38 protein-coding genes (1 of these 38 running past the window's edge) are annotated in these 57,671 nt (G+C 69.3%); 24 read left to right on the top strand and 14 right to left on the bottom strand.

Going from position 1 to position 57,671, the window contains the following annotated elements:
- Positions 1 to 96: 96 nt before the first annotated feature.
- The 18 genes from cpaB (at position 97) to A6745_RS26595 (ending at position 29,418) form a co-directional block, all read left to right on the top strand.
- A complete protein-coding gene (gene cpaB / locus A6745_RS26680) occupies positions 97 to 1,068 on the top strand; it encodes a Flp pilus assembly protein CpaB (protein WP_066134329.1) in 972 nt (323 codons plus the stop codon).
- Positions 1,069 to 1,139: 71 nt separating this feature from the next.
- The gene (locus A6745_RS26675) at positions 1,140 to 2,642 is read left to right on the top strand and encodes a type II and III secretion system protein family protein (protein ID WP_066134327.1); all 1,503 of its coding nucleotides are present in this window, start codon (positions 1,140 to 1,142) and stop codon (positions 2,640 to 2,642) included.
- Positions 2,643 to 2,661: 19 nt separating this feature from the next.
- Entirely contained in the window at positions 2,662 to 3,354 is a 693-nt protein-coding gene (locus tag A6745_RS26670) for a CpaD family pilus assembly lipoprotein (protein WP_066134324.1), read from the top strand.
- 5 nt (positions 3,355 to 3,359) lie between these two features.
- Positions 3,360 to 4,625 carry an AAA family ATPase gene (locus A6745_RS26665; RefSeq protein WP_066134321.1) on the top strand — a complete coding sequence of 422 codons (1,266 nt, stop codon included), beginning with the start codon at positions 3,360 to 3,362 and terminating at the stop codon, positions 4,623 to 4,625.
- Between the two features lie 8 nt (positions 4,626 to 4,633).
- On the top strand, positions 4,634 to 6,091 hold the full coding sequence (locus A6745_RS26660; RefSeq protein WP_066134318.1) for a CpaF family protein: 1,458 nt from the start codon (positions 4,634 to 4,636) through the stop codon (positions 6,089 to 6,091).
- 19 nt (positions 6,092 to 6,110) lie between these two features.
- A complete protein-coding gene (locus A6745_RS26655) occupies positions 6,111 to 7,094 on the top strand; it encodes a type II secretion system F family protein (protein WP_066134315.1) in 984 nt (327 codons plus the stop codon).
- An 8-nt stretch (positions 7,095 to 7,102) separates the two neighbouring features.
- Positions 7,103 to 8,044, top strand: coding sequence for a type II secretion system F family protein (locus tag A6745_RS26650; RefSeq protein ID WP_066134314.1), 942 nt, complete (start codon positions 7,103 to 7,105; stop codon positions 8,042 to 8,044).
- The gene (locus A6745_RS26645) at positions 8,041 to 9,006 is read left to right on the top strand and encodes a tetratricopeptide repeat protein (RefSeq protein WP_066134313.1); all 966 of its coding nucleotides are present in this window, start codon (positions 8,041 to 8,043) and stop codon (positions 9,004 to 9,006) included. The genes A6745_RS26650 and A6745_RS26645 overlap by 4 nt, the downstream gene beginning before the upstream one ends.
- The gene (locus A6745_RS26640; protein WP_231886096.1) at positions 8,999 to 9,523 is read left to right on the top strand and encodes a hypothetical protein; all 525 of its coding nucleotides are present in this window, start codon (positions 8,999 to 9,001) and stop codon (positions 9,521 to 9,523) included. Before A6745_RS26645 ends, A6745_RS26640 begins: the two co-directional genes overlap by 8 nt.
- Positions 9,520 to 10,122 carry a hypothetical protein gene (locus A6745_RS26635; RefSeq protein WP_066134306.1) on the top strand — a complete coding sequence of 201 codons (603 nt, stop codon included), beginning with the start codon at positions 9,520 to 9,522 and terminating at the stop codon, positions 10,120 to 10,122. Before A6745_RS26640 ends, A6745_RS26635 begins: the two co-directional genes overlap by 4 nt.
- On the top strand, positions 10,119 to 11,687 hold the full coding sequence (locus tag A6745_RS26630) for a hypothetical protein (protein ID WP_066134303.1): 1,569 nt from the start codon (positions 10,119 to 10,121) through the stop codon (positions 11,685 to 11,687). Before A6745_RS26635 ends, A6745_RS26630 begins: the two co-directional genes overlap by 4 nt.
- A 31-nt stretch (positions 11,688 to 11,718) precedes the next feature.
- On the top strand, positions 11,719 to 21,795 hold the full coding sequence (locus tag A6745_RS26625; RefSeq protein ID WP_066134300.1) for a putative Ig domain-containing protein: 10,077 nt from the start codon (positions 11,719 to 11,721) through the stop codon (positions 21,793 to 21,795).
- A gap of 8 nt (positions 21,796 to 21,803) precedes the next feature.
- Positions 21,804 to 23,582 (top strand): TolC family protein, encoded by a 1,779-nt coding sequence (locus A6745_RS26620; protein ID WP_231886095.1) that lies wholly within the window; start codon positions 21,804 to 21,806, stop codon positions 23,580 to 23,582.
- Between the two features lie 10 nt (positions 23,583 to 23,592).
- Positions 23,593 to 24,450 carry an efflux RND transporter periplasmic adaptor subunit gene (locus tag A6745_RS26615; protein ID WP_082853315.1) on the top strand — a complete coding sequence of 286 codons (858 nt, stop codon included), beginning with the start codon at positions 23,593 to 23,595 and terminating at the stop codon, positions 24,448 to 24,450.
- A gap of 46 nt (positions 24,451 to 24,496) precedes the next feature.
- A complete protein-coding gene (locus tag A6745_RS26610; protein WP_066134297.1) occupies positions 24,497 to 25,867 on the top strand; it encodes an efflux RND transporter periplasmic adaptor subunit in 1,371 nt (456 codons plus the stop codon).
- Between the two features lie 44 nt (positions 25,868 to 25,911).
- Positions 25,912 to 28,125 (top strand): HlyD family secretion protein, encoded by a 2,214-nt coding sequence (locus A6745_RS26605; protein ID WP_082853314.1) that lies wholly within the window; start codon positions 25,912 to 25,914, stop codon positions 28,123 to 28,125.
- 130 nt (positions 28,126 to 28,255) lie between these two features.
- Positions 28,256 to 28,852 carry a biliverdin-producing heme oxygenase gene (locus A6745_RS26600; protein WP_066134294.1) on the top strand — a complete coding sequence of 199 codons (597 nt, stop codon included), beginning with the start codon at positions 28,256 to 28,258 and terminating at the stop codon, positions 28,850 to 28,852.
- Positions 28,849 to 29,418 carry a YbaN family protein gene (locus A6745_RS26595; RefSeq protein ID WP_231886094.1) on the top strand — a complete coding sequence of 190 codons (570 nt, stop codon included), beginning with the start codon at positions 28,849 to 28,851 and terminating at the stop codon, positions 29,416 to 29,418. Before A6745_RS26600 ends, A6745_RS26595 begins: the two co-directional genes overlap by 4 nt.
- A gap of 75 nt (positions 29,419 to 29,493) precedes the next feature.
- On the opposite strand, the gene rlmD is transcribed toward A6745_RS26595, so the two are convergent.
- The 3 genes from rlmD to A6745_RS26580 form a co-directional block, all read right to left on the bottom strand.
- Positions 29,494 to 30,936, bottom strand: coding sequence for a 23S rRNA (uracil(1939)-C(5))-methyltransferase RlmD (gene rlmD, locus A6745_RS26590; protein WP_066134291.1), 1,443 nt, complete (start codon positions 30,934 to 30,936; stop codon positions 29,494 to 29,496).
- A gap of 91 nt (positions 30,937 to 31,027) precedes the next feature.
- On the bottom strand, positions 31,028 to 31,570 hold the full coding sequence (locus A6745_RS26585; protein WP_066134288.1) for a rhodanese family protein: 543 nt from the start codon (positions 31,568 to 31,570) through the stop codon (positions 31,028 to 31,030).
- A 27-nt stretch (positions 31,571 to 31,597) separates the two neighbouring features.
- Entirely contained in the window at positions 31,598 to 31,903 is a 306-nt protein-coding gene (locus A6745_RS26580; protein ID WP_066134284.1) for an ArsR/SmtB family transcription factor, read from the bottom strand.
- A 78-nt stretch (positions 31,904 to 31,981) separates the two neighbouring features.
- On the opposite strand from A6745_RS26580, the gene A6745_RS26575 reads away from it, so the two are divergent.
- The gene (locus A6745_RS26575; RefSeq protein WP_066134280.1) at positions 31,982 to 32,893 is read left to right on the top strand and encodes an MBL fold metallo-hydrolase; all 912 of its coding nucleotides are present in this window, start codon (positions 31,982 to 31,984) and stop codon (positions 32,891 to 32,893) included.
- A gap of 36 nt (positions 32,894 to 32,929) precedes the next feature.
- Here the strand turns inward: A6745_RS26575 and A6745_RS26570 are convergent, their stop codons facing one another.
- Positions 32,930 to 33,700: a TorF family putative porin gene (locus A6745_RS26570; protein ID WP_066134277.1), complete on the bottom strand. Its 771-nt coding sequence runs from the start codon at positions 33,698 to 33,700 to the stop codon at positions 32,930 to 32,932.
- 340 nt (positions 33,701 to 34,040) lie between these two features.
- Here A6745_RS26570 and A6745_RS26565 point away from each other — a divergent pair, with 340 nt between their 5' ends.
- The 4 genes from A6745_RS26565 (at position 34,041) to A6745_RS26550 (ending at position 38,639) form a co-directional block, all read left to right on the top strand.
- Positions 34,041 to 35,156 (top strand): porin, encoded by a 1,116-nt coding sequence (locus tag A6745_RS26565; protein WP_066134274.1) that lies wholly within the window; start codon positions 34,041 to 34,043, stop codon positions 35,154 to 35,156.
- A gap of 2 nt (positions 35,157 to 35,158) precedes the next feature.
- Positions 35,159 to 35,863: an ABC transporter ATP-binding protein gene (locus A6745_RS26560; protein ID WP_066134271.1), complete on the top strand. Its 705-nt coding sequence runs from the start codon at positions 35,159 to 35,161 to the stop codon at positions 35,861 to 35,863.
- Between the two features lie 43 nt (positions 35,864 to 35,906).
- On the top strand, positions 35,907 to 36,842 hold the full coding sequence (locus A6745_RS26555) for an ABC transporter substrate-binding protein (protein WP_066134268.1): 936 nt from the start codon (positions 35,907 to 35,909) through the stop codon (positions 36,840 to 36,842).
- Between the two features lie 144 nt (positions 36,843 to 36,986).
- The gene (locus A6745_RS26550; RefSeq protein WP_066134266.1) at positions 36,987 to 38,639 is read left to right on the top strand and encodes an ABC transporter permease; all 1,653 of its coding nucleotides are present in this window, start codon (positions 36,987 to 36,989) and stop codon (positions 38,637 to 38,639) included.
- Positions 38,640 to 38,988: 349 nt separating this feature from the next.
- Here A6745_RS26550 and A6745_RS26545 read toward each other — a convergent pair whose 3' ends face one another.
- From A6745_RS26545 to surE, 9 genes are all read right to left on the bottom strand, one after another.
- Positions 38,989 to 39,618, bottom strand: a complete 630-nt coding sequence (locus tag A6745_RS26545; protein WP_066134261.1) for a hypothetical protein — start codon at positions 39,616 to 39,618, stop codon at positions 38,989 to 38,991.
- Positions 39,619 to 39,795: 177 nt separating this feature from the next.
- Positions 39,796 to 40,632: a PD-(D/E)XK nuclease family transposase gene (locus A6745_RS26540; RefSeq protein WP_066134259.1), complete on the bottom strand. Its 837-nt coding sequence runs from the start codon at positions 40,630 to 40,632 to the stop codon at positions 39,796 to 39,798.
- A 17-nt stretch (positions 40,633 to 40,649) separates the two neighbouring features.
- A complete protein-coding gene (gene tnpC / locus A6745_RS26535; RefSeq protein ID WP_066134256.1) occupies positions 40,650 to 42,263 on the bottom strand; it encodes an IS66 family transposase in 1,614 nt (537 codons plus the stop codon).
- 62 nt (positions 42,264 to 42,325) lie between these two features.
- Positions 42,326 to 42,661, bottom strand: a complete 336-nt coding sequence (tnpB, locus tag A6745_RS26530) for an IS66 family insertion sequence element accessory protein TnpB (RefSeq protein ID WP_066124815.1) — start codon at positions 42,659 to 42,661, stop codon at positions 42,326 to 42,328.
- The gene (gene tnpA, locus A6745_RS28465) at positions 42,658 to 42,996 is read right to left on the bottom strand and encodes an IS66-like element accessory protein TnpA (RefSeq protein ID WP_156513560.1); all 339 of its coding nucleotides are present in this window, start codon (positions 42,994 to 42,996) and stop codon (positions 42,658 to 42,660) included. Before tnpA ends, tnpB begins: the two co-directional genes overlap by 4 nt.
- A gap of 276 nt (positions 42,997 to 43,272) precedes the next feature.
- Complete coding sequence (locus A6745_RS26525) at positions 43,273 to 44,052, bottom strand: 3'-5' exonuclease (RefSeq protein WP_066134253.1); 780 nt, start codon at positions 44,050 to 44,052, stop codon at positions 43,273 to 43,275.
- On the bottom strand, positions 44,049 to 44,969 hold the full coding sequence (locus tag A6745_RS26520; RefSeq protein WP_066134246.1) for a peptidoglycan DD-metalloendopeptidase family protein: 921 nt from the start codon (positions 44,967 to 44,969) through the stop codon (positions 44,049 to 44,051). The genes A6745_RS26525 and A6745_RS26520 overlap by 4 nt, the downstream gene beginning before the upstream one ends.
- 16 nt (positions 44,970 to 44,985) lie before the next feature.
- Entirely contained in the window at positions 44,986 to 45,837 is an 852-nt protein-coding gene (locus A6745_RS26515; RefSeq protein WP_066134243.1) for a protein-L-isoaspartate(D-aspartate) O-methyltransferase, read from the bottom strand.
- Positions 45,834 to 46,583 carry a 5'/3'-nucleotidase SurE gene (surE, locus tag A6745_RS26510; protein WP_066134239.1) on the bottom strand — a complete coding sequence of 250 codons (750 nt, stop codon included), beginning with the start codon at positions 46,581 to 46,583 and terminating at the stop codon, positions 45,834 to 45,836. The genes A6745_RS26515 and surE overlap by 4 nt, the downstream gene beginning before the upstream one ends.
- Before the next feature lie 138 nt (positions 46,584 to 46,721).
- Here surE and plsY point away from each other — a divergent pair, with 138 nt between their 5' ends.
- Positions 46,722 to 47,360: a glycerol-3-phosphate 1-O-acyltransferase PlsY gene (gene plsY / locus A6745_RS26505; protein WP_066134236.1), complete on the top strand. Its 639-nt coding sequence runs from the start codon at positions 46,722 to 46,724 to the stop codon at positions 47,358 to 47,360.
- A gap of 72 nt (positions 47,361 to 47,432) precedes the next feature.
- Here the strand turns inward: plsY and A6745_RS26500 are convergent, their stop codons facing one another.
- On the bottom strand, positions 47,433 to 57,671 hold the 3' portion of the coding sequence (locus A6745_RS26500) for a filamentous haemagglutinin family protein (protein WP_197488240.1). 3,402 nt of this gene lie beyond the right edge of the window; the window shows 10,239 of its 13,641 coding nt (coding positions 3,403–13,641); its start codon lies off the right edge, out of view — the gene reads right to left on this strand; the stop codon is at positions 47,433 to 47,435.

Raw genomic sequence — 57,671 nt, 5'->3', positions numbered from 1 at the left:
GAGCCTCCCTGGATGCCGGCATTTCCCAGGGCAAAGCCTGGCTAGAAACGTAAACAAAAGTGCAAATCAATTACATTTGAAATGAAAACGCGATCCTTGATCCTGCTCGCCTCGGCAGTCACGCTGGCTGCGGGCGCCGCCCTGGTGGGCCGCTCGCTGATGCGCCCGCCTCCTCCCGTGACGATCGTCAAGGAAGTGCCCGCGCAGGCCGCGCCCAAGCCGCCGGTGCGGTATGTGCTGTCGGCGGGCGATGCGATGGCGGCGGGCCGCTTCGTCGAAAGCGACACGCTGAAGACGCTGACCTGGCGCGAAGTGCCGGCAGATGCCGTGCGCGCCGATGACTTCTCCGCGGCGAACGATCAGGAACGCCGCCAGGTCGAACGCGAGATCTACGGCTCGGCGCTGCGCCAGCCGTTGCAAGGCGGTCAATCGCTGACGCGCGGCACGCTGGTCTATCCGGGCGAACCGGGATTCCTGGGGGCGGTGCTGACGCCGGGCATGCGCGCGGTATCGATTCCGACCAGCGCCGTGGACAGCAACTCCGGCCTGCTCAATTCCGGCGATCGCGTGGACGTGATCCTGAGCGTACAGCGCACGGAGATCCAGAAGCCCACAGACATGATCCCCAACAGCGAATACATGCTGCTGGCGTCGCAGACCATCGTGCGAAACGTGCGCGTCCTGGCGATGAACAACAACCCCACCGCCGTCACACGGCTGGCGGATCCCGAACAGCCGGCCACCGACAAGAACACCGCCAGGCGCGGCCAGGCCGACAGCAAGAACAACCCGCACCCGATTCCGCAGCCCAACACGCTGTTCTATGAAAGCGTGACGCTGGAAGTCAGCCCCGCCGACGCCGAACGCCTGGCGCTGGCACGCGAAGTCGGCACGTTGCAGGTTGCGCTGCTGAGCCATCGCGACGAGACCGCCTCCAAGGTGGCCTCGCGCGAGGCCACCCACCTGCGCGAGGCCACTTCCGTGTTCAACGGCGCCACGCCGCCCATGGTCAAGACCTTCCAGGGCGACAAGCAGGCCGTCCAGGTGTACGCCCCCAACGGCAAGTGACCGCCATGCGACTTCCACGTTCCCGCGCGGCCCTGCCCGCGCCTCTCCCGGCTCGCCCTTTTGATTCCGACATGATCCAGACCATGGCCCGCCAGGGCGCTGACTTCCCCTTCGCGCGGCTGTGCCTGGCCGCGGCGCTGTCCCTGTGCGGCGTGGCGCATGCCGCGCCGCCGGCCAAGGCTGCCGCCCCTCAGGTCCTCCAATCGGTGCAACCCACCGAAACCATCACGCTGAACGTCCGCGAGGGCCGGCTGCTCAAGCTCAATGTCGACGCCAGCAAGGTGCTGGTGGCGGATCCACGCATCGCCAGCTTCCAGGTGCCCTCGCCGAACCGCATCTTCGTGTTCGCGCAGGGCGTGGGTGCGACGACGCTGTACGCACTGGACGCGCAGGACAAGGTGATCGCCGCCATCAACGTGGTGGCCGAGCATGACCTGAAGACGCTGCGCGAGCAGATCAAGCGCACGGTGCCCGACGCCGACATCGAACTCGAAGCCTCGCTGAACGACCGCATCATCGTGCGCGGCATGGTGCGCACGCCGATCGAATCGAAGCAGGTGGTGGACCAGATCCAGGCCTATCTGGACGGCCTGGCCTCTTCGCCCGCCGGCCAGAGCAACGGCGGCGGAGGGGGTGGCGGTGGCGGCGCGGCCAACGGAGCCAACCGTCGCGACCAGGTCATCAACCAGTTGAAGGTGGAGCTGTCCTCTCAGATCAACATCCAGGTGCGCGTGGTGGAAGTGTCCCGCACCCTGTCGCATGAGCTGGGTTTCGACTGGGCCGCCACGCTGAACTCGGGCCGTGGCGCCTGGGGCATCATGACCGGCAGCGGCGGCGCGGGCTTCGCCCCGATCAGCGGCACGGTCAACCCGTCGCTGTTCGATTCGCTGACGGGCCGCACGCTTTCGCAGATGGTGCCCGGCACTTCGACCTCGCGTATCGGGATCGGCGGCATGCGCACCCGCGGCAACTTCACCATGGGCGGCCTGATCTCGGCGCTGTCGTCCGAGGGCTTCGCCACGGTGCTGGCCGAACCCAACCTGACGGCGATGTCCGGCGAAAGCGCGGCCTTCGCGGCCGGCGGCGAAGTGCCCATCGTCATCATCACCAACAACAACGTGCAGATCGACTTCAAGTCGTACGGCGTGATCCTGCGCATGACGCCCACGCTGCTGTCGGCCAACCGCATCAGCCTGCACATCGCGCCCGAGGTCAGCGAGCTGACCGAGGATGGCGCCGTCACGCTGGAAGGCATCTCGATTCCGGCGCTGAAGGTGCGCCGCGCCGACACTACGGTGGAACTGGCCAGCGGCCAGAGCTTCGCCCTGGCCGGCATGCTGCGCTCGACGCAGGCGCAGACCATGCAGGGCGTGCCGGGCCTGAGCCGCATTCCCATCCTGGGCCGCCTGTTCGAACACGAAGTGGCGCAGAAAGACGAAACCGAACTGGTGATCCTGGTGACCGCCAACGTGGTCGACCCGGTGGCCGCGGGCGAACTGCAAGTGCCCGGCCAGGACCTGCCGGGCCTGAAAGAACTGCTGCCGCAGCAAGCCTCCATCGGCTACCTGTACTGACGCCGCCTAGGGATACTCCATGCAACACGACACGATCCGCTCTTACTCCCGGCCAGCCCTCTGGGTCCTGCTGCCCCTGGCGACGGCGCTGCTGCTGACCGGCTGCGACACGCCCATCAACAAGGTGCGCGCCTCGCGCTTCGGCAACGGCTTCGCGCCGCAGGCCATACAAGCCGAACCGCGCGCCGTGGCGCTTGCCCTGCAGGGCACGGCCGATGGCCAGGGCCTGACGCCCGAATCGCTGCGCGAGGCCAATGCCCTGCTGACGCGGCAAGGCCGCATCGAACAGCAGGTGCTGACACTGACGCCCTTCAATGCCCGCGGCGAGGCGCTGGCCCAACGCGTGGCGCTGGCCCTGGGCCGCGCCGGCGCCCGCGAGCCGCGCGTGCTGGCCACCACGCTGGACGGTGAACGGTTGGCGCAGGCCGCCGAACAAGGCTGGGACCTGGAACTGCAATCCGAATCCCTGGTGCTCGATGCCAAGCACTGCGGCGTGGCGCGGCCCAACCAGACCACCGTGCATCCGTACTACGGCGTGGGCGCACTGGGTTGCGCCAATCGCGCCAACCTGGCCCGCATGGTCAGCGATCCGCGCGACCTGTCGCGCCCGCGCACGCTGGATGGCGCCGACGGCAAGGCCGCCGCTGAAGCGGTCGAGCGCTATCAGACCGGCGAGACGCGCGACCTGATCGACATCAACTTCGACAACTGACGGCCATGAGCGACACTTCTTCCTCGACCTCCGACGCCATTTTCGGCGGACCGGCCGTCTTCGCGGCCGCGGCGGACCTCAAGCCCATCGGTGACCAGCTGGACCGGCTGCGCCGGCCCGCCACCGTGCTGCAGGCGGGCGGCCCCGCGCAGGCCATCGAATGGTGCGCGGCCAACACGCCGCCCTCGGTGCTGCTGGTCGACATCGCCGGCCACGCCCATCCGCTGGCCGCGCTGCTGGAGCTGGCCGGGCAAGCCGGCCCCGCCTGCCGCATCGTGGCCCTGGGCCAGCAACAGGACGTGGACCTGTACCGCCAACTGCTGCAAGGCGGCATCTTCGATTACCTGATCAAGCCGCCGCGCCTGGACCTGCTGGCCGACACGCTGGCGCGGGCCGACGACGACGCGCCGCTGGGCCATGGCGGCACGGCCCGCGCCGGCCGCACAGTGGCCATGACGGGCGCCGCGGGCGGCGTGGGCGTCAGCACCCTGGCCGCATCGCTGGGCCAATGGCTGGCGGGTTCGCGCCAGACGCCCACGGTGCTGGTCGACTTCGACCGCCGCAAGGGTGACCTGCCGCTGCTGCTGGGCCTGGAGGCCGACGCGGGACTGGCCAGCCTGCTGGCCGCGCCGGACATCGATCCGCGCCTGCTGCAACGCACGCTGCTGGCCACGCAACAGGGCCAGGCCAACGGTCCCGCGCGCCTGCACCTGCTGGCGCAACGGCCCGCCACCGAAACGCCTTTGGACCCGGAGCGGGTGCTGGAACTGGGCGCCGTGCTGTGCCAACTGTTCTCGCTGTCGCTGTGGGACCTGCCCTCGCATCGCCCCGCTGGCGCCGATGAGGTGCTGGCCCACGCCGACGTGCGCGTCGTGCTGACGGAACTGACGGTGCAAGGCGCGCGCAGCACGCATCGCCTGCTGACCCAGCTGGGCGATGAAAGCGGCGGGCAGCGCCTGTTGCTGGTGGCCAGCGCCGCCCGCCACCAGCAACGCGCCGCACTGGAGAACGCCCAGTTCGAGGAGTTCGTGGGACGCGGCATCGATCTGCACCTGCCCTACGCCGGCCCGGCCCTGTCGGCCAGCCTGCTGCAAGGCCCGCTGAGCCTGCCCACGGCCTCGCCCTATGCCCAGGCCGTGGCACAACTGGGCTCGCGCATCCTGGGCCTGCCCGACGCCTCGGGCGCGCAGGCGGGCGGCGTGGCGCAACGCCTGCGCGCCTGGCTGAACCGTCCCGCGGCCGCCCGGCCCCGCTCCACCGCACGCGCCTGAGCCCGATCATGATGCTGCCTCGCCGCAAGACCGCCCCCCTTCCCACCGCCCTGGCCCAGCCGGCGGCGGCCACGACGCCTGCCCAGCCGGCCGCGACCGCGCCCGTCGCCACGGTGGCCGCGCCCGCCGCGCCCCAGCCGGCCATGCGCCCCGCGCGCACGACGGTACCGGCCAAGCCTATCGCCGCCAAGCCGGCTTCCGCCCCCGCGCCCGTAGCCGCCAATGCCGAGCAGGCCAGCCAGCGCCGCGTGATCCGCGACGAACTGTTCACGCAGATCGATCCGCTGAAGGCGGCGGCCATGCCGCGCGACAAGCTGCAATCGCAGATCGACGCGCTGATCCGGCGCATCTGCGACGAGCAGCGCCTGCAGCTGTCCGGACAGGAAGAAGAGCTGATCTCGCGCCAGATGCTGGACGAGATGGTGGGCGTGGGCCCCATCGAGCCGCTGCTGGCCGACGACACGGTCAACGACATCCTGGTCAACGGCGCGGGGCAGATCTTCATCGAACGCTTCGGCAAACTGGAGCTGACGCCGATCACCTTCATCGACGAGGAACACGTCTTCAACACCGCGCAGCGCATCGCCGCGCGCGTGGGACGCCGCATCGACGAGGCCAACCCCATGGTGGACGCACGCCTGCCCGATGGCAGCCGCGTGAACGTCATCACGCATCCACTGGCGCTGGACGGCACCACGATCTCGATCCGCAAGTTCATGCGGCGCGACCTGTCGCTGGAGTCGCTGGCCACGCGTGGCGCGATGTCGATGGACATGGCCACGGTGCTGCGCCGCGCGATGGAAGCGCGGCTGAACATCATCGTGTCGGGCGGCACCGGCGCCGGCAAGACCACGCTGCTGAACGCGTTGTCGCAGAAGATCAGTCCGCTGGAGCGCATCATCACCATCGAGGACGCGGCCGAACTGCAACTGCAGCAGATCCACGTGATCCGCCTGGAAACGCGCCCCGAGAGCGCCGAGGGCACCGGCCGCATCGACCAGCGCGACCTGATGAAGAACGCCCTGCGGATGCGGCCCGACCGCATCATCCTGGGCGAAGTGCGCGGCGGCGAATGCTTCGACATGCTGCAGGCGATGAACACGGGCCACGATGGCTCGCTGTGCACGGTGCACGCCAACACGCCGCGTGACGCGCTGATGCGCCTGGAGAACATGGTGATGATGGCCAACATGCAACTGCCGCTGGCCGCCATCCGCCGCCAGATCGCCAGCGCGGTCGACCTGATCGTGCAGATCGAGCGCATGCGCGACGGCGCGCGCCGCGTGGTGTCCATCGTCGAGATCTGCGGCATGGAGGAGGAAGTGATCCAGACCCAGGAACTGCACGCTTTCCGTTCGCGTCCGGGCGGCACCGCCAGCCAGGTGATCGGCGAGCACAGCGGCAGCGGCCTGCGGCCGAACTTCTATACAGAGAAGGCCCACCTGTTCGACCAGGACGTGGCCTGATCCGCGGAATCCAGATCCCATGCTCGACCTATTCACCCTGATTGTCTTCCTGCTGGTACTGGTGGGCTTCTACGCCGTACGCGCCACCAGCCGCCGCCAGCGCCGCGCGGACGCCATGGAACGGCGCCTGGACGCGCTGCGCCGCCAGATCGAACGCGAGAGCGGCGCGGCGATGGCCGTGCTGCAAGGGGCGGACACCATCGTCCTGCCCGGGCAGAACGACCTGCTGCCGCGCTGGCCCGCCATGGGACGCCGCCTGACGAGGCTGCGCGACGGCGCGCAATCGCTGGGCTGGCTGCCGACGCTGCGCCAGCGCCTGCTGCTGGGCGCGGCGATTGCCGGGGTGGGCGCGCTGGCGCTGGCGCGCATGACCGGCACCTCGATGGCGCTGGTGCTGCTCAGCGCCCCGCTGCTGTGGGTGATGCTGTGCCTCATCGTCTACCAGCGCGCCATGGCCCAACACCTGGACGCGCTGACGCGCAGCCTGCCCGAGGCCATCGACGCGATCACCCGCATCTGCCGTTCGGGCGTACCGCTGCAAAGCGCCTTCGGCATCGCCGCCGACCATCTGCACGGCCCGCTGGCGCCCGAGCTGCGCGAGATCGAGAACTGGCTGAAGCTGGGCGTGCCGCTGAAGGCCGCCATGCAAGGCTCGGCCCAGCGCATCCCGCTGCCCGAATACCGCTTCTTCGCTGTGATCCTGATCATCAGCCAGGAATCGGGCGGCCGGCTGGGCGACACGCTGGAACGCCTGTCGGCCACGCTGCGCGCGCGCGCCGAACTGGGCATGAAAGTGAAGGCCAAGACCTCCGAGGCGCGCGCCTCGGCCAAGATCGTCGCCCTGCTGGTGCCGGGCGTGCTGCTCTACATGTATCTCAACTCGCCCGATGACTTCCGCTTCATGTTCAACGACGCGGTCGGCATCCAGGTCATGGTCTACGCCGCGTGCAGCGTGGGCCTGGGCCTGCTGATCACCCACCTCATGGTCAAGCGCATCCGCTGAGCCCGCCTATGTTCTCCGATCCCCTGGCTCCCCTGCTGCTGTTGATCTTCCTGGCCGGCCTGACGCTGGTCGTCTGGCTGGCCCGCGCCGAGTCGCGCCGCAATCCGCTGCACGCGCGGCTGGGCGCGGCCGATGGCGGCGGCGCCACCCCGCAGGCCACCGTGTCGATCGCCCTGGACGACCGCTCGCCGCTGTCTCCCGTTCTGCGGGCCGCGGCGGCGTTCGGCGACAAGCTGTCCGGCACGGCGCAGGACCGCGCCGCCAACGAACGCCTGCTGGCCCAGGCCGGCTGGCGCCGCACCGAGGCCATCGGCCTGCTGATGGCCGCGAAGTATGGCTGCGGCGTGCTGTTCTGCGGCCTGGCCCTGTGGCTGCTGACCAGCCCGCAAAGCCGCTTCGGCCTGACCGGACTGGCCATCGGCCTGATTTCGCTGTTCGCCGGCACGCTGCTGCCCGAACTGCTGGTGAAGACGCGCGCCGCGCGCCGCCACGAGGCGCTGGCGCGCAGCATGCCCGACGCGCTGGACCTGATGGTGATCTGCGCCGAGGCCGGCCTGCCCTTCCCGCGCATCCTGAAGGTGGTGTCGCGCGAACTGGCCTTCAGCGCGCCGGCCATGGCCGACGAACTGGCCTATACCAGCGCCGAACTGCAACTGCTGCCGGACCGCGCCGCCGCGCTGCGCCACCTGGCCGAGCGCACCCGCGTGCCGTCCATCGAAAGCATGGTCGGCTCGCTGATCCAGGCCGAACGCTACGGCACCCCGCTGGCGCAAGCCCTGCGCACCATCGCCGAGGAAAGCCGCAGCCGCCTGATCCTGGAGCTGGAAGAGAAAGCCGGCAAGCTGCCCGCCCAGCTCAGCGTGCCGCTGATGACCCTGATCCTGCCTCCGGTGGTCGCCATCGTGGCCACTCCCGCGCTGATGCGCGTCATCCGGACCCTGATGCAATGAACACCCAAATCGCTTCCCTCCTGACCCCGCGCCTGGGCAAGCGCCTGGCCGCCTGCCTGATGACGGCCACGCTGACGGCCTGCGGCGGCATCACCATCAAGGCCGACTCCGGTCCTGGCACCGGCACGCGCAACGTGCCCGCCACCGCCACGGGGCAGACGCCCGCCGCGCCACGCGCGGCCAGCGATCCGGCCGAGGTGACGTCCGAGGGCCTGAAACTGGCCCGCCTGCTGCGCGACCAGGGCCGCTTCGAAGCCGCCGCGGGCATCTATGCCCAGCTGGAGCAACGCGGCAACCTGAAACCGCTGCAGATGCTGGAGTACGCCAGCGTGGCGGCGCAGGTGCAGCCGGCGGCAGACAGCCTGGCGCTGTACGGCCGCACGCGGCGCGCCATCAACGAGACCGGCACCAGCCTGACGCCCGCCGCCACGGCCATCCTGTGCAACGGCCTGGGCCGCGCCCGCATGGCGCTGGGCCAGACGGACGCTGCCCTGGCCGACTTCGACTGCACCCTGAAGGCGGACGGCGACAACATCGCGGCGCTGAACGCCAAAGGCGTGCTGCTGGACGCGCGCGGCCAGCACGACGAGGCCCGCAAGCTGCTGGCGCATGCGCTGGAACTGGATCCCGCCGACAACCGGGTGCTGAACAATCTGGCGCTATCGCATCTGGCCAGCGGCGATGCCGCCCAGGCAGTGCGCCTGCTGTCGCAGACCGAGGCCTCGCGCATGCCCACGCTGAAGCTGAACCTGGCGTTCGCCCAGGCCATGCAGGGCGACGAGCCGCGCGCCCGCCAGACGCTGGGCAGCTTCATGGGCGAGGCCCAGGCGCAGCATGCGCTCGAAGCCTTCGCCGAACACCGCCAGCGCATCCGCGGCGGCGCCTCGGTGGCCGAAGAGCTGCTGTCGGCCAGCCGCCAGTTGCTGCCCCTGCGCGCCCAGGAGAAGGATGGCCGTGGCTGATCGACGCTCTGGTTTCCGGCGCCGCCAGCGCGGCGCGCTGTCGGTGGAAGCCGCCTACGTGCTGCCCGTGATCATCGCGGCGGCCATGATGTTCATGGAGCTGGCCAACATCGGCCTGACCATCAACATGGGCGCGGGCGCCCTGGACCGCGCCATCCAGCAGTTCAGGCAGGACAACCAGAGCGGCGGCGGCCTGCAGGGCGCCAGCATGGAATCGCTGCTGCGCGACCGCATGGTGGCGGCCTCGCACAACTACCTGGACGACGACAACATCGCCACGGTGGAAATCGAGCGCTACACCTCGCTGGACGCCATGGGCGGCACGGCGTCGTCCAACGAGGCGGAGAACCAGAACCGCACCACCAACCTGCCCGCGTGGCGCATCTCGGTCGACATCCGCAAGAACTTCATCACCCCGTTGCCGCGCCTGTTGGGCGTGGACAGCGGCGCGTTCCGCTACCGCTACGAACAGGTGCTGGCCTATCTGCCGCAGACCAATACGGAGGCTGCGCAATGATCGGCGCCCGTCGCGCGCGCATCGCCGCACGGCGCCGCCAGCGCGGGGCCTTCGCCGTGGAGGCCGCGCTGGCGCTGCCGATCCTGATCGGCGCGGGACTGCTGGGCGCAGACATGCAGCGCATCCATACCGAACGCATCCGCCTGGAAAGCACCGCGGGCGTCGTGGCGGTGAACCTGGCGGCACAACGCGAACTGACGCAGGGCGGCCTGGACGAGCTGGCCAGGATCGCCATGCAGGGCCACGAGAACGACCAGTTGATGTATCTGCTGAGCGTGCGCCTGGACGGCACGGTCGCCTGGGGCGTGACCCGTGGCGGCGCCGAAGGCCTGTGCGAGGCGCCCGCCGCGGGCGGCCAGTATCTCGGCACGCTGCCCGACGACAGCCGGCGCGGCGACGACACCGCCGCGCCCTCGATGATCGTGGTCCGCTCGTGCCGCGGCACCGGCGACGTTTCACTGTTCTCCGGCCTGGTCCTGCCCGACATGCTGCAGACCGACACCTTGTTCCCGGCCACGAACGCGGCCATCACGCTGGATGAACCGCTGCAGGCCGAAAGCGACGGCAGCGGCCTGGCCCGAACCGACTCACAGTCATGAAGATCCGACGCCCAGAAACCTCGCCCGGCCGCCAGGACGGCGCCGCGGCCATCCTGTTGCTGCTGCTGATCGGCGGCGCCGTGGCGCTGGCCGCCTTCGCTTCGGACGGCGTGCGCATGACCGCCGATGCCTCCCAACTGAAACGCGCCACCGATGCCGCCGCGCTGGCCGCCTCGATGGCCCGCGCCAAGGACCGGCAGGCCGACATCCAGGGCATCGCCGAACGCTATGTGGCCAGCAACCTGGGGCTGGACGACGAACAGGTGGGCAGCGAACTGAGCGTGCAGGCGGAGCCCATCACCGTGAACGGCACGGCGGGCGCCCGCGTGACGGCCACGTTCAAGGCCTCGCCCATGCTGGCCAGCTTCTCGGAGCAGTCGGTGTCGGTGCATTCCTCCGCAATATCCCGCGACGTCAGCCTGGAGATCGCGCTGACGCTGCCGAACACGCTGACGGAAGACGCCGCCAACCTGGCCGCGCTGCGCCGGCTGGCCAAATCCTTCTCGGCCAACATGCTGAAGAATACCGACACCACCTGGCTGTCGCTGGTGCCGTTCAGCCAGGCCGTGAACGTGTACGACGCGCAGCAAAGCGGACGCTTGCGCAACTGGGCCATGGCGGGTGCGCTGAACCCGGTGGAGCTGACCTCCTTGTTCCGCTCCGGCTACGGCAGTCTGGCGGACCCCCGGATTCCCGACCGGCGCGCCAACCTGCTGTGCATGTACCGGGGTCTGAACCGCGGCCAGAACTACTTCTGGGACCAGGCCCCCTCCAGCGCGTTCAAGGTGTACTACCGCCACGATCTGCCCGAGAACGGCAGTCCCGGCGCGCCCCCGATCAGATGGGTAGGCCCGAATCCCGATTTCGGCAAGGCCACCGGCGTGAACGATACCCGTTGGATGGTCGCCGACCGCGGCTGCCCCAGCGCGGCCCTGCTGCCCCTGACCAACGACCAGAGCAGGATCGACCAGCGGCTGGATCAGATGTCCACCCGCTTCAATGTGAACTATGCGATCGCCATGGGATGGAGCGCGATGTCCCTGGCCCCCTCGTTCCGCGGCGCCTCCGGTTGGGCTTTGCCCGACGACCTGCCCAAGGATTTCGACGACGGCCAGGGCGATCGGGTGAAAGCCATCGTGATGCTGATCAACTCGACAGGCCAGAGGTGGTTCGACTCCGACGCCTACAACAACGAAGTCGGCGAGCCCACCGATGGCTGCTCCGCCAACAGCGGCACCAGCGGCGGGGCCTGCGGCAATGGCGATGCCCTGATCACCGAGCGGTTCGCCAACCTGTGCGCCAGTTTCCGTGCGCACCGGCTGCGTTTCTTCCTGATCGTGACCGGCAGCGACGAAGCCCGGGACGAGGACGGCCAGATCCGCAGCGCCTCGGACTTCCGACGCATCGCCGGCCCCGGCCTGGCGGTATGCGCCGAAAAAGGCTCAGACATCACTTACCTGTCCGGCCGGGATTTCGTGGTTTCCGAGGGTCCCATACAAGACCGCCTGGACCAGATCGCCGAAGAACTGCGCCAGCTGGCCTCGCTGACCACGCTGATCGAATAAGCCCAACTTGCCTCATCCCCATACGCCTGCCATGACCGCACGCCGCCCCTCCCCGCTACGCCGCCAGGCCCTGGCCCTGGAACCCCGCTTCCTGCTGGACGCGGCCGTCACCGCCACCGTCGCCCAGGTGGTGGACGCCACCGACACCAAGCCCGGCGTGACCGCCGATGGCGCCGCCGCCAGCGTCACCATCGACGACCACGGCACCGCGCAGACCGTCGACCTGTTCAGCGGCGTGACCGTCCACACCGACACGGGCAAGCAGGATGGCTTGAATCAATTGGTCGTGACCCTGGACCGCAGCGGCGCCAACCAGGCGCTGGTGGCCGATGGCAGCGAGATCACGCTGACGGCCGGCGGCGGCACGACGGCCAACAACCATTATGTCTACACCGTGCAGGTGGGTGGAGACGGCAGCACCACGATCACCTTCACCATCGCCTCGTCGGAGACCGGCAACACGCCCCAGGGCGCCGCCGGCCTGATCGACAGCATGGCCTACCGCGCGCTGGACAGCACGGTGGAAGGCGGTACGGTCAATGTTCTGCTGAAGAGCCTGAGCGACGATGGCAACGATGTGGCCGACCTGGACATCGGCGCCACGGTGAACATCACCAGCACCATCAACGTGGCGCCCGTGCTGACGGGCGATGGCCATCTGGACGCTCGTGACTCGCTGTCCCTGGGCGAGCTGGGCAATGCCACCGAGGTGGCCTACTCGAACGACGGCAAATTCGCCTACGTCGCCGGCACGGACGGCATCCAGGTCTATACCGTGGATGCCGAAGGCGCGCTGCATGCCTTGCAGACGTTCAAGCACGACGATCTGAACACCGTGAACCACATGGTGGTCAGCGAGGACGGCAAGTCCCTCTACACGACGTCCAGCAACGACGACAGCTACGTGGTGCACTTGCGCGTGGCCGACGACGGCACGCTGAGCTATGCCGCCTCGATCGCCTCGCAGAACGGCATCATCAACGGCGGCATGACCCAGTCGGGCGATGGCGCCTACCTGTACGTGGGCACCCAGTGGAACGACGTCGTCATCTACCAGCGCGATGCCGCCACGGGCGACCTGACCGTGATCGGCCGAGCCGTCGGCAACGGCAACGGCCGCAGCGGCGTCATTGCCACCGCGGGTGACTACGTGTACGTCCTGTACATGGGCAGCCCGCACGCGCTGAGCATCTACCAGCGCGGCGAGGGCGGTCTCCTTACGATGCTTGAGAACCTGGCAGTGGCCAATGTGGGCACGGGCTACACGGCCACCGATTACTCGATGGCCGCCAGCGCCGACGGCAAGTACCTGTACATCGGCAACCCCTCGACCGGTGCGATCCATGCCTTCCAGATCCAGGACGGTTCGCTCAGTCTGATCGGCTCGCAGACGCCTGGCAGCCTGCGCAACGTGGCACTGAACCCGGACGGCACCCTGCTGTACGCCAGCACCGCCAGCGGCTCGGTCAATGTGTACGCCATCGGCGCCAACGGCGCGCTGCAACTGCTGACCACGCTGGCCGGCAGCGGTAGCGGCAACGACATCGCGGTCTCTCATGATGGCCTGTCGCTGCTGGTGGCGGGCGGCGGCGTCGCGCGCTACAGCAGCGTACAAGGGCTGCAGGCTGGCGCCGAACTGCCCTTCGCCGACGGCCTGACGCTGTCGGACAGCAACTACGACGCGCTGAACGGCGGCGCGGGCGACTACAACGGCGCCAGCATCACCATCACCGCCAGCGTGGACAGCGGCAGCTTCGGGTTCGCCGAGGGCAACGGCCTGAGCCTGTCGGGCAACGGCATCATGCTGGCCGGCTCGGCCATCGCCACCTACGCCCGCAACGGCGATACGCTGACCATCACCTTCACCTCGGCCACCAGCAAGGTGGTCGCCAACCAGGTGCTGCACCAGGTCACCTACAGCCATGCCGCGGCCGCACGCAGCGGCCTGATCATGCTGACCGTGCGCAGCGGCGACGGTGCGCTGGACAGCAACACCCTGTCCGTGGCCCTGCTGCTGAACGCCGCGCCGCAGGCCGATGCCGGGTACACGCTGGACGAGGCCACCACCGAGACCGCCTACAGCGTCACCCTGCCCGCCAGCCTCTATACCGACGCCGATGGCGATGCGATGAGCTGGGCCGTGTCGGGCCTGCCGGAAGGATTGACCTTCGACCCCGCCACGCGCACCATTTCGGGCACCGTTACCGTGCCTGGCGCTTACGCCGTGACGATCACCGCCACGGACATCTATGGCGCCACCACCTCCATGACCCTGAACCTGGACGTGGCGCAGATCGCCAACCGCGCGCCGCAGGTCAGCGACAGCGCGCCCACGTCGCTGCCGCTGGCAGGCGTGGACATGGCCGGCTACAGCGTGACGCTGGACGCGGACATGTTCCGCGATCCCGACAGCCTCTACAGCGACAGTACCCTGACCTGGAGCACCTCGACGCTGCCGGCGGGCCTGGCCTTCGACGCCGCGACGCGCACCCTGAGCGGCACCCCGACCACGATGGGCGACTACCGCATCACCATCACGGTCACCGACGAGCATGGCCTGACGGCGCAGCACACGGTGGACCTGCGCGTGGTGACACCGGCCGAAGCCGATAACGCGCCGCCCGCGCTGAGCGCCGACGACAGCCTGCTGACCTATACCGCCGAGGGTGGCCTGAGCGGCTTCAGCAACGCCGTCTACAGCCTGACGCTCTCGCAGGGCGACACCATCCTGACCGTGGTGAGCAATCCCAACCTGGGACACGCCATCACGCCAGGCGGAAACAGCGTCCTGAGCATCTACCAGCGCGACACCGCCACGGGCAAGCTGACCCTGCTGCAGCAGTTCGTGCAAGGCGCCGCGGACGACGGCAATGCCGCCAACGGCATCGAGGTGAACGGCCTGATCGGCGGAACCTACGCGACCTACTCCACCGACGGCGCGCACATGTACCTGGTCGGCCAGAACGCGGCGGGCAGCTATGTCCTCACCGTGTTCGACGTGAATGCCGACGGTACCCTGGCCGCCACGCAGGACAGCACCGTGGTCGGCACCGAACAGCCCAAGCAGATCGTGCTGTCGGACGACGGCAAGACGCTGTACGCCATCTCCAGGAGCAATCTGTACGCATTCACGCTGGGCGCGGATGGCGTACCGGTTCTGGCCGACACGCACAGCGATGGGTATGGCAGCACGAACGGCGCCACGGCGCTGGCGGTGGACAGCCAGGGCACGGTCTACGTCGCTGGTGACTCCCGCATGATGATCTACAGCGCGGGGCCGGACGGCACCCTGACGCTGGCGGGCGCCTTCACCGGCATGGGCCTGTCGAACTTCGTGCGCGGCATCGCCATCTCGGATGCCGGCTACATCTATGTCTCGACAGGGTCTCCCGGCAGCATCCTGACCCTGCAATACGACCACGACGCCAAGACGCTGACCCAGGTGGGCTCGCTGTCGGCTAGCCAAGTCTGGGGCCTGGCACTGTCGCCGGATGGCAGCACGCTGTACGTGGGCAACAACGTCGGCAGCATCCTGATCTACGACCTCGGCGACGATGGCAAGCCGACGCTGGTGAAGACGGTGACGGGTATCGGTGGCCGAGCCTACCGCATGGCGGTCTCGGCGGATGGCACCTCCATCTACGGTGGCGGTTTCTTCACCGCCGGCGGCCTGGGCGTGGTCCGCGTCACCCCGGACGTGACGCTGGCCTATACCGAGAAAGGCACGCTGAAGCCGGCCGCCGGCCTGCACCTGGCCGATGCCGAGTACGATGCCCTGAACGGCGGCGCGGGCGACTACAACGGCGCAGTCCTCTCGGTGTCCCGGCCCACGGGCGCCGATGCCGAGGACAGGTTCGGCCTGGCCGAAGGCAACGGCCTGGCCCTGCGGGACGGCGTGATCTTCCTCGATGGCCAGGCCATCGCCACGCTGACCAGCGACGGCGGCCTGCTGACCATTGCCTTCACGGCGCAGACCAGCACGGCCACGGCCAATCACGTGCTGCAACAGATCACCTACACGAACACCAGCAACGTACCACCCGCCAGCATCGCGCTGCGCATCGGCGTCAAGGACACCTACATCACCACCGACTTCACGGTGACGCTGGCCGTGACGGCCGTCAACGACGCCCCCGTGGCCACCGCCACGCCCGCCGAGCCCACCCAGGGGCTGGGCGGCGCGGCGGTGGCGCTATTCGGCGACGTCGCGATCTCCACCGTCGAGCCGGACCAGGCCATCACGTCGCTGGCGCTGACGGTGGGCGGCCTGCGCGATGGCGCGGCGGAGACGCTGCGCATCGATGGCGAGCTCATCGCCCTGGTGGCCGGCAACGGCGTCACCGCGGCCAACGGCTACCGCTACACCATCGCCGTGGCCGACGGCACGGCCACGGTGACCGTGACCCGCGCGGACGGCATAGGCCCCGACGCCGCCGCGGCATTGGTCCAAGGACTGGCCTACGCCAACGCCGCCCAGAACGGCACGGCGGGCGAACGCACCGTGACCTTGAGCGCCGTGCGCGACAGTGGCGGCACGGCCAACGGCGGCGCCGATACCGCATCGCCGGACATCACGGCCACCATACATGTGCAAGCCCAGGCGCCTGCCCTTGGCGCCGACAGCGGGACCATCGTCTACGACGATCTGCTCTCGCCCCAGGACGAAAACTACAACGGCCTGTTCGATGGCATCCAGAGCACGGTCGCCTCGGGCGATCTCGTCTACGTCGTGCGGACCACGACGCAGTGGGACAGCGAGACGTTCAGCGAGATCGAAATCAGCAGCCTGCACGTGCTGCAGCGCGCCGAGGACGGCACGCTGAGCATCGTGCAGACCCTGGACACCAGGACGCTGGCCGCGCTGGGCGGCGCCACGGAAGTGCGCCTGTCGGCCGACGGCGCCACCGTTTACGTGCTGAGCAATCAGGGCGTGGCTCTGTTCACCCGCGACGCCTCCAGCGGCGAGCTGAGCGCGTCCGGCAGCATCGGCAGCGAACTGATCGAATCCCAAGGCCTGATCCGCGACGTTCTGGCAGGCGCCGACGGCCACGTCTACGTCACCGCGGGCAACAGCCTGCTGGTGTACACCCGCGGCCAGGATGGCGTGTGGGCATTGGCCCAGACGCTGGCCGACACCGAAGACGCCAGCCTGCCGCTGGACAACGCCGGCGCGATGACACTGTCGGCCGACGGCAACTACCTGTTCGTGGCGACCACGGGCACCAGCACGCTGGCCAGCGTATTCCGCGTGGCTGAAGACGGCACGCTGAGCTTCGTGATGGCCGCGCAAGGCCAATCGCCAGCCGAAGATCAGCTTTACTACACGTCTTCGCTGATCCTGTCGCCGGACGGCAAGACCCTGTATGCCATCGACTTCGACGGCACGGACCGCGTGCTGCACACGCTGTCGGTGGGCGCGCAAGGCGCGCTGGCTGCCGTGGCGGACACGGCGCTGACCGGCAGCGCCGACAACCTGCTCGTGTCGCCGGACGGCAAGCTGCTGTTCGTGATGGGCGCGGACGGGATCGCGTTGTACGCGCTGGGCGCGGAGGGTCAGCCGACGCTGGCCGGCACGCTGTCCAGCCTGGGCGGCAACACCATCCAGGAGCTGCGCGGCGCCAGCCTCGGCGCGGACGGCAAACAGCTGTATCTGGCCGGAAGATTCAGCTGGACCGACGGCCTGATGGTCGTGGACCTGGCGCCGGCATCGTCCACCTATACCGAAGGCGGCGACGCCGTGGCGCTGCTGCCCGGTGGCACGCTGGCCGACCCGCAACTGGACGCCGGCAACGGCGGCGCAGGCGATTACCAGGGCGCAAGCATCGTCGTGGAGCGCGACGGCGGCGCCCAGGCGATGGACCAGTTCGGCTTCCTGGCAGGCGACGGCTTCACGCTGGACGCCGAGAACGGCCGGATCCTGCGCGACGGCACCGCCATCGCCAGCTTCGCACAGGCCGACGGCAAGCTGACCGTGACTTTCACCGCCAGCGTCAGCAAGGCGGACGCCCAGCAGGTGCTGCGCCACATCGCCTACCTGAACACCAGCGCCGATCCCACCCACGACGGCGACCAGGCGCGTTTCGTGATGACGCTGGACGATGGCGACGGCAACAGCGACAGCATGACCGCGGACGTGACGCTGATCGGCGTGAACGACCCGCCCGTCATCGACACCACGCCGCTGTCGCCCACCTACCCCGCCGAAGGCGAGCCGGTGAAGCTGTTCGACGGGACCACCATCGACACGGTGGAGGCCGATCAGACCATCTGGCAGGTGATCGTGACGGTCAGCCCGGCCAGCGGGCAGGACGTGCTGGGCGCGGACGGCGGCCGCATCTCGCTGAGCACGGCCACCAGCGGCGTGCAGTCCACCGGCACGGGCCTGCAATACATGGTGCGGATCGACGGCGACACGGTCACCGTGACGCTGTACCTGAGCAACACGCCCGAACGGGCCGCGCAGGTGATCGACAGCCTGACCTATTCGCACAATGGCACGGCCACGACCGGCGACGTGACCATCGGCGTGAACGTGCGCGAGAACGACGGCGGCGACAATCTGTCCACCTACACGGGCACGGCCATCGTCCACCTGGCGCCGGCCGCCCAGGCCAACACCGCCCCCATTCTGGGCGGCGCGGCGGACATCGGCTACACCGAGCAGGCCGACGCCATCCTCATCGCCCCGGGCGCATCGGTGTCCGATGCCCAGATGGACGCCTTCAACGGCGGCCTGGGCAACTATCACGGCAGCGTGATGACGGTGGCGCTGGGCACCGGCGCCAGCACGGCGGACAGCCTGGGCTTCTCCGACGGCAATGGCCTGACGCGCAGCGGCAACGACCTGGTGAAGGACGGCAAGGTGATCGGCACCTTCGCCATCGCCAACGGCACCTTGACGCTGACCTTCACCGACGCCAACGGCGCCATCCCCACCAAGGCGGACGTCCAGAACGCGCTGCGGCAGATCACGTATGCCAACGGCAGCGACGCCCCGGTGGCCAGCTTGGCCGTCAGCGTGACGCTGGCCGACCAGCGCGGCCTGGTGTCGGCGGCGATGGCCTTCGACATCGACATCACCGCCGTCAACGACCTGCCCGAGATCGTGGCCGACCCGGTGCTGTCGCTGGGCGAGCTGTCACACCTGCAGCAGCTGGCCGGCGTCGCAGGGCTGGGAACCCTGACGTCCAGCGTGGCATCCGCCGATGGCGGGCAGGTGTACGTGGCCGACGACAGCGGCGCCATCGCACTGTTCAGCCATGATGCCGACACCGGCCAACTGACCCTGGTGCGGGTCTTCGCCGCGGGCAACGGCCTGGACGGCGTGAAAGAGCTGCGCCTGTCGGCCGACGGCCAGAGCCTGTATGCGCTGCGCAAGGACGGCAACCAGATCGCCTGGTTCGGCGTGGCATCGGACGGCACGCTGACCTACGGCGGCGCCATCAGCAGCGTGTACGAAGTGGACGGCAGCGCGATGTTCGATCTGCGCGACCTCACCGTGTCGGCGGACGGCAAGAACCTGTATGTGCTCAACGCCTACACGGTGCTGACCCTGGTCCGCGACACCAGCACCGGCGCGCTGAGCTACGTCGGCGCGATGGACAGCGGCCTGTGGAGCCCGCCCTACCTGTGGTCGCCCACTGCCATCACCGCGCAGGACAACCTGGTCTTCGTGGCGACCGCGTCGTCCAACGCCGCGCTGATCGTCTACCAGCGCGACGACAGCGGCACGCTGACGCTGCTGGGCTGGGCGGCCCACAACCAGCCCGACGCCGCGGGCGAAACGGTGTCGCTGAGCGACCTGCAGCATATCGTCGTCAGCGAGGACGGCCGCACGGTCTTCGTGGCCAGCGGCTCGCAGATCGACGCCTTCCGCCTGGATACCGCCACGGGCGCCCTGACGCACGCGGGCGTGCTCGCCAGCGGCCTGGACATCCAGGACATCGCCCTGACCGCCGACGGCCGCGCGCTGTTCGCCACGCTGGCCGGCGGTTCGATGAACTACTACGCCACGACCAACGGCGCACTGCTGGCCTCGCAGGACGGCATGGCCGGCGCGGGTCACATCGTGCTGCTGCCCGATGGCGGCGTGATCGTGCTGGGCGAGGCCATCGAGGTGCTGGGTGCTGCGCCGGTCGGCAAGCCGGTCAGCGAACTGGGCGGCGATCCCGTCGCGCTGGCGCCCACGCTGAAGATCAGCGACGCCGAACTGGATGCCGCCGCCAACGGCGCGGGCAACTACCAAGGCGCCAGCATCGTGTTCGAAGGCCAGGCGGGCGACCGCTTCAGCCTGCTGGCGGGTGACGGCTATGCCCTGTCGTCGGACGGCACCACCGTGCTGCTGGACGGCAATGCCATCGCCACGCTGCAACAGAACGGCACGCAGGCCATCTTGCGCTTCACGGCCGCCACGACCAGCGCGCAGGCCAATGCGCTGTTGCATCGCGTCGGCTACGCCGCGGGTGGCGACACGGGCGGCGCGCGCACCATCACGCTGCGCCTGAACGACGGCGAGGCCGACAGCGCCGCCTATGCGGTGCAGATCGACGCCGTCGAGCCCAACCATGCCCCGCAACCGGGCGACACTCCCTATACCCCCAGCGAGGCATTCCAGGGCCGCGACTACACACTGACGCTGCCCGAATCGCTGTTCAGCGACGAAGACGGGGATACGCTGGCGTGGACCGTGGACGGACTGCCGCAAGGGCTGGGCTTCGACGCCGATACGCGCACCCTCACGGGCAGCGCCCTGGCGGCCGGCAGCTACACGCTGACCGTGACCGTGACGGACCCCGGCGGCGCCACGGCGTCGCGCACGCTGACGCTGGTCGTAGCCGAACCACCCAACACCGAACCCATCGACAGCGGCATCGACCTGACGCCTGGCCAGGCCCAGGCCGGCAGCGATTACCGCTACGTCCTGCCGGAAGACCTGTTCACCGACGCCGACGGCGACGCCCTGGCGTGGACCGTGGACGGCCTGCCGCAAGGGCTGGGCTTCGACGCGGACACGCGCACCATCCAGGGCGTGGCCGCTTCGGCAGGCACGTACACCCTGACGATCCGGGCGACCGACCCTTCGGGCGCCGCCGTCTCGCGTGCGCTGGTGCTGGAAGTCGTGGCGCAAAGCGTGGAGCCGAATCCGGATCCCGGCACGGATCCGGGTACCGACCCGGGCACGGATCCTGGCGCGAACCCGGGAACCGATCCGCAGCCCGTGGATCCCGAGCCGCAACCCTCCGACGCACCTGCGCCGCAGCCATTGATGCAACCTCCGGTCTACCCGCACGACACGACCCGCCGCGATGCCGAACAGGAACGCGGATGGCGTGACAGCGTGGCCCGCCCGACTGGCGCCGTGCCGAGGCCCGCCGTCGGCTCCGCCCCGCTGGGCGCAGGCGGCGATGCGGCAGAAACCGCCGCTCCCGGTTCGTCGGCCGTCCTGGACGACCTGCTGGCCGATTCGCTGCAACGCGACGACCGCTGGACCCGCGGGCTGGACGCCATGCGCACCGCCGATGGCAAGACCACGACCCTGATCGCGTTGGCCGGTCCCGGCGCCGCGCCGCTGGCAGGCCCCGACCGCCCCGTGACAGGCGCGTGGCATTACGACCGGGACGGCAACCGACAGGTGTTCACGCTGCCCGCCGGCCTGGTGCGCAGCAACAGCCCGATCGCATCGATTGCCCTGCGCATGGCCGACGGCAGCGCATTGCCCGCCGGCGTGCGCCTGGATACCGCGCGTGGCGTGATCGTCGCACCAGGCCGCACCGGCGCCATCGACCTGTCGCTGCAACTGGTGGTGCGCACCGTGGACGGCAGGCAGATCTCCGTGCCCATCGCCGTCTCGGCCGAGCGCCACGGCCTGGCCGCACCGATCGCCCCGCTGGCGGAACGCGCTGCGCAGGCGCATGACGACGGATCTGCCGCCGACCACAAGCCCGCCCTGACCCTGCAACTGCGCCAGAGCGCCGCGCAGGACATCCTGGCCCAGGCGTACCAGCTGTTGGCCGCCCTGGGCGACGACCCCGCACCGGCCCACCCCGCCCTCGCATCCGAATTGTCCGCCGGCGTCCGCCAGGCCCCCTCTATCACCGTAGAAAGCTGATCACCGACATGACCTCCCTCGATCGTTCCGAGATGCCCTCCAAGCGCCGCAGCGTGCGCTTCGCCCTGACCGTGGGGGCCGCCGCCGTGCTGGCCGGCTGCGCCGTCGCCCCGCCCGAGCAGCTCAGCACGCAGGACCTGCTGCAGCTGGACCGCAGCGACCGCGGCGCCATGTTCGCCGCGCAGGAGCCCGTGACCGGTCCCATCACGCTGGACGAGGCCATCGCCCGCGCCGTGAAGTACAACCTGCAGCAGCGCCTGGCGCTGATGGAGCGCGCGCTGGAAGACAACCTGGTCGACGTGCAGAAGCAGGGCATGCTGCCCAAGCTGACCGCCCGCGCCGGCCTGCGCACCCGCAGCAACGACTACGGCTCATCCAGCGAGTCGCTGAGCACCGGCACGCAGTCGCTGGTGCCCTCGACCAGCCAGGAGCGCCATGGCGAAAGCGCCGACCTGCAACTGAGCTGGAACGTGCTGGACTTCGGGCTGAGCTACTTCGGCGCCAAGGCGCAGGGCAACAAGGCGCTGGCCGCCGAGGAGCGCCGCCGCCGCGTGGTGGCCGACATCATCCGCCAGACCCGCACCGCCTACTGGAACGCAGTGACGGCCGAACGCCTGAAGGGCCAGGTCAGCTCGACGCTGGCCGAGGCCCGCCAGACGCTGGACTACGCCCGTCAGACCGAACAGAAGCGCCTGGTCGCCCCCATCGTGGCACTGCGCTATCAGCGCGATCTGCTGAACATGGTGCGCCAGACGGAAGCGCTGGACAACGACCTGGCCCAGGCCCGCGCGAAGCTGGCCGCGCTGATGAACCTGCCACCGGCCACCGACTTCACACTGGCCGCGCCGGATGCCGCGCAGCAGGACGCGCCGCGCCTGGCCTACGAGCTGAACGACCTGGAAGCACTGGCCATGGTGCACCGCCCCGAGCTGCGCGAGGAAAGCTACCTGGCCCGCAATGCCGTGCTGGAAACCCGCATGTCGCTGCTGCGCCTGTTCCCGAACGCCTCGCTGTTCGGCGGCCTGAACTACGACAGCAACAAGTACCTGGTGAACAACAACTGGGCCGATGCCGGCGTGCAGGTCAGCTGGAACCTGCTGGGCCTGCTGTCGCTGCCGTCCATCAACCGGGCCGGCGAAGCGCGCGAGGACGTCGCCCAGTTGCGCCGCCAGGCCCTGCGCATGAGCGTGCTCAGCCAGGTGCACATCGCCTGGCTGGAACGCCAGCGCGCCGAGGCCGCCTTCCAGCGCGCCAAAGAACTGTCGCGCCTGCAGGACGCCATCCAGGTGCAGACCGAGAACGCCGCGCGCAGCAATGCCGAGACGCACCTGGAACTGGTGCGGGCCAAGGTCGAGACCCTGCTGGCCACCCGGGCGCGTGATCTCAGCTACGCCGAACTGGTCAACGCGCAGAACACTGTCTACCAGGCCGCGGGTATCGATCCCCTGCCCGAGCGCATCACCGGCGACACGCTGGCCAGCCTGGCGCAAGACATCGCCGAGACCAACCGCAAGATCGAACGCGGCCACATCGACGTGCCGCGCCTGCAGGCCGACGCCAACTCCGCTGGGATCCAGGCGGCGTCGGCCGCCACCGAGCCGGTGACCGTCGCCGTGGCCGAGCCCGCCCCAAAACCCCGCGCAACCGCACTGCGCACGGTCACGGGCACGCCGTGGAGCAGCCTGGGTTCGCTGTCAGGCGCCAGGCAATCCGTGGCTCCCACGGCCGTCAGCGCGACCGCCGTGCCGGCCGGCGCGGTGCAAACGCAATCCGTCAATGTGCGCTGAGGCCCGGACCATGCCTTTGCGCGATACCCGCCGGGCTTTGCCCGGCACGCTGCGCGCCAGTGTGGCGCAGGCCGCCCTGGCCTGCCTGGCGTTGAACGCTTCGGCTCAGGCCCAGACGCCTGACGCCCCGCCCGCGGCGGCGGGCATGCCTCCGGCCTACGCGGCCTCGGTCCTGGCCCCCATGTCCGCCATGGGAGACACCGGCAGCGCGCGCGCGCAGCTGGTCGCCAGCCAGCGGGCCCTGCTGTCCAGCGAGCTGGCCGGCAAGATCGCCAGCGTGCCGTTTCGCGACGGCCAGTCCTTCAAGAAAGGCGATGTGCTGATCTCGTACGACTGCGCGCTGAACCGCGCGCGCCTGGAGCGCGCCGTGCAGGCCGAAGGCGCCGCGCACAAGAAGCTGGCGGTGGCCGAGCAGTTGGAAAAGCTGTCGTCGATCAGCCGCGCCGACGTCGACCAGGCCCGCGCCGGCGTCGCCGTCTCGCGCGCCGAGACCGGCGTGGAACGCGTCATGGTCAACCGCTGCACCGTCACCGCGCCCTATGCCGGCCGCGTCGGCGAGGCCTTCGTGCGCCCGCTGGAAAGCGTGGCCGAGGGCAAGGAACTGCTGAGCATCTACGACAACAGCGCCTTCGAGCTGGAAACCATCGTGCCCTCGCGCTGGCTGGCCTGGCTGAAGACCGGTTATCCGATGCATATCACGGTGGACGAGACGGGCCGCACCTACCAGGCCGTGGTGGCGCGCATCGCCGGCACGGTCGATCCGGTCAGCCAGTCGGTGAAAGTGGTGGGCCGCCTGGACGGCAAGACTGCCGCCGACCTGCTGCCCGGCATGAGCGGCAACGTGCGCATCGATCCGCCCAAACCTTGAATCCCTCTTTGAATCGCGGCGCCGACTCTCGGCCCCCTAGGCAAGCATGAGCAATACCCCGCGCGAAACCCTGCTGGCCACGTTGTTGCAGCTGGAACAGCGCGCACGCGCCTGCGCCACCACGCAGGACCTGGCGTTCCTGATGGTCAACGACACGCACGCCCTGGCGCCCTATCGCCAGGCGGTGCTGTGGCGGGCGGGCAATGGCGCGGACGGCGTGATAGAAGCCCTGTCCGGCCTGGCCGTGCCCGAACGCAACGCGCCGTTCAACGTCTGGCTGGCCGCGCTGCTGGCGCGCCGGATAGGCCAGGATGGCGGCGCGCGGACCGGCACGCTGGCGCCCGACGCGAACGAACACGCCATGTGGTCGGAACACTTGCCGCCCCACGCCTGGCTGCTGCCCTTGGCGCTGGACGAAGCGGCCGCGCCCAGCGCCGCCCTGCTGCTGGTGCGCGACACGCCCTGGGCTCCCCGTGAAACCACCGTGCTGTCGGTGCTGGCCGATGCCTATGCGCATGCCTGGCGGGCCCTGCAGCCCGCCTCGGCGCGTCCGTGCGGGCCGGGTTCATGGTGGGCGCGGCTGCGCCATGGCAAGGGCCGCTCGCGCTGGTGGCTGGCGCTGGGCGTGGCGGCCCTGTTGCTGCTGGCGGTGCCGGTGCGCCAGTCGGTGCTGGCGCCCGCCGAAATCGTGGCGCGCGCGCCCATGGCGGTACGCGCCCCGCTGCAAGGCGTGGTCGACCGGATCGCCGTCGCGCCGAACCAGATCGTGCAGAAGGGCCAGTTGCTGGCCGCGCTGGATGCCCGCGAACTGACGGCCAAGCTGGAAACCGCGCGCCAGTCGCTGGCCGTGGCGGACGCCGAGTTGCGCCAGACCCAGCAGCAGGCCCTGTACGACGAGCGCAGCAAGGCCGCGCTGGCGCTGGCCCAGGGCAAGCGCGGCCAGGCCGCCAGCGACGTCGACTACGTCGAGCAGGCCCTGGCCCGCACGCAGTTGCACGCCGAGCGCGATGGCATCGCGCTGTTCGACGACCCCGCCGACTGGGTCGGCAAGCCCGTGGCGCTGGGTGAGCGCATCATGCTGGTAGCCGACCCCAAGGACGCGGAACTGGAAATCCAGTTGCCCGTGGCCGACGCCATCGATCTGCCCGACCAGGCCGACGTGCGGCTGTTCCTGAACGCCGCGCCGGCCTCGCCGCTGCCGGCGACGCTGCTGCGCGTGGGCTATCGCGCCAGCCCCACGTCCGACGGCACCCTAGCCTACCGCGTGCGTGCGCGGCTGGATGGCGTCGATGAACAGGATCCCGCGCCGCGCATCGGGCTGAAGGGCACGGCCAAGTTGTATGGCCAGCGCACGCCCTTGTTCGCCTATCTGCTGCGCCGTCCGCTGGCCAGCCTGCGCGTGTGGCTGGGCGTATGACGCCGTCCGCCACGCCGATGCCGGCTGCTGGAGGAGCAGCCGGGATGGCCGCCAGCGCGGCGGCACCGCAAAAGGCGGCCCCGCTGCCACCGCTACGCGAAGAACTGCTGCTGCACGAGGCCCCCCGCAATCACGACGGCTCGCCCGCCTGGACGCTGGAGGATCCCGGCCGCGCCCAGTTCTTCCAGATCGGCTGGGCCGAGGCCGAGATGCTGGCGCGCTGGCACCTGGGCGATGCCCGGGCCATCGCCAGCGCGATCGCCACGGACACCGCATTGCCGCTGCTCGTGGACGACGTCAACGATTTCGCGCAGTTCCTGCAGGCCAACAGCCTGGTGCAGGCGCGCGGCCCGCAGGCCATCGCGCGCTACCGCCGCGAAGCCCAGGCGCGGCGCGGCGGCCACTGGCTGAAGGGCCTGATCCACCACTACCTGTTCTTCCGCATCCCGCTGGTGCGGCCCGACGCCTTCCTGTCGCGCACGCTGCCGTGGGTGCGCCAAACGTTCTACACACGCGGCTTCACGCTGCTGACCGCCGCGGCCGGCCTGCTGGGCCTGTTCCTGGCCGCCCGCCAGTGGGACGAGTTCCTGCACACCTTCCTGCACTTCTTCACGCTGGAAGGCGCGCTGACGGCCGGCCTGGCGCTGGCCGCCACCAAGGTGCTGCACGAACTGGGCCATGCCTACACCGCCAAGTACCATGGCTGCCGCGTCGCGACCATGGGTGTCGCCTTCATGGTGATGTGGCCGGTGCTGTACACGGACACCTCGGGTGCATGGCGGTTGGCCAGCCGCAGACGGCGCATGTCCATCGGCGCGGCCGGCATGCTGGCCGAGACCGCCCTGGCCGCCTGGGCCACGCTGGCATGGAGCTTCCTGCCCGACGGCATGCTGCGCAGCACGGCCTTCACACTTGCCACCACCACCTGGCTGCTGACGCTGGCGGTGAACCTGAATCCGCTGATGCGCTTCGACGGCTATTTCCTGATCGCCGACGCGCTGAACGTCCCCAATCTGCAGAACCGCGCGTTCGCGCTGGGCCGCTGGCGGCTGCGCGAATGGCTGTTCGCCCTGGGCGATCCCCGGCCCGAGGTGTTCGCGCCCTGGCGCGAGCGCGCGCTGCTGGTGTATGCGTTCTGCGTGTGGGTGTACCGCTTCTTCCTGTTTCTGGGCATCGCCGTGCTGGTCTATCACATGGCGTTCAAAGTGTTGGGCATTGTCTTGTTCGCCATCGAAATCGTCGCCTTCGTGCTGCGCCCCATCTATACCGAACTGCGCGCGTGGCGCGAACGCCTGACGGCCCGGGACGGCACGGACTGGAACCGCCGCACCCGTATCACGGCGGGCATCGCGTTGCTGCTGGTGCTGGCCGCCGCGGTGCCCTGGCGCAACCGCGTGGAAGCGCCCGCGCTGCTGCGCGCGGCCGAGCAGGCACGGCTGGTGGCCCCTGCCGGCGCGCGGATCGACCGCATCGATGCCCTGCCCGGCATGACGGTGAAAGCCGGCGATGCGCTGTTCACGCTGCACGCCCCCGACCTGGCGCACGAACGCGACAGTCTGGCCCAGCGCATCCGCGTGCTGCAATGGCAGCAATCGTTTCAGGCGATGCGCCAGGATAGCGGCGCGGCCGTCCCCGTGGCGCAGCGCGAACTGCAGGCCGCGCGCGACCGCTATGCCGTGCTGTCGCGCCAACAAGCGCAGTTGACGATCCGCGCCCCGTTCGACGGCACCGTCGCCGAGCTGGCCGAGCCGCTGGCCGCCGGCGAATGGGTGGGCGAAGGCGAATGGCTGGCCACGCTGGCCGCGCCACGACAGGCGGTAGTGGAAGCCTACGCCGCCGAGGAAGACTTGCATCGCCTGCACCGGGACGGCGCGGCGCGCTTCCTGCCGGAAGATCCCGGCGTCGGCGCCATCGACCTGCGCGTGGACGAGATTGCCGCCACGGCCACGCGGCGCTTGTCCGCCGCGCCGGAGCTGGCCTCGGTGCACGGCGGCGGACTGGCCGCGGTGCACGGCGGCGGACTGGCCGCGGTGCGCGCGCCAGCGCCCAGCCACCGGGCCGATGCCGATGCGCAGGACCTGACGCCGGAACACGCGGTCTACCGCATCCTGCTGCGCCCCGCCAGCGACGCCGCCACGGCCCTGCCACGCCTGCAGGCCCTGCGCGGCACCGCCATCATCGATGGCGAGGCCGAAAGCCTGCTGGCGCGCGCCTGGCGCCGCGCCACGGCCGTGCTGGTGCGCGAGTCGGGCTTCTGATTCACATGGAAACTTGCCCTGCACTCTTAATCAACTTTAACGTGTCAAGCGTACGGGGCTACGGAATAATGAAAATCATCCTCGGTGCCATCGGCCCGATCCGCTACTCCTCTCATTGCATCGCACGATCATGATCACCGAAACCCTCGAACGCCTGTCGCTGTCGCAGCGCCTGAAGACCGAAACCGCCGCGCAGCATGAACGCATGCACCAGTTGATGGAACGCGCCGCGCCGTTCGACAGCCGCGAAGCCTATGCCGGCTTCGTCACGGCGCAGTACCTGTTCCAGCGCGACGTCGAGCACCTGTTCCAGGATGCCGCCCTGCAGACCGCCGTGCCCGACCTGGCCGTGCGTGGCCGCGAGACCGCCGCGCTGGACGATCTGCGCGACCTGGGCGCCCCCGCGCCGCAGGAAGGCGCCGTCGCCAGCCAGGGCGTGACCATGCCCGAAGGCCTGGGCTGGCTGTACGTGTCCGAAGGCTCGACGCTGGGCGCCGCCTTCCTGTTCAAGGAAGTGCAGGCCAAGCTGGGCCTGTCCGCCGAATTCGGCGCGCGCAACCTGGCCGCCTACCCCGAAGGCCGCGCCATCGTATGGCGCCGCTTCGTGCAGGCGCTGGACAGCGACGACATCAGCGCCGACGAACACGACGCCGTGATCGCGGGCGCCCATGCCGCCTACAATCGCTTCGGCCAACTGCTCGAACGCCACTTCAATCTTTCCGCATGACCTCCCGCTCGGCCGATTCCATGATGCAGGCCGGTTCCCGGCCCGCCCTGCCGGCCGAGATCCGCCCCCCCGTACCTGCCGCCCTGCGGGCTGCCATGTCCGTCAATGGAAATGCCGCCACGCTGGCCACGCCTGGCGCGACGCACGCCGCTGCGCACGCCGCTGCGCACGCCTACAAAGGCGTACGCAAACCCTGGCAGCGCGTGCTGCTGATGGCCCTGGCGGGCCTGTGCATCTGCCTGGCCATCATCGGCGTGTTCGTCCCCGGCCTGCCCAGCACCGAATTCGTGCTGCTGGCCGCCTGGGCTTCCGCGCGCAGCTCGCCGCGCCTGCACGCATGGCTGCACAATCACAGGTGGTTCGGGCCGATGCTGCACAACTGGCACAACGGCCGCCGTCTCGCCCGCAGCGCCAAGATCGCGGCCACGGTGTCCATGTCGGTGTGCGCGGTCATCATGTTCCACACCATCCCGCACGCCTGGGTGGTCTGGCCCGCCTGGATCTGCATGGCCTGCGTGCTGGCCTGGCTGTGGTCCCGGCCCGAAGCCGCGCGTGCAGCCGCGTAGGCCGAGGACAGGACGCCTCATTCTGAACGGCCCTGGAAGATTGGAGAGGATCCGGTCTTCCAGGGCCGTTGTCGGTTACGCCGCTGCGGCAGCAGCGGCCTCGGCCTTCGCCGCCGCCTTCTCCGCCGCAATCGTGGCTTCAAGCGCGGCCGCCGCCACCCGCTTCTGCTCGGCATCCGCCTGGGCGGCCAGCACGGTGGCTTCGTCGCGGGACTCGAACACCGCGATCGATTCGACGTGCCCCGTGTGCGGGAACATGTTGATCACGCCCGCGCTGAGCATGGCATAGCCGCCCTCGTGGACCATGATGGACGCGTCGCGCGCCAGCGTGGACGGGTTACAGGACACGTAGACGATGCGCTTGGGCCGTTCGGCCGGCGACAGCAGCGACAGGGCCTGCGCCACGGCATGCGCGCCCTCGCGCGGCGGATCGATCAGCATGCGGTCGAAGTAGCCCAGGCCGCGCAGCCACTGCGCGTCGACCTCGAACAGGTTCAGCGTGGCGAAGCGGGTGGTGTCCTGCAAGCCGTGGTCGCGGGCCGCCTGCATGGCGCGGTCGGTCAGCGTCTTGCTGCCTTCCACGCCCACGGCCTCGCGGGCGCGCGTGGCCAGCGGCAACGTGAAGTTGCCCAGGCCACAGAACAGGTCGGCGATGCGATCGGTGGGCTGCGGCTCCAGCAGCGTCAGCGCGCGCGAGATCATCGCCCGGTTGATGGCGTGATTGACCTGCGTGAAGTCGGTGGGACGATACGGCATGCGCAGGCCGAACTCGGGCAGCGTATAGGACAGCGCGTCGACGTGCTCGGGCTCCAGCGGCTGCACGGTTTCCGGGCCCTTGGATTGCAGCCACCATTGCACGCCGTGCCTGTCCGCGAAGGCCCGCAGCAAGGCGATGTCGCCATCGGTCAGGGGCAGCAGATGGCGCAGCACCAGCACGGTCACCGAGTCGCCCAGCGCCACTTCGATCTGCGGCATGCGGGTGGGCTCGGACATGCTGGCGATCAGCGCGCGCAACGGCAGCAGCAAGGCGCTGACGGACTTCGGCAGCACGTGGCATTCGCGCATGTCGGCCACGTAGCTGCTCTTGCGTTCGTGAAAACCCACCAGCACCCCGCCCTTCTTGGGCACCACGCGCACCGACAGGCGCGCGCGGTAGCGGTAGCCCCACGTCGGGCCATGCAGCGGCGGCAGCACGCGCGCCGGGCGCAGCCTGCCGATGTGCCAGAAGGTGTCTTCCAGCGAGCGCTGCTTGATGGCCACCTGGGCCGAGGGTTCCAGGTGCTGCATGGCGCAGCCGCCACAGACGCCGAAATGCGGGCAGCGCGGCACGACGCGCTGCGACGACGGCGTCAGCACGGTCTCGACGCGCGCGATCTCGTAGGAGGGCTTGCGCCGCACCGGCACGGTGGTGACGCGCTCGCCGGGCAGCGCGCCCTCTACGAACACGACCTTGCCATCGCGGCGGGCAATGCCCCGGGCTTCCAGGTCCAGGGACTCGATTTTCAGTACGTCGGACATCTCTTGCGGGCGATCCAGGTTTTTCGGGCAACCCGGCATTATAAGAAGTGTCGGTAGCGCCGGCCGCGGAGGCATGACGAACGCGGCCCCCTCACCCGGCGTGGCCGGCTCGGCCGTCCGTCGCGGCCCGGTTCCAGGGCATGCGCATCAGCAGGCGAGCCATCCCGCAGAAGCCGGATACGCCGGCGAACACCAGGCCGGCGCCGACGGCGCCCGACAGCACATGGAACCAAGGCGAGACGAACGCGCCCAGCACGGCGCCCGACAGGACCAGGGCCCCCGCCACGATCTGGACCTGGCGCTGCAACGGGATCGGCTGCGACGCATCCGTCACCACGGGCAGCCCGGCCCGCTTCCAGGCATCGAGCCCGCCTTCCAGCACGTACGCCTGGCCCGACACGCATGCACGCAACGCCTGCGCATTGGCCCGGGTGCGGTTGCCGGACTGGCAATGGAAGATGACGCCCGCGGCGGCGTCCAGCGGCGCGGCGCCGCTCAGGCGTTCCATGCCGACATGGCGCGCCGCCGCGATGCGCACGCGCGCATGCTCGTCCGCCGCGCGAATGTCGATCAGCAAGGCGCCCTGATGGACGAGCTGGCTGGCCTCTTGGGGGGAAAGGGGTTTCAAGGACATGATGAACGACTCCGACCGATCAGGGTTTCAGGGGCAGAAAATGGTCTTGAGCGTGCCGATGAGCGTGGCGACGTCGGGATTGTCGATGCGGTAATACAGCGTCTGGGCCTGCCGGCGGAACGTCACCAGGCCTTCTTCGCGCATCTTGGCCAGATGCTGGGACAGCGCGGATTGGCTCAGGTCAACGTGTTCGTGCAACGCGCCGACCGTCATTTCGCCATGCTCGATCAACAGGCATAGCGTCAGCAGGCGATGCTCGTTGCCCACCGTGCGCAACAGGGCCGCCGCCCGGGCGGCCGCTTCGCGGAGAAACTGCGTCTCATCCATCAACATCTCTGTTTATTTCGTATTTTCTAATTTAGCATAGACTAATATAAACACACCACCCCACTGTCTTTCCAAGGACCCGCCATGTCCTCTCGCGCTGACATCCAGGCCTTCTTCGACGAAGCCACCCACACGGTGAGCTATCTGGTTTCCGATCCATCCTCCCGCCAGGCCGCCATCATCGACCCGGTGCTGGATTACGACCACCGCAGCGGCCAGGCATCCATGGCATCGGCGGATTGCATCCTGGCCGCCGCCCAATCCATGGGACTGCGGGTGGTGTGGATTCTCGAGACCCATGCGCATGCGGACCACCTGAGCGCGGCGCCTTATCTCAAACGGCGCACCGGGGCGGCCGTTGCCATCGGCGAACACATCCGCGAGGTGCAGCGGGTACTCGGTCCCGTATTCAACCTGACTGACCTCTCTGGAGACGGCAGCGAGTTCGACCGGTTGTTCCGCGACGGCGAAATCTTTTCCATCGGCACGCTGAGCGTGGAAGTGCTGCATACGCCGGGACACACGCCGGCCTGCGTGTCCTACCGCATCGGCGACGCGGTGTTCGTCGGAGACACCCTGTTCATGCCGGACTACGGCACGGCTCGCGCCGATTTTCCCGGCGGCAGCGCCCATGCGCTGTACCGGTCGATACGCCGGCTGCTGGCGTTGCCGCCGCAGACCCGCCTGTTCACCTGCCACGACTACCAGGCGCAGGGACGCACGGTGTACGCCTGGGAATCGACTGTCGCCGAGCAGCGGCAGCACAACGTGCACGTGCGTGATGGCATCGACGCCGAGGCCTTCGCGCAAATGCGCCAGTCTCGCGACGCCGCCCTCCCGATGCCTGCGCTGCTGCTGCCCGCCATCCAGGTCAACCTCCGCGCGGGACGATTGCCGCGGGCCGAAGCCAACGGCGTACGCTACCTCAAGATCCCCATTGCCTTGGCGCAGGAAGACCAGGCAGGTGTTGCCGAAAAAAAACCGGCCGTCCCTTGAGACAGCCGGCCCAAACAAGCACTGCCGGAAAAAGAATCAGAACGTGCGCGCCACCGAGAACACGGCGCCCAGGCGGCCGGACGGATGGCCGTACTTGGTCGGCAGCCAGTTGTCCTTGTTGGCGCCCACGGCGGCCAGGCCCACGACCCAGCCCTTCAGGTCCTTGGTGACGCCCAGCTTGTAGTCGACGTAGCCATTGATCTTCTCGCCGTCGGCGGTGTACTGCACGCCGCCCTTCAGGCGCTGGTAGCCCACGTGGCCGACCAGCCCCCAGCCGTCGCCCAGGTCGTACGTGCCGCTGGCGTCCAGGTACCAGGTGCCGCTGGTGTCGGGCGCGCCGAAGAAGTCGCCGGGCGTGTACGAGTACTTCAGCGAGTAGGTCTTGTAGGTCAGGCCGACATACAGATCGGTGTTGTTGATGTTGCCGCCGCTCTTGGCGGACGAGGAGCCGGGATAGTAGTAATGCAGCACGCCGACGTCGGCGCCCCAGTCGCCGGCCAGCGCGCCGCGCCAGCCACCGTAGAAGTCCATCTCGAGATTGCCTTCGTTGATCACGAAGTCGGACACGTTCGAGTTCCAGTTGCCCAGGTAGAAGCCCGAGCTGTGGGTGATGTCGAAGCCCAATTGCGCCGCGGGCCGGAAATCGGTCTGCGAAAAGCCGCGGAACCGGTAATCGTTGACGATCGTGGCGTTGCCGCTCAGGGAAAAGCCGGCGCCGAGGTCGGTCGGGTCGGCATGCACGACGGGCGATACCGCACATGCGGCGGCAGCCAGGGAGAGCGAGTAGGCAAGCAGCGTCTTCTTCATGAGTACGTTCCTGAGGCGATTGGAATAGGGATAAGGGCAGGCTCCAGATGCCCTGCAGGCCGGATACGAATGGATAGGTTCGTTATCAGCTTGATAAGGAATAAGCACATTCCGTGCCAACTTTTTTCTCAAGGTTTCAGGGCCGGGTGGACCGCCATGCGCACCGGTTTGGCCCGGCAGACGCCCTGCGCCGGCGCAGCCGCCGCACCGCGGCGGTGCAGAAAAGGCGTTGCCGCCCCGTCCCGGCGCGTACAGGCGCCGCACAGAAAACCGTCACGCGCCTGTAGCACCTGCTTTCTACACTTCCGGCTCCGATCAAATCCCAAAGAGGATCCAACCTGTGAAGTACTCCCTCCGCATTGCGGCGGCTGGCACCTGCCTGTCCGCTATCTCCCTCTCCTCCCCTGCCGTGGCGGCCGACGCCGCCTCCGTCCAGCTGTATGGGCTGATCGACACCGGCATCGAGTACGCCAACCATGGTCCGCAAGGCGGCTCGCACATCGATGCGGGCGCCGGCAACTGGTTCGGCTCGCGCTGGGGCCTGCGCGGCACCGAAGACCTGGGCGGCGGCACCAAGACCGTGTTCGCCCTGGAAAGCGGCTTCAGCAGCACCACCGGCAGCTCGCTGCAAGGCAGCCGCCTGTTCGGCCGCCAGGCCTACGTCGGCCTGTCCGACAAGACCTGGGGCGAGCTGACGCTGGGCCGCCACAACACGCTCATGATCGACTGGATGAGCAAGTTCAACCCGTACAACAACTCGAATTTCGGCGGCAAGGACGTGGATCCCGCGTTCTCCGACCGCATGGACAACTCGGCCAAGTACACGAAGAAGTTCGGCGCCGTCACCCTCGGCGCCTACTACAGCTTCGGCTTCAACAACGACCAGGACTGGACCGACAAGGCACGTGGCCGCATGGTCGGCCTGGGCCTGCGCTACAGCGCCGACGGCCTGACCGCCGCCGTGCTCTACCACAGCAAGCGCGCCGACGCGCCCAAGGCCCCCGCCACCAGCGACAACCGCGAAGACCGCATCCTGGCCGGCATCTCGTACAAGATCACCGACTTCACGTTCTACGGCGGCTACCGCTGGCTCGACCAGGAGCTGACCTCGCGCAGCTACGTCAGCCACCTGTTCTGGGCCGGCATCACCTATCGTCCGGTGAAGGACACGCGCCTGTCGGCCGTGGTCTACCACGAGCGTGGCACGGCCTGCGACAACATGAACGTGGGCACCTGCCCGGCCGTGCAGCAGGCCGGCCGCGACCAGCATCCGTCGCTGATCACGCTGGGCGCCGAATACGACCTGTCCAAGCGCACCACGCTCTACAGCCTGGCCTCGTATGCCATCAACGGCAACGGCTCGTCGGTCAGCGTGCTGGGCGGCAAGTACGGCGTGAACGTCGAACCCGGCCGCAACCAGCTGGGCGGCGCGGTCGGCATCGTCCACCGCTTCTGACCATGGCACAGGCCGACACCGCCGCCTGCGACATCGTCGTGCGCGGCCTGCGGCACGCCATCGGCGGCCAGGCCGTGCTCGACGGCATCGACCTGGACGTGCCGGCAGGCACCGTGCTGGCGCTGCTGGGCCCGTCGGGCTGCGGCAAGAGCACGCTGCTCAAGGCGCTGGCCGGCCTGCTGCGCCCCGATGCGGGGCGCATCGCGCTGGCCGGCCGCACCGTCTGCGATGACGGCGTGCACGAGGCCCCCGAGCGCCGCGGCCTGGGCATGGTGTTCCAGGACTATGCGCTGTGGCCGCACCTGAGCGTGTCGCAGAACGTGGCGTTCCCGCTGCAGATGCGCCGCGTGCCGCGCGCCGAGCGCGGCGCGCGCGTCTACGAGGCGCTCGCGCTGGTGGGCCTGGAAGGCCTGGCCGACCGCCGTCCCAGCGACCTGTCCGGCGGCCAGCAGCAGCGCGTGGCGCTGGCTCGCGCCGTCGTCGCGCGGCCCCGCCTGCTGCTGTTCGACGAGCCGCTGTCCAACCTGGACAAGATGCTGCGCGCCACGCTGTGCACCGAGATCGGCGCCTTGCTGGCGCGGCTGGGCACCACGGCCGTCTACGTCACGCACGACCATGAAGAGGCGCATGCGCTGGCCCACCGCATCGCGCGGATGGCCCACGGCCGCATCGCCGAGACCGTATCCAATCATCCCGAGTCTGCATAAAATGAATTTCCGTAAATCCTTCCCTAAAAAACTAATAACAGTCATGGCATTTGCATTCGGCGCAGCCGCGCCCGCCGCCCACGCACTGACGGTCTACACGGCCGGCCCGGGCACCCTCATCAAGGAACTCGCCGAAGGCTTCCAGAAGAAGACCGGCACCAAGGTCAATGTCTTCCAGGCCACCACCGGCAAGGTCATGGCCCGCCTGGAAGCCGAGGCCGCGAACCCGCGCGCCGACGTGCTGATCTCGGCCTCGTGGGACACCGCCCTCGATTTGGACCGCCGCGGCTGGCTGCTCACCTATGAAAGCCCGAATGCGGCCAAGGTGCCGGCACGCTTCAAGTCGCCCACCTACGTGGCGCAGGGCATCTCGGCCCTGGGCATCGTCTGGAACAGCAAGAGCAACACGCCTGAACCGAAGGACTGGTCCGACCTGACCGCGCCCGCATACAAGCAGGCCGTCACCATGCCCGACCCGGCCCTGTCCGGCGCCACGCTCGACCTGCTGCTGGGCCTGCAGGCCGCGCAAGGCGAGAACGCCTGGAAGCTGCTGCAAGCCATGCGCGAGAACGGCATGGTCGTCACCGGCCCCAACGCGCAGGCGCTGACGCCCGTGCTGCAAGGCGCAAAGGCCGCCGTGTTCGGCGGCGTCGACTACGTGTCCTACGGCAGCATCCAGAAGGGCGAATCCGTCAAGGTCATCTTCCCGTCCAGCGGCACCGTGATCGCTCCGCGTCCCATGATGATCCTGAAGAGCACCCGCGTGCCCGACGAGGCGCGCGCCTTCATCGACTACACCCTGTCGGAAGAAGGCCAGCAGGCCGTGGCGCGCGCCTGGCTGATGCCCGCGCGCACCGACGTGGCCGCCAACCGCCCGCTGTTCACCGACCTGAAGCTGCTGGAGACCACCGGCAAGGAAGGCGGCCCCTCGCGCGAGGACGTGCTCGCCCGCTTCTCGAAACTGTTCGGCCAACATTAAGCCGAACGAGCGCGCGACGGCTGGCGGGGTGGCGGCAGAGCAAGCGGCCCGTGCATCGGCCACGGCACTGCCGACGGCCCCCGTCGCGGCAGTGGCCGCCACACCAGCCGCCACACTGGCCGCCGCACGCTCCGGAGTCCTGCCATGAGAACGCTCTATCTGCTGGCGGCCGCCACCGTGGCCGCCTTGGCCGTGCTCGTCGCCCTGCCCGCCGCCTTCGTGGCGTTGCAGGCCGTCTTTCCTTACCTGGGCGAAGGCTCGCTGCGCCAGCCTTTCGGCAATTGGGGGACCGTCTTCGGCGATCCGTCCCTGCCCATCCTGCTGGGCTCGACCTTGCAGCTGGGCGCGGGCGTGGCCCTGGTGGCGGGCCTGATCGGCATTCCGCTGGGCGCCCTGCGCGGCCTGGCGCGCATACCGTTGGCGCGCCTGTGGGACCTGCTGCTGCTGGTGCCCTTCCTGCTGCCGCCCTACATCGTGGCCCTGTCCTGGACCATGGCGCTGCAGCCGCGCGGCTACCTGGCCCAACTGGTGGGCGCCGATCTGGGCACCCTGCTGTTCTCGCCGACGGGCCTGGTGCTGGTAATGGGATTGAACCTGTTTCCGGTGGTGTACTTCGCGGTGTCGCGCAGCATGGCGGCCAGCGGCGCCCGGCTGGCTGACGTGGCGCGCGTGTTCGGCGCCTCGCCGGCGCAGGCGTTCCTGCGCGTGACCTTGCCGCTGGCCTTGCCCGCCATCGCGGCCAGCCTGCTGCTGACCTTCACGCTGGCCATCGAAGAATACGGCGTGCCGGCGGCGCTGGGCGCGCAATCCGGCGTCTCGGTGCTCACCACGGCCATCGAGCGGCGCCTGGCCGACTGGCCCATCGACCTGTCGGGCGCCGCCCTGCTGTCGATGGTGCTGGTCGCCATGGCGCTGACCGCGTATACGCTGCAACGTGCGCTGCTGGCGGGACGTGGCTTCGAGACGGCCACCGGCAAGCCCGCGCCCGTGACGCCACGCGAGTTCGGCGCATGGAAGCTTCCCGTGCTGCTGCTGTTCGGCGGGGTCGCCACGCTGGCCGCGATCGTGCCGGTCGCGTCCATGGTGGCCACCGCGTCGCTGCGCACCGTGTCGGGCGGCCTGTCCGCGGGCAACTTCACGCTGGCCAACTTCGCCGCGCTGTTCGCGGCCGGCAGCGACACGCTGCACGCGCTGGGCACCAGCCTGTCGCTGGCGCTGGCCGCCGCATTGCTGGCGGGCACGGTGGGCTTTCTGGCCGCCTGGTGCTCGGCCGGCAAGCGGGTGCGCGGCGCCGCCGCCATCGACGCGCTGGCGCTGCTTCCCGCGGCGCTGCCCGGCATCGTGGTGGGCGTGGGGCTGATCCTGGCCTGGAACCAGCCGTTCTGGCCGGCCACGCCTTACGGCACGTGGCTGATCCTGCTGCTGTCGTATGGCTGCCTGCTGCTGCCGTATCCGGTGCGCTATGTGTCGGCCGCGCTGGCGCAGATCGGTCCCAACCTGGAGGCGGCCGCGCGCGTGCACGGCGCGCCGCTGGGGTCCGCCTTGCTGCGCATCACCTTGCCCCTGGCCCTGCCCAGCCTGGCGGCCGCCATGCTGATGGTCTTCGCCGTGGCCTCGCGCGAGCTGGTCACCTCGCTGCTGCTGGCCCCGGCTGGCGTGCAGACGGTGTCCATCTACGTGTGGCAGCAGTTCGAGCAAGGCTCGGCCGGCATGGGCATGGCGATGGCCACGCTGGCGGTGGGGGTCGGGCTGACGCTGATGCTGGCGGGATTGAAGCTGCAGCGCTCGCACGCGTAGCGGCGGTGCGGGAGCCCTCCCACGCCCCGGCACGGTGGCCTGCAAGGCAGGCCATGCCGGCTTTTTTTTGTGGCTGGGAGGCCCGTCTGGCCGGGCGATCCACCGGGGATGCGCCCGGACACGCTGGTCTGCGCTGAGCGCAACTTCCAGACGGGAGTCGCGCCGCCTCTCGCAGGCAATGGCAAGCCGTGGACAGAACCGGTGGCCTCATCCCGGGGACGGCGGCACGGACGGATAAAAGAAAGCCGGCCAGGTTACTGGCCGGCGCTGCCCTGGCCCCCGGAATCAGGCACCAGGGGGCGGTGGGGTGAACGTGCATCATGCGGCGCTTGGCGATGCCGCCTCGGGCTCAACTGGCCGCGGCAGCCGGCTGCTGCGCATGCTCGGCACGCCATTGCTGCACGCGCTCGGCGCGCTTTTCCTGGCGATCCTTCATGCGGGCTTCGCGCGCCTTGACCAGTTCGGCCACCTGGCCACGCTGGGTGTCGTTCAGGCTATCCCACACGGCCAGCCACTTGTCGCGCACCTGGCCTGCTTGCGTGCGGAACTGGTCGCGGTTGGCCTCGGACGCGGCCATGAGCGCGCGCGGATCGAGCTTGCCGTCGGCCAGTTGCTTGTCCAGCAACTGGTGGCGGCCAGCGCCGGCTTCGCGGTGCGCCTTGAACAGACTGAGCTGGGCGTCGCGCGCCTGCTGAACCAGGCCCTGCTGGTTGGCGTCCAGCTTCAGCGTATCCAGCTGCGCCTTCGACACGGGGCCCAGGCCCGGGATCATCATGCCGTCGCGGCCCATGTGATGGCCATGGCGGCCATGGCGTTCGCCACGGGGGCCCTTGTGGGCATCCGGGGTGGCCTTGGCGGCGGACGATTGCGTGGCGGCGGGAGCATCGGTGGTGGCGGCGATGGTCGGGGCGCTCAGCAGGCCCGCGGTGATGGCCATGCTCAGGCCGGCAAGGGTATGACGCAGTGCGATTCGGGACATGAGAACTCTCCTGTAGGGTGGGAACGCGATGCCATTGTGCGGCGGCACCGGTTTCGTTCGGGTTTCGTCCGCAGGGAGCTTGTTTCAGTCGATTGCTTGGGGAAGAGATTCTCGGCAGGACGGAAATGCGGCACGCGCGGGAGATCCGATCACGGCGCTGCCATGGCGCCGACCGCATCAATAAGCCTTATCCCAGCGAAGAACGTCTTCTATCGTCGGGGCATCCATCACATTGTCCAGCCAAGCCAACAGCTGTTCAGCCCTGGCGTTGCGGACCTTGAATTCGATCTCTCTGGGGATCTCACCGAAGCGGCGAATAAGCTGGCGTATCAGCACATCCTGATAGCCCTCGGTCTTGGCTCCATTCAACACCCAGAGCGTATCCCTTTCCACCTTTTCACGTTCGAAGGCGATCTGCCTCAGTTCTTCTTCCGAATACATGGCCTCGAGATGCTGCATGGCCTCAAGCGCGGGTGGATGCGTGATTTGATTCATGATGTCCTCGTTCAGGTCATTCGACAGGCAGACCACCCAATCCTTCAGCGCGGGATGTCCCTGCCGCAGGGCCCCTGCCTTGCGCAACTCAACCACATACAGTTGCAGGGCCTGATCGAATTCTAGGGATAGCGCGCGCGCATCGCGCAAAGTGAACCGCCAATCAGACTGATCCGATGGATTTGCGTACCAATCCTGCCCCAACAACGTGATGCCGATGGAAGGCCGCAGCGCATCGTAATCCTGCCCGGACACCAACTGCTGCGCCAGCCCGCGCGCCAGGTAGTAGGCATTGCGCGCGGGCCAGGCGGCATGGCGCCGCATCTGCATTTCAACGATGAACTGCTGCCCTGCTGTGTCCTGAGCGAGGATGTCGAAGAACACCTGCTTGCCACTCGGCGTATCCGGCAGCAGATTGGGATTCAGGATGGCCGAAATGGATACCGGCGCCGCAGGATGGCGCACGGCATTGATCAGGTCCGACAGCAGATGCGGATGACGTAAGCGCCTGCCGAACACACCCTTGACGGTTCAGCCTACGCAGCAGGCTGCCAGCGATGCGGCAGCAGTTCGGCGATCTGGTGGTTTTTCTGCGTGGGCAGCCGGGTCAGAACGTCCTTCAGATAGGCATACGGATCATGCCCGTTCAGCCGCGCCGACTGGATCAGGCTCATAATGGCGGCCGCACGCTGCCCGCCGCGCAGTGACCCCGCGAACAGCCAGTTCGAGCGCCCGATCGCCCAGGGCCGGATCTGGTTCTCCACCCAGTTGTTGTCGATCGGTGCGTCGCCGTCATTGAGATAGCGCGTGAGCGCCTCCCAGCGCTTAAGGCTGTAGTCGATGGCGCGTGCGGTACCCGAGCCATCGGGCACGCGCTGGCGTTGCGCGATCAGCCATCGATGCAAAGTCTCGGTGATCGGCTTGGCGCGGTCCTGACGTATCCGCCTGCGCTCGTCGGCAGGCAGGTCTGCCACGTCTCTTTCCACGCCGTACAAGGCCCCGAACAGCTCCAGCGCCTCTTTGGCGATCTGGCTTTGGTTGCTCGCATGCAGGTCATGGAACTTGCGTCTGGCATGCGCCATGCAGCCCAGTTCCGTGATCCCCGCAGCGAACCCCGCCTTATAGCCGGCATAGTCGTCGGTCACCAGCTTGCCGCGCCACGCTTGCAGGAACGTGCGGCAGTGCTCGCCGGCCCGGCTGGGCGCGAAGTCGTAGAGCACCGCGCGCAGGCTGTCGAACGAGGTCGGTGTGTACGCCCACAAGTAGGCGCGGTGCGTCTTGCCCGCGCCGGGCTTGAGCATCTGCACCGGCGTCTCGTCGGCATGCAGCACCGTTTTGCCCAGAACCTCGACCTTGAGTGCATCGACCAGCGGCTGCAACCGCAGCCCGCACACGCCGACCCACTCGCCCAGCGTCGAACGCGGCAGCGCCAGGCCGGCCCGTGCAAAGATGCCTTCCTGACGGTACAGCGGCAGGTGGTCGGCGAACTTGGCCACCAGCACCTGCGCCAACAGCCCCGCCGTCGGGATGCCCTTGTCGATGACCTGCGCGGGCACCGGCGCCTGCGTGAGCGTCTCGCACTGCTCGCACACCCACTTGCCGCGGATGTGACGCTCGACCGAGAACACGCCCGGCAGGTAGTCCAGCTTCTCGCTGACGTCCTCGCCGATGCGCTTCAAGCCGCAACCGCAGTGGCACGTCGTGGACGAAGGCTCGTGATGGATATCGGTGCGCGGCAGTTCGGGCGGCAGCCGCATGCGGCGCGGCGCCTGCGCCTCAGTAGGCTTGGGCGAGATCGCCTGACTAAGCGCCTCGACTTCCTCTTCGATGGCGGCCATGTCGGCATCCATCGTCTCTTCCAGGAGGCTCGCCTGCGCCGGGTTCAGTTGCTCGCTGCGCTTGCCGTACCGCCAGCGCTTGTACAGCGCCAGCTCCTGCTTGAGCTGCTCGATGTGGGTGTCTTTGAAGTGCAGAACCTGGTTGTGCTTGGCGATCTGCGCATCGTACTTCGCGAGCTGTTCATCGCTTGCTGCAATTTTTGCATCACGTACAGCGAGTTGCTCGTCGCGCGAAGCCACCTCGCCCATCAGGCGTTCGGCCAATGCCCGCAGTTGCTGCGCGTCGAGGTGATCCAGGGATGCGGTACTCATGGCCGCCAGTATGCCGCAGGCCCGACCGCCTTGATATTGGCGTCTTGCCGGATTGCTTCGGACTACAGCACCGAGATCGCACCCGCTGCACCGACGTGCTGCCACGGCAGCCCCAGCACCAGCGCCTGCCATTGCTCGCCGTCGACCGCGACGTGGGCGCCGCGCAAGGCATCCGCCCATACGAACTTGCCACGGTTGAGCCTGCGCGCGGCCAGCCACACGCCGATCCCGTCGTGCACCAGCACCTTCATGCGATTGGCCCGGCGGTTGGCGAAGCAATAGGCGTGGTGCGGGCGCGCGATGCCGAACACCGCCACCACCCGAGCCAGCGCCGTCTCGGTGCCGGCGCGCATGTCCAGCGGCTCGGTGGCCAACCAGATCGCATCGACACGGATCATCGCAACCACTCGCGCAACCAAGTCACGCAAGCGCTGGCTTCGCTCACGGGCCACTGCACCGTCGCTTGCACTGGTCCGCGCGACAAGCGGATCTCGATATGGCGACCCGTAGACGGCGCCGCCGGCAACGCGACCGGCACGAATGCCGGCGCTACGGAGTTCTGCCGCTTGGCCTGACGGACCCACTTATGCAACAGGTTGGCGTTCACGCCGTGCGATAGTGCCACGGCGGCAATGGATGCTCCTGGCTGACCGCACTCGGCCACGATCTGCGCCTTCAGCGCCTTCGGATAGGAGCGGCGCTTAGGCACCGGCGCTAATTCTGTCTTCGACATGGTGTCCACCTAAAAGTGGTGGACACTATCCGGGGACAACTGCTGCACTCAAAGATGGGTTCACCGGGCGCTTACCGGATGACGGCAGAACAGCGACTTGAAGACGACGTCGTTGGAGAGGCGCCAACCGCGTGGCGCATGCCTGTCAGAGACTGAAGAAGTGAACACGGCTTCCTATCGATGAACGATTCCGGAAGCCGCACTCTAGCCAGACAGGCGATCCATGAAAATTGGCCAATTCCGTCCCTGCGACGGAAAGATCCCGCCGAGAACGCGTTACGGCGTGTCCCAGGCCGCCAGATATTCCTTCCAGTGCGGCGCATCGCTGGCGGCCAGCGTGTCGCGCACCAGGGCGATCTCGGCGTCGTACGAGACCTGGTCGAGCTCGCCGCGCAGGAAACGGAAGCGGCAATACACCAGCCAGGTGTTGACCACGTCGGTTTCGCAGTAGGCGCGCACCGCGTCGGCCTGGCCGTTGTTCCAGGCCTCCCAGACCTTGCTGCCGTCCATGCCCAGCTTGCCGGGAAAGCCGCACAGCTTGGCCAGTTCGTCCAGCGGCGCGTTGGCGCGGCCGTTGTATTTCGCCAGCAGGTCCATCAGGTCGATGTGGCGGTTGTGGTAGCGGCTGATGTAGTTGTTGTACTTGAAGTCGCGGTCTTCGTCGCCCAGATCCCAGTAACGCGGCGCGGGCACGCCGTGGATGAGGCTGCGGTAATGCAGCACCGGCAGATCGAAACCCGAGCCGTTCCAGCTGACCAGCCTGGGCGTATAGCGCTCGATGGTCTTGAAGAACCCCGACAACAGCACGGGCTCGGGATCGTCCGGGTCGCCCAGCGTCTTCACGCGGAAACCCTTGTCGTCGCGGAACACGCAGCCCACCACGGCCACCTTGTGCAGGTGCAGCGGCAGGAAGTCGTGGCCCACGGCTTCGCGCCGCGCGGCGAAGGCGCGCTCGGCGACCTCGGTGTCGGGCACGTCGGCGCCCCAGCCGTGCAGCCGGCGCAGGCCGGCCACGTCTGGCAGGGTTTCGAGGTCGAAGACCAGGGTGGGCGTCATCGCGCGGGCAGGTACTGCAGCGGGTCGACCGGCGTGCCCTGGCGGCGGATCTCGAAGTGCAGCTTGGGCGACGTGGTGTCGGTCTGGCCCACCTCGGCGATCTTGGCGCCGCGCTTGACGTTCTGGCCCGTCTTGACCAGCAGCGCGCGGTTGTGCGCATAGGCCGTGATGAAGCCGTTCTGGTGATTGATGATCACCAGGTTGCCCAGGCCGCGCACGCCGTTGCCGCTGTACATGACCTTGCCGTCGGCGGCAGCGATGACGGGATCGCCGGGCGAACCCGCTAGGTCGATACCCTTGGTGTTGCTGTTGAACTGCTGCGTGACGGCGCCGCTGGCGGGCCAGCCCCAGGCAATGACGTTGGCGTCGGACGCGCGCGCCGGCGTGGGCGTGGCGGCCGGCGCCGGCGTGGCCGGTTGCGCGGGCGTGGCGGCCGGCGGCGAGGCGCCGTCGGCCGGCTTGGCGGCCGACGCGGGCGGCGCATCCAGCGGCACGGGCTCGGACGACTTGCTGGGCGCGGTGGCGATCGCCTGCGGCGTGTTGACCGGCGTGGCCGGCGCGGGCGAAGCGGCGCCGCCACCGGCGGAAGCGGACAGCTTCAGCACCTGTCCCACCGCAAGCTGGTTGGGATCGCTGAGGTTGTTCAGGCGCTTGAGCGTGTCGATGTCGACATTGTTGTTGCGGGCGATGCGATAGAGGCTGTCGCCGGGCTTGACCACATAGGTGCCGCCCGCGGCGGGTGCGCTGGCGGCGGGCTGCTGGGTCATGTCCACGATGGGCGCCTGGCGCGACGTGCTGGTGCAGCCCGCCAATGCCAGGGCCAGGACGAGCGCGCCAGCCGGCAGCATGCGGTGGCCCGGACGCGCGAGCGCGCGGGGCGATATAGCAGCGGTCAGTGTCAACTGCCCGTTGAGCATACGATTCTCCTGTCGCTCAAGTTTGTATTCCGGCTCGCAAGGGCACGAAGCGCACGGCTTCGAGCTCGCGGCGATTCCAACTGGCGGCCCCGGTGCGTTCGATCAGCACCAGTCGTTGGGTGGTGCCTCCCTCCGGGGCGATCAGGCGGCCGCCTGGCGCCAGTTGCGCAAGCAGGGCCTGAGGAATGCTCAGGCCCGCGGCAGCCACAACAATAGCATCGAACGGCGCGATGCCGGGCAGGCCCAGCATGCCGTCGCCATGGATCAGCCTGACCTTGGTGGCCAGGCGCAGGGCGCGCAGGTGCCCGCGGGCCAGCTCGAACAGGCCGCGGATGCGCTCGATGGCATGGACTTCGCGCACGAACTGGGCCATGACCGCGGCCTGGTAGCCGCAGCCGGCGCCGACCTCGAGCACGCGCGAGGGCTCGCGGTCTTCGCAGACCGCCGCCAGCATGCGCGCCACCACCCAGGGCTGCGAGATGGTCTGCGAGTGGCCGATGGGCAGCGCGGCGTCTTCATAGGCGCGGCTGGCCAGGGCCTCGTCGACGAACAGGTGGCGCGGCACGGCGCTCATGGCGGCCAGCACGCGCTCGTCGGAAATGCCTTGCTCGCGCAGGCGCTGCACCATGGCCTGGCGCAGGCGCTCGGAGTTCAGGCCCAGGTTGGGCAGGGGCGGCGCGGCGTTGCGCGAGGCGTCGGGACGCTGCAGCGTGGCCGATGAGATGCGGGTGTTGCTGTTGGCCGCCGTGATGCCAGGGCCCACGCCCGCGGTGCCATAGCGGGACGCCGCGCTCTTGGGTGCGCCCGGCTTGGGCGCGCCGGACAGCGGCACGCGGCTGTAATCGGGGGCGGGACGCTTGGTGCTCATAGGGGCTCCGCCCACGCACGGACCTCGTCCAACTGGCCGGAATGGGTGAGGTCGAGCCGCAGCGGCGTGATGGCCACGGCGCCTTCGGACACGGCATGGAAATCGGTGCCCGGCGTGGCGTCGGCCGCCAGGCCCACCGGCCCGATCCAGTAGACCGGATCGCCGTAGGGCGTGGTCGTGCGCACCACGGGCTCGGACGGATGGCGCTTGCCCAGTCGGGTGACGCGATAGCCGGCCAGGTCTTCGAACCGGCGGTTGGGCATGTTGACGTTCAGCAGTACCGGCGCGGCCAGCGGATGGGCCATCTGGCGCTCGACCACCTGGCGCGCGGCGCGGGCGGCCGAATCGAGATGCTCCCAGCCCTTCTCGGCCAGCGAGAAGGCGATGGCGGGAATGCCGAACAGATAGCCCTCGGTGGCGGCGGCCACGGTGCCCGAATACAGGGTGTCGTCACCCATGTTGGCGCCGTTGTTGATGCCGGAGACGACCAGGTCAGGGCGTGCGTCCATCAGGCCGCCCGTCAGCGCCACGTGCACGCAGTCCGATGGCGTGCCGTTGACATAGAGAAAGCCGTTGGGCGCGGTGCGCACCGACAGCGGACGATTGAGCGTGAGCGAGTTCGAGGCGCCGCTGTGGTTGGTTTCCGGCGCGACCACGGTCAGCTCGCCCAGATCGGCAAGCGCATCGACCAGCGCCTGGAGGCCGGGCGCGTTGTAACCGTCGTCGTTCGAAACCAGGATGCGCATCGAGCCTTCCAGTATTTTCAGTGGACCGCGGCGCGGGGCGACCCGCCGCGAGGCAACCGATTGTACGGCAGGCCGCCTGACGCCGGCGGCCGGGCGCGCGGTAGAATCCGCAGCCTCAGCCCACTGCCCAATTCCGCCATGGTCGAAGCCGCCCCCTCCCTGCCCCTGAATGCCGCGTTGGTCCTCCTGGCCTACCTGATCGGCTCCATTCCGTTCGCGGTCATCGTTTCCCGCCTGATGGGCCTGCAGGATCCGCGCAGCTATGGCTCGAAGAACCCCGGCGCCACCAACGTGCTGCGCTCGGGCAGCAAGCCCGCCGCGGCGTTGACGCTGCTGGGCGACGCCGCCAAGGGCTGGTTCGCGATCTGGCTGGCCCAGGCGCTGGCGCCGGGGCTGTCCTGGACCACCTACGCGCTGGTGGCGCTGGCGGTCTTCCTGGGCCACCTGTACCCCGTTTTCCTGCGCTTCAAGGGCGGCAAGGGCGTGGCCACGGCGCTGGGCGTGCTGGCTGCCATCCAGCCCTGGCTGGCGGTGGCCACGGTCGCCACCTGGATCATCGTGGTGCTGTTCTCGCGGTATTCCTCGCTGGGCGCCCTGGCGGCGGCTTTCTTCGCGCCCATTTACTACGTGTTCGGCTCGGGCGTGGCCTGGAAGGCGCACCCGCCGGTGGTGGTCGCCATCGCCGTGATGAGCGTGCTGCTGTATTACCGCCACCGGGCCAATATCCAGCGCCTGCTGGCCGGAACGGAAAGCCGGATCGGCGGGAAGAAGAAGTAGGCTTGCAAGAAATGGGCTTGCGCGCCAGGCGGCCCCATCCGGGCACGCCGGCGCGCAAGCCGCCGCCCTGGCTTACAGCCCGAATTTACGGCGCTCCTCGGCCGACAGCCGCGCCAGTTGCGCCGGCGTCAGTTTCTCGCCCCGGCCCACCATCTGCAGCATGCTCTGCGCGCTGTAGCCCGCCGGCTGGGCCGGCGCGGCGGCGCCAGACGGATCCGATTGGCGAGGGGCAGCAGGCGCGGCGCGCTCGCTGCCGAAGCCCAGCACCTGCACGCTGATGATGGACGGCAGCGCCTTCTGGGCCGCCGCGCGCGACCGCGCCACGGCATCCTGCGCCGAGGTCGCCGCGCTGGTGGCCGCCGCGCTGGCATTGCTCAATGCTCCCACGTTCACCGCCGCCATCACCGGGATGCCCTGGGATTCGCCCTGCACCTGGATATTCGCCGCGTTGACCACGTGCAGCGCCGCGATGTTGACGTTCCCGGAGACGCGGATGCCTGCCTCGCCCGCATCGATGGTTCCCAAGGGCGCGATCAGGTCCACGTCGCCGGGCGGCACTTCCGGAATCGGATTGAGCGTGGCGATGCCCGCGCCGGTGTTCGGCGTATTGGGCGAGAGCGCCACGTTGCCCAGGTCGTCGTAGACACGGCGCTGGGGGGTGTAGACCACGGTGGTCTTGGCGCCCCGCCCCGCGTTGATGTCGCCCTGTGCCGACCACGCCAGCACATTGCCGCCGAAGGTGGTGAAGATGCGGCTCTGGCCCAGCAGGATACTGTCGCGGGAATAGATGCCGATGTCGCCTTCGCCCTGCGTCAGCACCCCGGAACCCTCGCCCGGCGTGAAGCCTCCGTCCACGCCGACCAGCGCGCGGCCGCCCGGCGCCAGGATGCTGATGCCGCCGCCGAAGTCGGTGTGGATGCCGGCATCCAGTACCTTGTAGAACGGGGTTTCGGGCGGTGAGCCCGCCGCGATCCACTCGTCTTCGCGCAGGTACGTCACGCCGGTCTGCGGACGATTGGTGATGACGGGATCGACGAACCGGTCGTAATACCGGGCATTGCTGAACATGGTCAGGTTGCCGGCGTAATCCTGGCCGGGGAACAACGTGGCGATCGCCTCGCGGCCGCGCAGGTAGCTGCCGAAGCGGCGGCTGGCCTCGTCGTTGTACTCACGGCCGCCCAGCCGCAGCTCGGCGTAATAGATGCCGCGCAGGAAGGCGCTGCGTTGCTCGGCCGGCAGCGCGGCGAAGAAGGCTCGGGCGTCCGTGGTGCCGGGCTCGAAATGCAGGCCCAGCCGGTTGGCGCCGCCGAAGCGTTCCTGCAGCCAGTTGACCAGGTGCAACTGGCTTTCCAGGCGATACTCGCGCGTCAGGCTGCGGCTGGAAGCCGTGCCGCCGGCGGCCACCGCCCGGGCATGGCCGGCATCCAGCTCGGCCTGCTTCGCCTGCAGGTAGGCCTGCGGCGTCGCCTGGTCCCGGTCCTGGTCGTAGCCGAACTCACGGGCCAGCCATTGCTCGAGGGTCAACTCGCCGTCGTAGATGGTCAGCGCCCGGCCCGGCTGGTCCGCGAACGGCGCGGACGGGTCGGCCTGCCTTGCCGGGTCCAGATAGCGCGCCGCGAACCCCGCCCAATCCGGCCCCTGCGCGCCGACGCCGGCCGCCACGGCGATGGTCGCGCCGCTGCCGCGATCGTTGGGCGAGACGTTGACCACCGGTCCCAGGCTGCGCAACTCGCCCTTGTCCGCCATGTACACGTCCCGGCCGGCGCTGATGTCCAGCAGGCCGGGGCCGGCGATGTAGAACGTGCTGTACCGGATGTCGCGGTCCGCCTGCACCACGGAGACGTCGTCGGCGCTGGCGTGCACGATCAGGTTGCCGCGCGAGGTTCCTCCGCCGATGGCCAGGGGAACCAGAGGGTTCAAGGGTATCGTCGTCCAGCCCAGGCCACCCGCGCCGCCGCTGGCGAAATCGAAGGTTCCCAGCGCCGTACCCGAGTTGACGATGTCGCGTCCCGCCCGGATCGCCACCGGGCCGCCCCCCTCGTACCAGGTCGAATAGTCGCCCGGCTGGCCCGCTATATTGCCGCGATACACGATGGAACCCAGGCGCAGGCCCACCAGATCGCCTTCGACGGCGTAGTAGCGCGCGGGCGGCAATCCCTGCACGACGTGGCCCGAGGCCGTCGGCGCCGCGAACGAGAACAGCGGGAAAGGCACCCCCGACCCCGTGGTGCCCACGAGCGCGGCGGGCGCCACGGCGTCGGCGGAGACATTGTGGACCACGCGGCGGCCGCCGCCGGGCACCGTGTACTCGCCGATGAACCCCGGGTCGAAGGGGTCGGGCAGGGCCGCCGGATCGGCGCTGGACACCGAGAACGGCTTGCCGCCGGCGTACAGCGAACCGGCCGCCAGCAGTTCCAGTTGCCCCGTGCCCGATGACTGGTAGTTCGGATCGACCGGAGACGGGGCCAGCACCACGCCGACGCCCGCGGCATCGCCGCTGCCGTAGTAGATGCTGCCGCTGGCCGCCGCCGCCCGAAGCACCGAGGGATAGACGAAATTCCGGTCCGTGGCCCTCAGGTTGCCGTCCACGTCGGCATCCGCCGGCCCGAGCGTGGGCGTCAGGTTGCCGCCCGCGGCCAGCAGGTCGACGGCGGTCGACGGCGTCCACAGCGAGAACCAGCTCCATCCGCCGCTGGCGTGCGATTCGCCGTTGGCGAAATAAGGCGTGCCCGCGGTGCGCTGCTCCACGCGGCCGGGATCGCCCACGCCGGCCAGCACCAAGTCGCCGCGCGCCTCCAGCCGGGCGCCGGCATCGCCGAGCATCAGCACCGGTCCGCCCGACGTCAGCGCCGAGCTGGCGGTATAGGCCTCCAGCGGCCGGGATTCCTGCGGGTCCTGCGCCCCGTAGCGCAGCTCCACGCCGCCCACGCTGCCCGCCTGCAACCGCAACGCGCCGCGCAGGTTGGTGAAAGTGCCATTGAGCTCCAGGTGCTGGACCGTGCCGCTGTCCAGGTTCGTGATCTGATTGCCGAAGCTGGAACCCGAGAAACTCCGCGTGGCGGGATCGGGATTGAGCCCGCCGCCGATGCGGATATCCAGGTCGCCGCCGCCCGTCTGCACCAGTTCGCCCGAGGCCGTGACACGCCCCGTGCTGGCCACGGCCAGGTTCAGGCCCTGGCTGCGCAACGTGTAGTAGCCGCCCCAGTCGCCACGGCTTTGCAGCATGCCGGCGCTTTGGCCGGCCTCCAGCACGAAATTGCCGCCGCCCAGGGTGCCGAAGCCCGTGAATCCGATCAGCCGCGGCTGGTAGATGAAGCCCTCCAGATTGTTCAGACCGATGGCCGGGTCGACGTAGGTGCCAAAGTTGATCCACCACGCCGTCGGTATGCCGTTCTGGCCCGTCTGCACGCTGCCGCTGCCCTGGCGCCACAGCCAGTTGCCCAGCGAATCGCTGGTCGACAGGGTCAAGACCGCCATCCCCAGGGGCTCCTGGCGCGGCCGGGTCGGCCCCATGGCGTCGCCCATGATGCTGCCGCCCGCGCGCACCAGCAGATTGCCGCCCGATTCGGGATACCAGGCGTGGTAGACGCTGTGTGCGCCGCCATTGACCAGGTTTTCGAAGTCGCCTGCCTCGCGGCCCAACACGGGCGGCGTGTAGCCCTCCCCATCCGTGATCAGGCTGGGGCTGACGCCTCGCGGCAGATCATAAGGGTCTGCGCCCCCCGAAGCGGCCAGCGAGGCCGACTGCGTGCCGGCGGTGTAGACGCCGTACAGCGAGCCCATGACGATGTCGCCGCCCGACACCATGCGCAGGTCTCCCGTGCCGGTGCGCACCACGCTGAACAACTGCTCGCGCAGGGGCGCCGGGACGACTTCCTGATCCGCGGGCGTGCCGGGAGATGCCATGTCGACGGCATGTCCCAAGCCCAGGTTGTTCAGCTCGAGCGGGCTGCCGCCGAGGTAATCGTACAGCGTCAGGACTTGCTCTTCGGTAATCTCGGCGCCCGGCACCATCAGGAACGGGATGCCGATCCACTCGAAACCCGACGGATCGAAATCGTCGCTGAAGCGATAGACAGGCGGGGTGCCCGTACCGGGAATGTCGATGAACGTCATGCCCATGCCAAAGTGGTTGTCCGAAAGCAGCACGCGGCCTGCCTGGGCATGCCCGGCTGCCGGGCGCGCCACGGCCAGCCTGTCCGCCGCCGCCAGGTCCGCCCCCCCCACCAGGGTCAGATCCCACGACTGGGAACCCGACGGCAGCATCGGCGCCACGGCCAGGTTGCGGCCCTGGCTGCCGGAGGCGTCACGCGGACGCAGATCCACCGTGAGGGCGCCATCGGGCAGCAGCACATACGTCTCGCTGGGAATCACGGCGCCACGGCTCAGGGGCAACGCCCGGGCCAGCTGCACGCCGTTGACCGTGTCGCCGAAGGGCAGCACGCTGGGATCCTTCACATAGCCCACGGGAAACGGCAGCGCCACGCCGGCCGGCCACGTCATGGCCGCGATGTGCGCCTGGACCGGCAGGCGCAAGCCCGCGCCGAGCTTCGCGCCTTGCGGCAAATCCAGCGGCGTGGCCAGCACGGCGCCCTCGCCGAACAGCAGCGCACCGTCGGCGCCGTACACCGCGCCGCCCAGCACCGTGCCGGCGGCCAACGTAAGCGGTTGCGCCAGTTCGGCCGTGGCGGGCAGCAGCGTGCCGGCGGCCAGGCTCATCGGCTGCATGGGCAGGTCGTAGTTCAGCACCTTGCCCGACTGGAAGAACGTGCCTTCGGCCAGCGTCACCAGCCCGCCATGCGGGACCACCACGTCGCCGGCATAGGGATGGTGGCCGGCGGTCAGGATCCAGCCCTGTTCGTCGATGGTGGAAATCACGCGCGCCCCATCGAAGCCGTCGCTCAGGCTGCCGTACACCGCCAGGTCGCCCTGGGCGCGGAATACCAGGGCGCCGGCCTCGCCGGAACCCACCGCCGCCGTCATCCGGGTATGGGGGTTCACGCTGGCGTACCGGTAGCCCGACAGATCGATATCGCCCTCGATGTGCAGATTGCCGTCCGGATTGCGCGCCGCGTTGCTGACGATCTGCACACCCGGCCGCAGGTGGAACTGATCGGCATAGGCGCGCAGGCCCGCCAGCCGGTTGTTCATCAAGTCGCCGTTGGCCAGCGCCTTGCCGATGAATTCGAGGTTGCCGCCATGCAGGCCATCCAGGTAAGACTTGTCGATGACCTGGTAGGTCTTGCCGTCCGCGGTCCTGTCGTCGCCGACACGGGCCGTATCGTCGGTGACGAAGGCATTGACCGTGATGGACCGGGCGCCGTCGATGGTGATGGCGCCGCGCGCCTCGATGCCCACGTCGTCGTCGCCAACGCGCGGCGCGTTCAGCGACACCGTGCCGTATCGGGCCGAGGCGCCCGACACCGCGAGATTCATGCGGGTGCCGCTGGCAAGCGTCAGCACGCCCTGCCCCGCATCGATTTCGATCACGGCCCGGTTGGGCGCCTCGATGGGCTGGCCGTAGCTGTCCACGCGCAGCACGCTGGCCGAGGCGTCCAGCACCGCGCCGCCCGCCAGCGTCACGCCGTTGCCGGCCGCCAGCCGGATGCTGCCTGCCTGCTCGCCGCTGGCGTCGATGCGGCCCGCGACGGTGAGATGCCCCTGGTCCAGCGCGATGTTCACTTCGCGCGCCTTCACCTCGCCGCCCACCGTCAGGTCGCCCTGGCCGATGCGGAAGCTGCGGCCACCCGTCACGCCGCTGCCCGTCAGACGCTGGTTCAGGTCGGCGAAACCGGCGATCTGGCTGGCGTGGATGTCGATGGCGCCGGCCGCGAAGGGCACCAGCGTGCCGCCCGCATCGTAATAGCCGCTGCTGCCGCCCATGAGGGCGCCGGCCAGTTCCACCACGCCCTGCGGGGCGTACGCGCCCAGTTTGCCCGCACGGTTGAATTGCGCGGACAGATCGATGCGCGAAGCCGCCGACTGCACGATGCCGCCCGCGCGGCTGTCCAAGGCGACGTCGCCGCCCCAGCTGTACTTGCTGACGTCGTAGAAGTCGATGCGGCGGCCCGCCAGGTCCAGCTGGGCATTGTCCGCCAACGTGACCGTATCCTGCGCCGCCAGGGTCAGCTTGCCGCTGGGCAGCAGCACCGCGCTGTCCAGCACCAGCGCCCCGAACCGGCTGTCCAGCGAGATTTCCGCGCCCAGCGCGCCCGTCAGCGAGGCGTTGCTCACCGACGGCGCAATGGCGCCCTGCGGCATCACGACGCGGATATCGCCGCCCGCCGTGAGCCTGTTGACCGACCCTGCCTGCCCCGTCAGCAGCGGCGTCCTCAGATTCAATGCGCCGCCCTGGTAGGTATAGCCATTGATCGTCTCGTCCCACTCGCTGCGCGACTGGTAGACGGCCAGGCTGCCGCTGTGATTGGCGGTAATGCGTTCACTGGCATCGAGATCCACGGCGGCAAAGCCCAGCGCCAGGCGCGCATGGCTGCGCACGCTGTCGCTCTGGGTCTTGGGGCCGTAGCCGAACTCGATCTGCCGCGCATCGACGCGCAACGTGCCGGCCCCCGTGCCGGGGCCGCCGGCCACGATGCCGCCGGGGGCCGTCGTCGCGCCGTTCCACACCAGCGTGTCCGTCTCGATGAGCGCCACCGCGTCCGGCCCGCCCATGCCATAGATCGCAGGCGTGGTCAGCACGAGGCGCTGCAGGGCCGACCGGCCCGTGGCGGCATCCAGCGTGGACAGCCTGACCGAGTCGTAGAAATTGACCGATTCGCGCACGGCCAGCACCAGGTTCTCCAGCGCCGGCGCCCCCGCGCCGGTGTCGCCCTGCAGCAGCCGATCCAGCACCGCCTGGCTCAGCGACATGCCTGCCGGCAACAGGCCGCGCGTGGCGGCGTCGGCCAGCACCGCATCGCTGCCCACGTTGACGCCGCCCACCGCCAGGATCAGATTGCGCGTGCCGTACCGCACGGCATCGCCGAGGACGAAGCGGTTGTCGGTGACCGCGGTGATGGTGCCTTCGGAATACAGCCGGGTCGTGCCCGTGCAGGCCGCATCGGCCGCGCACAGGCCGATCTCGATGGACCCGGCCCCGACTCGCTCTTTGGCCACCGACGGGGGCAGCATGTCGAGCAGCCCATTGGACAGGGCCAGGATCGAGGTTGCGCCGGGCTGGTAGATGTAGCCCTGGTTGGCATCGTAGTAAGCGGCCCCCTGACCCAGGGTACTGATCTGCGCGCCCCGCTCCAGCGTGATGCCGCCCATGATGTCGTTGGTCATCAGGAAAACTTCGCCGGCCCGCAGGCTGGCGCCCGAGCGCAGCGTGATGGTGCCTGCATTGACCTGGGCCGGCGCAATGACGTTGGCCAGTTGCGTGGAACCGGTTCGGGCATTCGTGTACGTGGAGGCCAGCCGCCCGCCGATCACCAGGCGGGAGACCCCCAGCGCATTCAGGTCCCGGCCATGGACCGACACGCCATCGAAGCCCTGGGTCGGCGCCGCCCCGTCGGCCAGCACCTCGTAGTGGGACGTGCCCAGCACATACGCAACGCTGCCGCGCCCGCCCTCGGCCGGACGGCCGTCCAGGGTGGCGGCGAATTCCAGCGCGGCAAGCGGCTCGATCCGCGCGTAAGAAGGCGCTTGAAGCCCCAGGAGCAGCGCCTTGGCGTCGCGCTCGAGCAAGGGACGCGGCACGCCTTCCCGCGCTGCCTGCGCCACGGCAAAGGCGGCGTAGCTGGTCTCGTTGTATTGCGAGTAACGGCGCAGCGTGTCCGCCGCCGTCAGGATCACCTGCGTGGGCAGCGCCTGGCGCACACTGGTGTTGATCGTGCTCAACTGCGCCGTGGCGCTCCAGGATCCGTTGCGCATCCGGTAGGCGCGCGCCTGAGGCGCGACCTGCGCCGAGCCATTGAACTCGACGCGGAACGCGCCGGGCAGCAAGGCGTAAGTGGACGGCAGCAGCGTGTAGGTGCCCGCCGGCAGGCCCGGCACGCCGGCCTCGATGGTGACCTGGCGGCCCAGGGCGGGATCGCCGGCGCCCTGCTCGGCGGCCACGGGCGCATATCCCGCCTGCACCCCCGGCACGATGGCGTAGACGGGATTGGTGGACAACGATGGCAGATTGAATCCGCCGCCCTTGGCATCGGCCTGCACCAGCGGATACAGGCGGGCATCGGTCGACCCGCCTCGGCCGGTCAGGAACGCCGCGCCGGTCAGCGTCCCGCCGCCCGACAGATCGATCAGCGCGCCTTCCTGCGCATGCACCGCGGCGGACTTGAACACGACCGCGGGCTCGCCGCCCACGCCCTGGTAGACCACGTCCACGCCGTCATAGGCGTACGTGAGCCCGTCGACGGTGCCACCATAAGGCATCGTCAACCCGGCGGCGCTCACCGAGGTGACGCTGCCGGGCAGAAGATTGACGTGACGCGCCATGGAATCCGCGTTATCGCCGCCCAGCGTGATGGAACCCAGCGGGGCGCGCAACACGCCCCCCTGATTGACCGTATAGGCCGAGAACTGCATCTGGCCAAAGACGGAGTACGGCATCGCGGGCAGCGTGTCGCCGACCCGCTCGATGCTCAGGCTGCGCGCCGGATCCAGATCGACGTTGACGACGCCGGGCGCCATCGAGTCGCCGCGCCGGCCAGCCACCACCGTCCCGTTGCCATAGATCTGGCGGGCGCGCAGCACCAGGTCGCCCGGCGAATAGAACGTCGCGCCGAGCAGGCGCAGGTCGCCGGTGCTGGACAGCAGCACGTCGTCGAACGCGTCGCGCAGCACGGCCAGCGGCGTGCCGCTGTTGTGGATGATCTCTCCGCGCGCGCCCAGGCCGCTCTGGCCGACCAGGTCGAGATGGTCGCCCAGTAATTGCAGCGACGAGCCCGCCGCGACCTTGGCCACGCCCAACGTACCGACCCCCGCCGAGGCGTTGCGCGAGCCGAACACGGGATTGGGCATGAGATAGCCGTCGCCCTGCCTGGCCCCGCTGCCCGTCAGGCGCACATAGGGGGCAGCCAGCCGCACCTGGCTGCCGGAGGGCGCCTCTTCGGCCAGGCCCATGGCGCTGACCGTCAGGTACAGGGCCTGCGGCAGCCGCAGGTCGACATCGCCCGCGAAACCGAGCAATCCGTTGACGTACAGCGATACCGTACCGAAACCGCCGGCATGGATCGCGTCCACGCCGTAGCGCGCATGGCCGTAGGCCAGGCCCGCATCGAATCGCCCCGGCTGCGCATCGGCCGCAAGCCCGCTGCCGGCATATACCTGCTCCAGCACCAGCTCGCGCGGCACGCGCAAGGCGTCCGGCACCTCCTCGCCCAGATAGGTGAACCGCGCCACCGGGCCGAGGACCGGCGTTTCCAGGGCCAGCGACAGGATGCCGGCGGCCGCGCCCGCGCCGCCCGCCCGGGCGTTCAGGCTGCCATCGATGTACAACCCGTTGCTGGCCCCCAGCACGATGGCGCCGCCCGCGCCGGCCACGTCGACGGCCGCCCGGCCGGGCATGTCCAGCACGGCGGCCGCCCCCGACGCATCGAGCCGGGCGCCCGGCCGCACCACCAGGAAGCCGTTGGCCGTCACCGCCTTGTCCGTCTCCAGGTCCAGCGTCGTGCCCAGCTCGATACGGCCGCCGTCCTGCACGATGCCGTAGCGCCGGCCCGTCACGCCGATGGCCACCTGGGCCAGGCCCGACGCATCGAGCCTGGCGTGTTCACCGATCCAGAGCGATTGCGCCGATACGCCGACGAGAGGCCCTTCCAGCGGATCGCCAACGTCAACGCCAACGCCCAGGCTGCCCGGCAATACGGCAATGCGACCGCCATGCGCGGTCAGCTCGCCGTCCAGCGTGATCTGCCCGTTGCCGGTCAGCACGATGGCGCTGCCCGGATCGACCGTCAACGACGCTCCCTGCTCCATCCGCAAGGCACCGCGATAGGGGGTGGCACCCGCCGTCAGCGCCAGGCTGGCGCCGGCGCGCTGCGTGAGGAGGCCAGACTCGGCGTTCTGCTGCCACAACGGCAACAGCACGGGCCGCAGCACCGAGCCCGGGTCGGCGCCGGAGGCGGCCGTGCGAGCGGCGGCCAGGTCGGCACGCAGTACCGGCATGACCGCCTCGACCTGCCCGTCGGCCGCGATATACACGCCTTGATGCGCGCGCACGTCGTAGCTGGCGAAGCCTGTGCGGAACAGGCCCGCATCCAGCTTCAGCAGCGGATGGACCGCCACGTCGACCGGCATCTGCGTGCCGGGCTGCAGGCGTCGCCCGGCCGGCACGGTGACGGCCTCGGAGAAAGGCGTACCCGCGGC

The organism is Bordetella ansorpii, from assembly GCF_900078705.1.
GTDB classification, from domain to species: Bacteria; Pseudomonadota; Gammaproteobacteria; order Burkholderiales; family Burkholderiaceae_B; genus Bordetella; species Bordetella ansorpii_A.
The sequence above is the reverse complement of the archived record's forward strand: the minus strand, read 5'-3'. Positions and strand labels throughout refer to the sequence as shown.

Excerpts from the sequence above, each read along its gene's own strand:
- A6745_RS26675 (WP_066134327.1), top strand. The coding sequence starts at position 1,140 with ATGATCCAGACCATGGCCCGCCAGGGCGCTGACTTCCCCTTCGCGCGG.
- A6745_RS26670 (WP_066134324.1), top strand. The coding sequence starts at position 2,662 with ATGCAACACGACACGATCCGCTCTTACTCCCGGCCAGCCCTCTGGGTC.
- A6745_RS26665 (WP_066134321.1), top strand. The coding sequence starts at position 3,360 with ATGAGCGACACTTCTTCCTCGACCTCCGACGCCATTTTCGGCGGACCG.
- A6745_RS26660 (WP_066134318.1), top strand. The coding sequence starts at position 4,634 with ATGATGCTGCCTCGCCGCAAGACCGCCCCCCTTCCCACCGCCCTGGCC.
- A6745_RS26655 (WP_066134315.1), top strand. The coding sequence starts at position 6,111 with ATGCTCGACCTATTCACCCTGATTGTCTTCCTGCTGGTACTGGTGGGC.
- A6745_RS26650 (WP_066134314.1), top strand. The coding sequence starts at position 7,103 with ATGTTCTCCGATCCCCTGGCTCCCCTGCTGCTGTTGATCTTCCTGGCC.
- A6745_RS26645 (WP_066134313.1), top strand. The coding sequence starts at position 8,041 with ATGAACACCCAAATCGCTTCCCTCCTGACCCCGCGCCTGGGCAAGCGC.
- A6745_RS26635 (WP_066134306.1), top strand. The coding sequence starts at position 9,520 with ATGATCGGCGCCCGTCGCGCGCGCATCGCCGCACGGCGCCGCCAGCGC.
- A6745_RS26630 (WP_066134303.1), top strand. The coding sequence starts at position 10,119 with ATGAAGATCCGACGCCCAGAAACCTCGCCCGGCCGCCAGGACGGCGCC.
- A6745_RS26625 (WP_066134300.1), top strand. The coding sequence starts at position 11,719 with ATGACCGCACGCCGCCCCTCCCCGCTACGCCGCCAGGCCCTGGCCCTG.
- A6745_RS26620 (WP_231886095.1), top strand. The coding sequence starts at position 21,804 with ATGACCTCCCTCGATCGTTCCGAGATGCCCTCCAAGCGCCGCAGCGTG.
- A6745_RS26615 (WP_082853315.1), top strand. The coding sequence starts at position 23,593 with ATGCCTTTGCGCGATACCCGCCGGGCTTTGCCCGGCACGCTGCGCGCC.
- A6745_RS26610 (WP_066134297.1), top strand. The coding sequence starts at position 24,497 with ATGAGCAATACCCCGCGCGAAACCCTGCTGGCCACGTTGTTGCAGCTG.
- A6745_RS26605 (WP_082853314.1), top strand. The coding sequence starts at position 25,912 with ATGGCCGCCAGCGCGGCGGCACCGCAAAAGGCGGCCCCGCTGCCACCG.
- A6745_RS26600 (WP_066134294.1), top strand. The coding sequence starts at position 28,256 with ATGATCACCGAAACCCTCGAACGCCTGTCGCTGTCGCAGCGCCTGAAG.
- A6745_RS26595 (WP_231886094.1), top strand. The coding sequence starts at position 28,849 with ATGACCTCCCGCTCGGCCGATTCCATGATGCAGGCCGGTTCCCGGCCC.
- rlmD (WP_066134291.1), bottom strand. The coding sequence starts at position 30,936 with ATGTCCGACGTACTGAAAATCGAGTCCCTGGACCTGGAAGCCCGGGGC.
- A6745_RS26585 (WP_066134288.1), bottom strand. The coding sequence starts at position 31,570 with ATGTCCTTGAAACCCCTTTCCCCCCAAGAGGCCAGCCAGCTCGTCCAT.
- A6745_RS26580 (WP_066134284.1), bottom strand. The coding sequence starts at position 31,903 with ATGTTGATGGATGAGACGCAGTTTCTCCGCGAAGCGGCCGCCCGGGCG.
- A6745_RS26575 (WP_066134280.1), top strand. The coding sequence starts at position 31,982 with ATGTCCTCTCGCGCTGACATCCAGGCCTTCTTCGACGAAGCCACCCAC.
- A6745_RS26570 (WP_066134277.1), bottom strand. The coding sequence starts at position 33,700 with ATGAAGAAGACGCTGCTTGCCTACTCGCTCTCCCTGGCTGCCGCCGCA.
- A6745_RS26560 (WP_066134271.1), top strand. The coding sequence starts at position 35,159 with ATGGCACAGGCCGACACCGCCGCCTGCGACATCGTCGTGCGCGGCCTG.
- A6745_RS26555 (WP_066134268.1), top strand. The coding sequence starts at position 35,907 with ATGGCATTTGCATTCGGCGCAGCCGCGCCCGCCGCCCACGCACTGACG.
- A6745_RS26550 (WP_066134266.1), top strand. The coding sequence starts at position 36,987 with ATGAGAACGCTCTATCTGCTGGCGGCCGCCACCGTGGCCGCCTTGGCC.
- A6745_RS26545 (WP_066134261.1), bottom strand. The coding sequence starts at position 39,618 with ATGTCCCGAATCGCACTGCGTCATACCCTTGCCGGCCTGAGCATGGCC.
- tnpC (WP_066134256.1), bottom strand. The coding sequence starts at position 42,263 with ATGAGTACCGCATCCCTGGATCACCTCGACGCGCAGCAACTGCGGGCA.
- tnpB (WP_066124815.1), bottom strand. The coding sequence starts at position 42,661 with ATGATCCGTGTCGATGCGATCTGGTTGGCCACCGAGCCGCTGGACATG.
- tnpA (WP_156513560.1), bottom strand. The coding sequence starts at position 42,996 with ATGTCGAAGACAGAATTAGCGCCGGTGCCTAAGCGCCGCTCCTATCCG.
- A6745_RS26525 (WP_066134253.1), bottom strand. The coding sequence starts at position 44,052 with ATGACGCCCACCCTGGTCTTCGACCTCGAAACCCTGCCAGACGTGGCC.
- A6745_RS26520 (WP_066134246.1), bottom strand. The coding sequence starts at position 44,969 with ATGCTCAACGGGCAGTTGACACTGACCGCTGCTATATCGCCCCGCGCG.
- A6745_RS26515 (WP_066134243.1), bottom strand. The coding sequence starts at position 45,837 with ATGAGCACCAAGCGTCCCGCCCCCGATTACAGCCGCGTGCCGCTGTCC.
- surE (WP_066134239.1), bottom strand. The coding sequence starts at position 46,583 with ATGCGCATCCTGGTTTCGAACGACGACGGTTACAACGCGCCCGGCCTC.
- plsY (WP_066134236.1), top strand. The coding sequence starts at position 46,722 with ATGGTCGAAGCCGCCCCCTCCCTGCCCCTGAATGCCGCGTTGGTCCTC.